At 62.2% G+C, this 57671-nt stretch carries 46 protein-coding genes and 1 tRNA gene (2 of these 47 cut by a window edge); 45 read left to right on the top strand and 2 right to left on the bottom strand.

Annotation, left to right across the window (positions count from 1 at the left end):
* Both KY494_RS11065 and KY494_RS11060 read left to right on the top strand, forming a co-directional pair.
* A protein-coding gene (locus KY494_RS11065; RefSeq protein ID WP_219890964.1) for an ABC transporter ATP-binding protein crosses the window boundary here: on the top strand, positions 1-446 show its 3' end. It extends 628 nt beyond the left edge of the window; 446 of the gene's 1074 nt are visible here — the last part of the coding sequence; the start codon falls outside the window, past its left edge; it ends in the stop codon at positions 444-446.
* 86 nt (positions 447-532) lie between these two features.
* On the top strand, positions 533-2983 hold the full coding sequence (locus KY494_RS11060; RefSeq protein WP_219890963.1) for a TonB-dependent receptor: 2451 nt from the start codon (positions 533-535) through the stop codon (positions 2981-2983).
* A gap of 89 nt (positions 2984-3072) precedes the next feature.
* Here the strand turns inward: KY494_RS11060 and xseA are convergent, their stop codons facing one another.
* Positions 3073-4434 carry an exodeoxyribonuclease VII large subunit gene (gene xseA / locus KY494_RS11055; RefSeq protein ID WP_219890962.1) on the bottom strand — a complete coding sequence of 454 codons (1362 nt, stop codon included), beginning with the start codon at positions 4432-4434 and terminating at the stop codon, positions 3073-3075.
* A gap of 1317 nt (positions 4435-5751) precedes the next feature.
* Here xseA and KY494_RS11050 point away from each other — a divergent pair.
* From KY494_RS11050 to KY494_RS11010, 9 genes are all read left to right on the top strand, one after another.
* Positions 5752-6354, top strand: a complete 603-nt coding sequence (locus tag KY494_RS11050; protein WP_219133334.1) for a MotA/TolQ/ExbB proton channel family protein — start codon at positions 5752-5754, stop codon at positions 6352-6354.
* Positions 6351-6791, top strand: a complete 441-nt coding sequence (locus KY494_RS11045; protein ID WP_219890961.1) for a biopolymer transporter ExbD — start codon at positions 6351-6353, stop codon at positions 6789-6791. The genes KY494_RS11050 and KY494_RS11045 overlap by 4 nt, the downstream gene beginning before the upstream one ends.
* Positions 6792-6884: 93 nt before the next feature.
* Positions 6885-7940 carry a tetraacyldisaccharide 4'-kinase gene (gene lpxK / locus KY494_RS11040; RefSeq protein WP_219890960.1) on the top strand — a complete coding sequence of 352 codons (1056 nt, stop codon included), beginning with the start codon at positions 6885-6887 and terminating at the stop codon, positions 7938-7940.
* The gene (locus KY494_RS11035) at positions 7921-8097 is read left to right on the top strand and encodes a Trm112 family protein (protein WP_010395789.1); all 177 of its coding nucleotides are present in this window, start codon (positions 7921-7923) and stop codon (positions 8095-8097) included. Before lpxK ends, KY494_RS11035 begins: the two co-directional genes overlap by 20 nt.
* 2 nt (positions 8098-8099) lie before the next feature.
* A complete protein-coding gene (kdsB, locus tag KY494_RS11030) occupies positions 8100-8855 on the top strand; it encodes a 3-deoxy-manno-octulosonate cytidylyltransferase (RefSeq protein ID WP_219890959.1) in 756 nt (251 codons plus the stop codon).
* Positions 8856-9100: 245 nt separating this feature from the next.
* Positions 9101-9757 (top strand): adenylate kinase, encoded by a 657-nt coding sequence (gene adk / locus KY494_RS11025; protein ID WP_071078917.1) that lies wholly within the window; start codon positions 9101-9103, stop codon positions 9755-9757.
* Positions 9758-9951: 194 nt separating this feature from the next.
* Complete coding sequence (locus KY494_RS11020) at positions 9952-12075, top strand: sodium-translocating pyrophosphatase (RefSeq protein ID WP_219890958.1); 2124 nt, start codon at positions 9952-9954, stop codon at positions 12073-12075.
* A 152-nt stretch (positions 12076-12227) separates the two neighbouring features.
* Positions 12228-12545, top strand: a complete 318-nt coding sequence (locus KY494_RS11015; RefSeq protein WP_258194799.1) for a hypothetical protein — start codon at positions 12228-12230, stop codon at positions 12543-12545.
* Positions 12546-12636: 91 nt separating this feature from the next.
* A complete protein-coding gene (locus tag KY494_RS11010) occupies positions 12637-12993 on the top strand; it encodes a glycine zipper family protein (RefSeq protein ID WP_375143471.1) in 357 nt (118 codons plus the stop codon).
* 4 nt (positions 12994-12997) lie between these two features.
* On the opposite strand, the gene KY494_RS11005 is transcribed toward KY494_RS11010, so the two are convergent.
* Positions 12998-15055, bottom strand: a complete 2058-nt coding sequence (locus KY494_RS11005) for a TonB-dependent receptor domain-containing protein (protein WP_219890957.1) — start codon at positions 15053-15055, stop codon at positions 12998-13000.
* Between the two features lie 246 nt (positions 15056-15301).
* Here KY494_RS11005 and KY494_RS11000 point away from each other — a divergent pair, with 246 nt between their 5' ends.
* The 34 genes from KY494_RS11000 to KY494_RS10835 all read left to right on the top strand — a co-directional run.
* Positions 15302-15730, top strand: coding sequence for a hypothetical protein (locus KY494_RS11000; protein WP_258194798.1), 429 nt, complete (start codon positions 15302-15304; stop codon positions 15728-15730).
* Positions 15731-15890: 160 nt separating this feature from the next.
* Entirely contained in the window at positions 15891-16649 is a 759-nt protein-coding gene (locus KY494_RS10995; RefSeq protein ID WP_219890956.1) for a 3-hydroxyacyl-CoA dehydrogenase, read from the top strand.
* Between the two features lie 198 nt (positions 16650-16847).
* Positions 16848-18623, top strand: coding sequence for a gamma-glutamyltransferase (ggt, locus tag KY494_RS10990; protein WP_219890955.1), 1776 nt, complete (start codon positions 16848-16850; stop codon positions 18621-18623).
* 40 nt (positions 18624-18663) lie between these two features.
* Positions 18664-19833 (top strand): patatin-like phospholipase family protein, encoded by a 1170-nt coding sequence (locus KY494_RS10985; protein ID WP_219890954.1) that lies wholly within the window; start codon positions 18664-18666, stop codon positions 19831-19833.
* A 54-nt stretch (positions 19834-19887) separates the two neighbouring features.
* Positions 19888-24108, top strand: coding sequence for a two-component regulator propeller domain-containing protein (locus KY494_RS10980; RefSeq protein WP_258194797.1), 4221 nt, complete (start codon positions 19888-19890; stop codon positions 24106-24108).
* An 85-nt stretch (positions 24109-24193) separates the two neighbouring features.
* Positions 24194-24904 carry a response regulator gene (locus KY494_RS10975; RefSeq protein WP_219890953.1) on the top strand — a complete coding sequence of 237 codons (711 nt, stop codon included), beginning with the start codon at positions 24194-24196 and terminating at the stop codon, positions 24902-24904.
* A 93-nt stretch (positions 24905-24997) separates the two neighbouring features.
* Complete coding sequence (locus tag KY494_RS10970) at positions 24998-26617, top strand: AMP-binding protein (protein WP_219890952.1); 1620 nt, start codon at positions 24998-25000, stop codon at positions 26615-26617.
* Complete coding sequence (locus KY494_RS10965) at positions 26614-28989, top strand: bifunctional salicylyl-CoA 5-hydroxylase/oxidoreductase (RefSeq protein ID WP_219890951.1); 2376 nt, start codon at positions 26614-26616, stop codon at positions 28987-28989. Before KY494_RS10970 ends, KY494_RS10965 begins: the two co-directional genes overlap by 4 nt.
* A gap of 1 nt (position 28990) precedes the next feature.
* The gene (locus KY494_RS10960; protein ID WP_219890950.1) at positions 28991-29791 is read left to right on the top strand and encodes an SDR family NAD(P)-dependent oxidoreductase; all 801 of its coding nucleotides are present in this window, start codon (positions 28991-28993) and stop codon (positions 29789-29791) included.
* A 13-nt stretch (positions 29792-29804) separates the two neighbouring features.
* Complete coding sequence (locus KY494_RS10955) at positions 29805-30326, top strand: MarR family winged helix-turn-helix transcriptional regulator (RefSeq protein WP_219890949.1); 522 nt, start codon at positions 29805-29807, stop codon at positions 30324-30326.
* Between the two features lie 10 nt (positions 30327-30336).
* Positions 30337-31191 (top strand): enoyl-CoA hydratase family protein, encoded by an 855-nt coding sequence (locus tag KY494_RS10950; RefSeq protein WP_219890948.1) that lies wholly within the window; start codon positions 30337-30339, stop codon positions 31189-31191.
* A 1-nt stretch (position 31192) separates the two neighbouring features.
* Positions 31193-32347 carry an acyl-CoA dehydrogenase family protein gene (locus KY494_RS10945; protein WP_219890947.1) on the top strand — a complete coding sequence of 385 codons (1155 nt, stop codon included), beginning with the start codon at positions 31193-31195 and terminating at the stop codon, positions 32345-32347.
* Between the two features lie 26 nt (positions 32348-32373).
* Positions 32374-32766 (top strand): RidA family protein, encoded by a 393-nt coding sequence (locus KY494_RS10940; protein WP_219891562.1) that lies wholly within the window; start codon positions 32374-32376, stop codon positions 32764-32766.
* 121 nt (positions 32767-32887) lie between these two features.
* A tRNA-Arg gene (locus KY494_RS10935) sits at positions 32888-32962 on the top strand.
* Positions 32963-33134: 172 nt separating this feature from the next.
* Positions 33135-35027, top strand: coding sequence for an ATP-binding cassette domain-containing protein (locus KY494_RS10930; protein ID WP_219890946.1), 1893 nt, complete (start codon positions 33135-33137; stop codon positions 35025-35027).
* A 275-nt stretch (positions 35028-35302) separates the two neighbouring features.
* On the top strand, positions 35303-35974 hold the full coding sequence (locus tag KY494_RS10925) for a CAAX prenyl protease-related protein (protein ID WP_219890945.1): 672 nt from the start codon (positions 35303-35305) through the stop codon (positions 35972-35974).
* A 50-nt stretch (positions 35975-36024) separates the two neighbouring features.
* Complete coding sequence (gene epsL, locus KY494_RS10920) at positions 36025-37272, top strand: XrtB/PEP-CTERM-associated polysaccharide biosynthesis outer membrane protein EpsL (RefSeq protein WP_219133355.1); 1248 nt, start codon at positions 36025-36027, stop codon at positions 37270-37272.
* An 8-nt stretch (positions 37273-37280) separates the two neighbouring features.
* Entirely contained in the window at positions 37281-38663 is a 1383-nt protein-coding gene (locus KY494_RS10915) for an undecaprenyl-phosphate glucose phosphotransferase (protein ID WP_219133357.1), read from the top strand.
* Between the two features lie 290 nt (positions 38664-38953).
* Positions 38954-39889 carry an EpsD family peptidyl-prolyl cis-trans isomerase gene (locus KY494_RS10910; protein WP_219890944.1) on the top strand — a complete coding sequence of 312 codons (936 nt, stop codon included), beginning with the start codon at positions 38954-38956 and terminating at the stop codon, positions 39887-39889.
* Between the two features lie 88 nt (positions 39890-39977).
* Entirely contained in the window at positions 39978-40742 is a 765-nt protein-coding gene (epsE, locus tag KY494_RS10905) for a polysaccharide export protein EpsE (RefSeq protein ID WP_257571997.1), read from the top strand.
* 67 nt (positions 40743-40809) lie between these two features.
* The gene (epsF, locus tag KY494_RS10900) at positions 40810-42219 is read left to right on the top strand and encodes a chain length determinant protein EpsF (protein ID WP_219890943.1); all 1410 of its coding nucleotides are present in this window, start codon (positions 40810-40812) and stop codon (positions 42217-42219) included.
* A 16-nt stretch (positions 42220-42235) separates the two neighbouring features.
* Positions 42236-43123 (top strand): chain length determinant protein tyrosine kinase EpsG, encoded by an 888-nt coding sequence (gene epsG, locus KY494_RS10895; RefSeq protein ID WP_219890942.1) that lies wholly within the window; start codon positions 42236-42238, stop codon positions 43121-43123.
* 397 nt (positions 43124-43520) lie between these two features.
* Positions 43521-44621 carry a glycoside hydrolase family 5 protein gene (locus KY494_RS10890; protein WP_219890941.1) on the top strand — a complete coding sequence of 367 codons (1101 nt, stop codon included), beginning with the start codon at positions 43521-43523 and terminating at the stop codon, positions 44619-44621.
* 464 nt (positions 44622-45085) lie between these two features.
* Positions 45086-45979, top strand: coding sequence for an exosortase B (xrtB, locus tag KY494_RS10885; RefSeq protein WP_219890940.1), 894 nt, complete (start codon positions 45086-45088; stop codon positions 45977-45979).
* Positions 45972-46685: an exosortase-associated protein EpsI, B-type gene (gene epsI, locus KY494_RS10880; protein WP_219890939.1), complete on the top strand. Its 714-nt coding sequence runs from the start codon at positions 45972-45974 to the stop codon at positions 46683-46685. The genes xrtB and epsI overlap by 8 nt, the downstream gene beginning before the upstream one ends.
* A gap of 57 nt (positions 46686-46742) precedes the next feature.
* Positions 46743-48029 (top strand): polysaccharide polymerase, encoded by a 1287-nt coding sequence (locus tag KY494_RS10875; protein ID WP_219890938.1) that lies wholly within the window; start codon positions 46743-46745, stop codon positions 48027-48029.
* On the top strand, positions 48019-49146 hold the full coding sequence (locus KY494_RS10870; RefSeq protein WP_219890937.1) for a glycosyltransferase family 4 protein: 1128 nt from the start codon (positions 48019-48021) through the stop codon (positions 49144-49146). The genes KY494_RS10875 and KY494_RS10870 overlap by 11 nt, the downstream gene beginning before the upstream one ends.
* Before the next feature lie 191 nt (positions 49147-49337).
* Positions 49338-50405, top strand: coding sequence for an acyltransferase (locus KY494_RS10865; RefSeq protein WP_219890936.1), 1068 nt, complete (start codon positions 49338-49340; stop codon positions 50403-50405).
* A gap of 45 nt (positions 50406-50450) precedes the next feature.
* Positions 50451-51653 (top strand): glycosyltransferase, encoded by a 1203-nt coding sequence (locus tag KY494_RS10860; protein WP_219890935.1) that lies wholly within the window; start codon positions 50451-50453, stop codon positions 51651-51653.
* A gap of 13 nt (positions 51654-51666) precedes the next feature.
* Positions 51667-53166 (top strand): lipopolysaccharide biosynthesis protein, encoded by a 1500-nt coding sequence (locus tag KY494_RS10855; protein ID WP_219890934.1) that lies wholly within the window; start codon positions 51667-51669, stop codon positions 53164-53166.
* Positions 53167-53184: 18 nt separating this feature from the next.
* On the top strand, positions 53185-53910 hold the full coding sequence (locus tag KY494_RS10850; protein ID WP_219133379.1) for a WecB/TagA/CpsF family glycosyltransferase: 726 nt from the start codon (positions 53185-53187) through the stop codon (positions 53908-53910).
* A gap of 150 nt (positions 53911-54060) precedes the next feature.
* Positions 54061-55206, top strand: coding sequence for a sugar phosphate nucleotidyltransferase (locus tag KY494_RS10845; protein WP_219890933.1), 1146 nt, complete (start codon positions 54061-54063; stop codon positions 55204-55206).
* 16 nt (positions 55207-55222) lie between these two features.
* Positions 55223-56641 (top strand): mannose-1-phosphate guanylyltransferase/mannose-6-phosphate isomerase, encoded by a 1419-nt coding sequence (locus KY494_RS10840; protein ID WP_219890932.1) that lies wholly within the window; start codon positions 55223-55225, stop codon positions 56639-56641.
* 184 nt (positions 56642-56825) lie between these two features.
* Positions 56826-57671, top strand: the 5' portion of a protein-coding gene (locus tag KY494_RS10835; RefSeq protein WP_306823181.1) for a TIGR03790 family protein. The gene runs 159 nt beyond the window's last position; only the first 846 of its 1005 coding nucleotides appear in the window; the start codon lies at positions 56826-56828; its stop codon lies off the right edge, out of view.

The raw sequence follows: 57671 nt of genomic DNA, 5'->3' as shown, positions 1-57671 counted from the left end.
GCGGCCACCTGGAGCAGGTGGGCGCGCCTTTGGCCCTGTACCGCCATCCGGCCAGCCAGTTCGTGGCCGGCTTCATCGGCGCGCTGCGCATGAACTTTTTGCCGTGCGCCGCCGTCCCGGCCCTGGCTGGCCAGCTCGGCGGCGCGGCGGGCATGCTGGTCGGCATACGCCCGGAGCACCTGCGCCTGGTGCCGCACAGCGAGGGCTATGGCGCCACGGTCACCCTGATCGAGCAGCTGGGCGATGCGCAGATCATTCACGCGACGCTCGATGGTCGCATCGACGGCGGCCCGCACGCGGTGGCCATCAAGCTGCACGGCGAGGTGCGCCATGCGCTGGCGCAGGGCAGCGCCATCGGCTTCGCACCTGAAGAGGGCCATGCCTTTTTATTCGACACGGCCGGGCGCGCCGTGGCTACCCATAGACCCCGCACGGAGGCGACATGACTTCAGATTGACACCCAAAAAATGTGCAGCAATAGCCAAAGAGCTATGTGATCATCATTCAACCAGCGGTACAGGAGACAACAACAATGCAGCAGCTCAAACGCAACACCATCGCCCTCAGCCTGGCGCATGCGACCTTCGCCCAGTTCATCTTGCTGGGCAGCGGCGCCGCGCTGGCACAGGACACAGCAGCCACTGACGCGGCAAAACCGGCCGCCGAGCAGATGGACCGCATCGTCGTCACGGCCACGCGCCGCAACACCTTCGTGCAGGAGACGCCGCTGGCCGTCACCGCCTTCAACCAGGACACCCTGCAAAACAATCAAGTGAAAGATCTGGCCTCGCTGGCCACCATGGTGCCCAGCCTTGTCGTCGAGCAGCATGGCGATTCGGGCGGCGTGCACGTCTACATGCGCGGCGTCGGCTCGGCCAATCACACGGAGCTGGGCGACCCGGCCGTCGCCTTCTATGTCGACGGCGTGTATTCGCCGCGTCCCCAGGGCGCCACGGCGCTGATGTATGACTTGAGTCACGTCGAGGTGGCGCGTGGTCCGCAAGGCACGCTGAATGGCCGCAATTCGACGGCGGGCGCCGTCAACCTCGTCTCGGCCGCGCCGAGCACGGCCAAGTTCATGGGCTCGGCCGGCATCACGGTGGGCGACTACCGCCATTTGCAGACGCAGGGCATGCTCAATATCCCGTTCTCCGACGATGTGGCGCTGCGCATCGCCGCCATCAAGGATAGCCATGACGGCACGGTGGATTTTCGCCGCGGCTCGAACGTCATGCCGGGCACGGCCAAGTATGGCGCCGGCGACCAGATGGGCGTGCGCGCCTCGCTGCTGTGGAAGTTCACGCCGCAACTGCGCGGCACCTTCATCGCCGATTACTTCCTCGACCAGGGCGCGGGCAACGTCTACCTGGCGGCCGAACCGAAGCCGGGCGAGAAGCTGCGCTCGGCCCTGATCGACACGCCGGGCACGCTGGACCAGTCGATTTTGACCTACAAGGGCAAGCTCAATTACAAGCCGACGGAGGCGCTGGACTTCACTTACCTGGGCAGCTGGAGCCGCTACAAGCGCCAGAACAGCAACGATGCCGATGCGGGCCTGTTCCCCGGCTTCAAGTCGGAAAACCGCACCGACTGGGCGCAGTTCGACAGCTATTCGCACGAGCTGCAGGCCCGTTCGGACGACGATGCGCCGTTCCAGTGGGTGGCCGGCCTGTTCCTCTTCAATGAAAAGAACAAGGTGCGCTTCGATATCGACCGCAGCCAGATTTCGCAGGCGGCCGTGCAGCAGGATATCGCCAACGGCGCCGTGATCTTCGTGCAGCCCACCGTGGGCCAGTATGCCTCGGCCATGTCCTTCATCCAGGGCGACCGCCAGCTCAAATCAAAGGCCGTGTTCGGCCAGGTCAGCCAGCAAGTCACCGATCAAATCAAGCTGACGGCCGGCGCGCGCTACACGCAGGACCATAAATTCGATATCGGCGGCCAGAACTGGGCCTGCCCGAACTGGCCCGCGAACACGCCGCTGGGCACCACGGTCCTCACTGCCGACCAGCTGCGCCAGTTGGTCACGCCGGGCACGGGCCTGGCCAATACGCACAATATCGGACCAGGCGGTGCCATCACGGCCGCCGCCTGCGGCAATACGCCGGGCGACAATACGGCCGACCTGAAATACGGCCAGGCCACCTGGCTGGGCCGCATCGAGTACAAGCTGCGCCCCGACATTTTGCTGTTCGGTTCCGTGACGACGGGCTTCCATTCGCCGGCCATCGGCGACGGCGGCGCCACCACCAAGCCGGAAAAGCTGACCAGCTATGAAATCGGCTTCAAGTCGGACTTGCTGAACCGCGAACTGACGCTGAACCTCGATGCCTTCCTGATGAAGTACAAGGACAAGCTCGAATCGCAGGTGGTCAACAGCGTGCTGGCCAACTTCAACGCGGCCGGCGCCACCGTCAAGGGCCTGGAAGCGGAATGGGTGTGGCGGCCAACGAAGGTCGACCGCCTGACTGGCAACGCCACCTGGCTCAAAGCCGTGTACGATGATTTCATGTCGTGCGACGTCGATGCGGCGCGCGCGAATGGCCAGTCCTGCGGCTCGACGGCGCCTCTGGTGAACGTGGGCGGCAGCACCATGAAGCATGCGCCGAAGTTTTCCACGACCGTCCAGTACGAGCATGATTTCAGTGTCGGCGGCGGCCAGCTCACGCCGCGCGCCTCGGTGCACTACGAAACCATGTCGTATGTGGGCGCGGGCGCGTTCAACGGCGACGTGCCGGGCCACGCGGGCGTCAAGCGCCAGGAAGCCTACACGACCCTGGACCTGAGCCTGCGCTTCCAGCCGGCCAACAAGGCGTACACGGTGGAAGCGTTCGTGCAGAACGCCACGGACAAGGCGGTCAAGCTGGACGTCAATGAAATCTGCACGGACGTGGGCATGCCATGCCAGCCCACGCAGCAGATCTACGGCGCCTTCTACAACGCGCCGCGCACGGTGGGCGCGCGCGTGTCGATGAAGTTTTGATGGCGTAGTGTGAAAGAGTAGTTGCAGTCCACTCAGTAGGGGAAGGTGTTGGGCCGGGGGAGCTTCCCCGGCCTTTTTTATTCCAGCGCTTATTCCAGAGTCGCCTGCACGCTGGCGATGCCGATCTGCGCGCTGCCTTCGGCCAGGCGCACGTTGACGTTCTGGCGCGCCTGCAGCTGCGCCGGCGAGCGCACGATGTTTCCCTTTTCGTCACGCAAAATCGCGTAGCCGCGTTCCAGGGTGCGCTGCGGATTCAGTAACTCCAGCTGCGCCGCCAGGCCGTCGAGGCGGTGGCGCCGCTGCGTCACCAGCTGCGCCATGGCCGCGCCGCCGCGCCGCTGCATTTCCACCAGGCGGGCGCGCGGCGCCGTGACGTCGGGCCGCAAGGCCGCCCAGCGGTTGCGCAGGCGTTCCAGCGCGTACTGCGACTGGCTGACGGGCGCGCGCGCCGCATGCGTCATGGCCGTGGACAGGGCCAGCAGCTGCAAGCGCTGCTGTTGCAGCTGCGCCTTCGGGTTGAGCAGGCGGCGGCTGTGGCGGTCCAGCGTCTGCGCCGCATCGTCGAGGCGGCGGCGCATGGCGCGGCGCAGGTCGGTCGCGTCGGCGCGCAGGGAGGCCAGCCAGTCGGCGCGCGGCGTGGCCGCCAGTTCGGCCGCCGCCGTCGGCGTGGCCGCGCGCAGGTCGGCCGCGAAGTCGGCGATGGTGAAATCCGTTTCGTGGCCCACGCCGCTGATCACGGGCATGGAGCAGTCGGCGATCGCGTGCGCCACGCCTTCATCGTTGAATGACCATAAATCCTCGATGCTGCCGCCGCCACGGCACACCAGCAGCACGTCGCACTCGGCCCTTGTGGATGCCGTGTGGATGGCATGCGCGATTTTTTCCGGAGCTTGCTGGCCCTGCACGGGCGTCGGATACAGGATGATGTGGACGTGCGGGGCGCGGCGCTTGAGCGCGATCAGGACGTCGCGCAGGGCGGCCGCCTGCGGGCTGGTGACGATGCCGATGCTGCGCGCGAACATGGGAATGGCGCGCTTGCGTTCCTGGTCGAACAGGCCCTGCGCCGCCAGTTTTTCTTTCAGGCGCTGGAACGCTTCATACAGGGCGCCCACGCCGGCGCGGCGGATGGCTTCCACATTGATCTGGTAATCGCCGCGCGCGCCGTACAGGGTGACGAGGGCGCGCACCTCGACCTTGTCGCCTTCGCGCGGCGTGAAGCCGGCAAACTGGGCACGGCCGCGGAACATCACGGCGCGCACCTGGGCGCCGTCATCCTTGAGGGTGAAGTACCAGTGGCCGGAGGCGGCGCGCGTGAAGTTGGAAATCTCGCCGGCGATCCAGGTCAGGGGAAACGAGCGTTCGAGCAGGCGCGCGACGGCCTGGTTCAGTGCGCTGACGGTCAGCACGGGCGGGGCGGCAAAGCCGCTGTCAGTCGGGGAGTCGTTCATCATCAGGCAGGGGGGAAGAAGCAAGCTGTCCACATATTATCGGCGAGGTCATGCTTATGTCATATATCGCGCAAAACAACAAGTTCTATTTCTAAGTATTTGATTTCATGCAGAATTCCCGTATGCCTGATTTGCGTGCACAGGGAAAAAAACCTTTAATATCAAGCACATCAGTGCAGCCCCTGCCACTTACGCACAAAGTTATCCACAGAAAGTGTGCGGAACTTTTTGCCTTGGACAATTGTTGCCGGACAGGCCCCTTTCGGCAAAGGAAAATGCCTTGCCACATTTTTGCGCACGGAAATAAAGTACATAGGAATCAAGCGCTTAGTATCGCATGCATGGCCTTGCGCACAATCTTATCCACAAAAAATGTGCAGAACTCGGAGCCGGCGCGAGAATGATCCACTGAAACGGCCATGGCATGGCTTGCCTGAATTTTGCGCAGCATAAAAATAACCATATAAATCAAGGGTGTAGCATCCAGGTGTACGCCTTGCTCACAATCTTATCCACAGAATGTGTGCAAAACTGCATAAACCGTTTCGTGGTTTGTCCGGGTTTTCCACTGCATGCACAGGCAGCATCGCTGCCTTATTTTTAAGCATTGAAAAAAACTCCTTTTAAATCAAGGGTCTTGCATGGAGTCAATCGGCTTGCTCACAATCTTATCCACACTTTATGTGTGGAACTGCATTCTCGGTGGAAAAGTATTGTTTGACGATGGTTTTTGGCATGAAAACCTCTGTTTTTCACGCCCTGCTATTTTTTTATGCAGGGAAATAAAAACGATATAAATCAAGGTACTTGGCGTCTATTCTTGCGCTTGCGCACAATCTTGTCCACAGATTGTGTGCAGAACTTTGACGCTTGCAATGCCACTTGTTTAGCTCTGCCTGCCACTTTTTTGCGCATTGACTTAATAACCTTTAAAATCAATGGCTTAATTGAATTCCTCGGCTTTGCGCACAATCTTGTCCACAGTAAATGTGCAGAACTCTGTAACTATTAATTTATTGATATTGACTACTGTCGATAAGCTGCTATGCCTGTATTTTGCGCAGCATGATAATTGTCATGTAAATCAATGACTTGCATTCTGGACTTCATGCTTGCTCACAATCTTATCCACACAAAGTGTGCAAAACTGTGCGCTCGCCGCGCGGTGTGGACAAGTACGCATGCAAGCGCCACTTGCCGCCGGCGCGGCAACGCGCTACATTGCGCCATTCCTGCGCGGACGTACCATCGGTCTTCGGCGCTCGGTACAATACAGGCTGTTCGGATAATTCACCGCCTTCCCTTTACCAGGAGTTTCTTTTGCTCGCTATATTTCAAGCCGCCGGCTGGCCCATCTGGCTGTTGTTGATCGCTTCCATCGTCGCCCTGGCCCTGATCGTCGAGCGCCTGCTGTATTTGCGACGCGCCAAGATCCTGCCCCGCAAGCTGTTCGATGAAGTGGTACAGGTGTATCGCAGCGGCAAAATTACGCCGGACACGGTGGCCAAGCTGGAAGACAATTCGCCGCTGGGCGTGGTGCTGGCCGCCGCCCTGCGCAACGTCGACGCGCCGCGCGAGGTGATGAAGGAATCGATCGAAGAGGCGGGCAGCGGCGTGGCCCACACGCTGGAACGTTTTCTGACGACCCTGGGCACCATCGCCACCCTGGCGCCGTTGATGGGCCTGTTCGGCACGGTGATCGGCATGATCGAGATTTTTGCTTCGCCCGGCGCCACCGCGTCGAACTCGGCGCTGTCGCACGGTATTTCCGTCGCCTTGTATAACACAGCGTTTGGCCTGGCCATCGCCATGCCGGCCCTGATCTTCTACCGCCATTTCCGCGCCCTCGTCGACAGCTTCGTTATTGACATGGAGCAGCAAGCGGTCAAGTTCGTCGATATCGTCCACAGTGGCCGCCAATGAACTTCCGCAAAGGCAAGGGGCGTGAAGACCCCGAAATCAACCTGATCCCGTTCATCGACGTATTGCTGGTGATCCTGATCTTCCTGATGGTCAGCACCACCTACAGCAAATTTACGGAGCTGCAGATCACCTTGCCGACGGCCGACGCCGAGCAAGCCAAGGACAAGCCGCAGCAGATCGACGTCACCATCGATGCCAAGGGTAACTACACGGTCAACCGCGAACCCATCTCGTTCCGCGACGTGGCCGGCCTGGCCGATGCCCTGCAAAACGCGGCCAAGGCGGCCAACGGCGGCAAGGCGCCCGCGCAGACGCCCGTGGTGGTGGTCAACGCCGACCAGTTCGCCATGCACCAGATGGTCGTCCACGTGATGGAAGCGGCGCGCCTGGCCGGCTATGAAAAGCTGACGTTTGCGGCGCAAGCCGGTGGCAAGTAAGGCCAACCCCCAACCCCAACCGAAGTGCCGGGGTCGGACCCTCAGGGTCCGACCCCAGGTGTCGATTTTGGGTTCCAATTTTACTTGACACCCATGCCCACATCCTCCCCCGCCAAGCTTGAAACCACTCTCACCCGCGCCTGGCTGACGCGCGGCCCGCTGGCGTGCGCGCTGTGGCCCGTCTCGCTGCTGTTCGGCGCCCTGAGCGCCGTGCGGCGCGGGCTGTACCGCGCCGGCGTGTTGACATCGACGCGCCTGCCCGTGCCCGTCGTCGTCGTCGGCAACATTTTTATCGGCGGCACGGGCAAGACGCCGCTGACGATCTGGCTGGTGCAAGCCTTGCGCGACGCGGGCATGCGCCCGGGCGTCATTTCGCGCGGCCATGGCAGCGCCGACCGCCTGCCGCGCGCCGTCACCACTGCTTCCACGCCGCGGCAGGTGGGCGACGAGCCGCTGCTGATCTTCCAGCGCGGCGGCTGCCCCGTGATGGTGGGGCGCGACCGCGCGCAAGCGGGCAGGGCGCTGCTGGCCGCGCATCCGGACGTCGACGTGCTGGTCACGGACGACGGCTTGCAGCATTACGCCTTGCGGCGCGACGTGGAAATCGTGCTGTTCGACGGCCGCGGCGCGGGCAACGGCTGGCTGCTGCCGGCGGGACCTTTGCGCGAATCGCCGCGCCGCCGGCGCGATGTGACGGTGATCAATGCGCCCGCGCTGGCGCCGGATCTCGTGGCCACGGTCGCGCCACAGGGCTCTCTGGTGGTGCAGATGCTGCTGGCCGGTGGCGTGGCCGAACGCATGGCGAACCGCGGCGAAAGCCTGCCGCTTGAAACCCTGGCGGCCAGCGGCCAGCGCATCGTGGCGGCGGCCGGCATCGGCAATCCGCAGCGTTTCTTTGCCATGCTGCGCGGGGCCGGATTGGACTTCACGGAGCTGCCGCTGCCCGACCATCACGACTTTCTCGACCAGCCATTTGCGGCACTCGACACGGATGTGATCTTGATCACCGAGAAGGATGCAGTAAAATGTGCGCAAATTGAATATCTCAAAGATGACCCGAGACTGTGGGTCGTCCCCGTCAGTGCGCGCATCGATAGCGCGCTGGCCCAACAAATTGTGGAGAAATGTCGTGGACGCTCGACTGCTTGATATCCTGGTCTGCCCTGTTTGCAAGGGTCCGCTTGAACACGATAAGAAGGCGCAGGAACTGATTTGCCGCGCCGACCGCCTGGCCTATCCTATCCGCGATGGCATCCCCATCATGTGGGCGGACGAAGCGCGCACCCTGCAAGACGCAGTGGAATAACGATGGCGTTCATCGTCATCATCCCGGCCCGTCTGGCCTCGACGCGCCTGCCGGGCAAGCCGCTGGCCGACCTGGGCGGCAAGCCCATGGTGGTGCGCGTGGCCGAGCAGGCGGCCCTGTCTGGCGCCGCGCGCGTCATCGTCGCCACCGACCATGACAGCATCCGCGCCGCCTGCGCCGCGCATGGCGTGGAAGTGTGCATGACGCGCAGCGACCATCCGTCGGGCACGGACCGCATCGCTGAAGTGGCGCGCACGCTCGCTTTGCCGCCGGACGCCGTCGTCGTCAACCTGCAGGGCGACGAACCGCTGATCGATCCGGCCCTGCTGGCCGCCTGCGCCGCACAGATCAGCAGTACCGTTCCCATGGCCACGTGTGCGCATCCGCTGCATGACGTGTTTGATGCCTTCAACCCGAATGTCGTCAAGGTGGTGCTGGACAAGAATGGCCGCGCCTTGTATTTCTCGCGCGCCACGATTCCGTGGCACCGCGATGGCTTCGCGCAGTCGAAAGACAGCTTGCCGGCCGGCTACGTGCCGCTGCGCCATATCGGCCTGTATGCGTACAGCAATGCGTTTTTGCAAACGTATCCCACGCTCTCCGCTTCGCCGCTGGAGGCGATCGAGGCGCTGGAGCAGTTGCGCGTGCTGTGGCATGGCTATGCCATCGCCGTGCACGTCACGGACTCGGCGCCGGCCGCCGGCGTCGACACGCCGGAAGATCTTGCCAGGGTGCAGTCCCACTACGGCGCCCTGTAGGCATTACCCGCAAAACGGCAGGCGTGCAAATATAATTTGTGCGCCTGCAGTAAAAACCACATTTTGAAACGTCCGTCTCGCTAATTGCTGGCTTTGATCAATCAGGGCATGGCAATTCGATAGCAAACTGGCGCTCCGGGGATTTTTTGTGGTAAGTTTCGTAGGGAAAGATAGCCATAGCAACATCATCTAAAAAAAATAATTACACATACCACCATCCAAAATCTGTTTTTTAGGAACTTTCAATGCGTCTGATACTTTTAGGAGCACCCGGTGCCGGCAAGGGCACCCAAGCTAACTTCATCAAAGAAAAATACAACATTCCACAAATCTCCACGGGCGACATGCTGCGCGCGGCGATCAAGGAAGGCACGGAACTGGGCCTGGCAGCGAAAAAAGTCATGGATGCGGGCGGCCTCGTGTCGGACGACATCATGATCGGCCTGGTCAAGAACCGCCTGCAGGAAGCCGATTGCGCCAATGGCTACCTGTTCGACGGCTTCCCGCGCACCATCGCGCAAGCGGACGCCATGAAAGATGCCGGCATCAATGTCGACTACGTGCTGGAAATCGACGTGCCTGACGCTTCGATCATCGAGCGCATGGACGGCCGCCGCAGCCACCCGGGTTCGGGCCGTGTCTACCACGTCAAGTTCAATCCACCGAAGGTCGACGGCGTCGATGACATCACGGGCGAACCGCTGATCCAGCGCGACGACGACAAGGCGGAAACCGTCAAGAAGCGCCTGGATGTGTACCACAACCAGACCAAGGTCCTGCTCGGTTACTACAACGACTGGGCCAAGTCCGGCCTGCCGGGCGCGCCGAAATACCGCCGCATCGCCGGCGTCGGTCCGGTCGAGCAAATCCGCGACAGCGCCTTTGCCGCCCTGGCGGAATAAGCAGTTTTTAAAAGCGGACCTGAGTGTCCGCTTTTTTTCTGCCCGCTTTTCAGGCAGACTGCCAGCATGGCTGGATGCATAACGTTTTCGTGGTTCAGGTTTTTTGCAGGTCGTGTTTTCCTGGCTGCGCGTGCCTACCCGGTGCGGTCTGCAGCTGTTGGCAATGACGTCGGATAAAAACAGAAGGGGACGATATGGCAGCCAGTTTGTGGTTTGCGGTAGCCTGCGGCGTGGTCGCAGTCATTTACGGTTTGGTGTCGCGTAGCTGGATCCTGCGCCAGGATCCCGGCAATGCGCGCATGCAGGAAATCGCCCTGGCCATCCAGCAGGGCGCGGCCGCCTACCTGGCGCGCCAGTACCGCACCATCGCCATCGTCGGCGTGGTGCTGCTGATCGCCATCTACCTGTTGCTGGGCTTGCACACCGCGCTGGGCTTTTTGATCGGCGCCGTGCTGTCGGGCGCCTGCGGCTTCATCGGCATGAATGTCTCGGTGCGGGCCAATGTGCGCACGGCGCAGGCGGCCACCCTGGGCATCAACCAGGCCTTGAACGTCGCTTTCAAGGGCGGCGCGATCACCGGCATGCTGGTGGTCGGCCTGGGCTTGCTGGGCGTGACCCTGTTCTACTGGCTGTTGGTGACGACGGGCGCGCCCGGCCTGACCCAGCATGACCTGATCAAACCGCTGATCGGCCTGGCGTTTGGCGCCTCGCTCATTTCCATCTTCGCGCGGCTGGGCGGCGGCATCTTCACCAAGGGCGCCGACGTGGGCGCGGACCTGGTGGGCAAGGTCGAGGCGGGCATCCCCGAGGACGACCCGCGCAATCCTGCCGTCATCGCCGACAACGTGGGCGACAACGTGGGCGACTGCGCCGGCATGGCGGCCGATCTGTTCGAAACCTATGTTGTGACCCTGATCGCCACCATGCTGCTGGGTGCGCTGCTGATGGCAGAGGCGAGCAGCACGGCCATCATCTACCCGCTGCTGCTGGGCGCCGTTTCCATCCTCGCGTCCATCGTCGGCTGCTCGATGGTGAAAACCAAGCCGGGCGCGAAGATCATGTCGGCCCTGTACACGGGCCTGTGGTGGGCGGCCGGGCTGTCGCTGGTGGGCTTTGCCGTGGTGACGTGGCTGCTGTGGCCGGACGACGCCATGCGCTACAAGATGCTGGGCGCCACCGTCGTCGGCATCGTGCTCACGGGCCTGATGGTGTACATCACCGAGTACTACACGGGCACGGATTTCAAGCCCGTGCGCCACATCGCCGAAGCGTCGACGACGGGCCACGGCACGAATATCATCGCCGGCCTGGGCGTGTCGATGAAGTCCACCGCGTATCCGGTGCTGGCCGTCTGCGTCGCCATCCTCGTCTCGTATCAATTGGCCGGTCTGTACGGCATTGCGATCGCCGCCACGGCCATGCTGTCGATGGCGGGCATCATCGTCGCGCTCGATGCGTATGGCCCCATCACCGATAACGCGGGCGGCATCGCGGAAATGTCGGGCCTGCCCGACTCCGTGCGCGCCATCACCGACCCTTTGGATGCCGTCGGCAACACCACCAAGGCCGTCACCAAGGGCTACGCCATCGGTTCGGCCGGGCTGGCTGCGCTGGTGCTGTTTGCCGACTACACGCATGCGCTCGAATCCGTGGGCCAGCACATTACGTTCGACCTGTCGAACCCCATGGTCATCGTCGGCCTGTTCATCGGGGGGCTGATACCGTATCTGTTCGGCGCCATGGCGATGGAAGCGGTAGGCCGTGCGGCCGGTGCCGTGGTGGTCGAGGTGCGGCGGCAGTTCCGCGACATCAAGGGCATCATGGAAGGCACGGCGCGGCCCGAATACGACAAGGCCGTCGACATGCTGACGGCGTCGGCCATCCGCGAAATGATCGTGCCGTCCCTGCTGCCCGTGGTGGTGCCCATTGTCGTGGGCATGCTGCTGGGGCCAGCGGCGCTCGGTGGCCTCTTGATGGGCACCATCGTCACGGGCCTGTTCGTGGCCATTTCCATGACCACGGGCGGCGGCGCCTGGGACAATGCCAAGAAATACATCGAGGATGGCCACTTCGGCGGCAAGGGTTCGGACGCGCACAAGGCGGCCGTCACGGGTGACACGGTGGGCGACCCGTACAAGGATACGGCCGGTCCGGCAGTGAACCCCTTGATCAAGATCATCAATATCGTGGCCCTGCTGCTGGTGCCGCTGCTGCCGGCCACGGGCTGGCTGGCGGTCAAGGCACCGGCGCCCATCCACGCGCCCGCGCCGCCCATCCTGGCGCCGGCGACACCCGTGCAAAGCTTGCCCGCGCAATAAGAGGGTGCGGTTCCTGCAGCCCCGTGGCCCGCGCTGCGGGGCTGTTTGCATTGTGTCAAATGAAACTTTCCTGCTGTCCATATCCCCGGCGTATCAAAGGTGAGCAATTGTTACGGCGCCTTTGCTTGTGCCGGCCCGCTGTCAATAATGGAATGAGCGTCACAGTTGGGCAGGCAAGGCGGGAGGATGTCATGGACAGCATCAGCAGGAAGGGCGGCGCGCTGGCGGCGCTCTTGGTATTGGCGGTCACGGCGGGAGTGGCTCAGGCGGCGCCGGGCCGGCATGGCGGCTTTCACGGCGGCCACGGCCACTTCCATGGTCGTTCGCACGTGGGCGTCTGGGTGGGATATCCCTGGTGGTATGGCTATCCTTATCCGTATGGACGCACGGTGGTCGTGCAGGCGCCGCCCGTCGTGCCTCCCGTTTACATCGAGCAGGGCGGCGAGCCGACGGCGCAGATGTGGTACTAATGCGCGAGACCGCAGGGCTACTATCCCTATGTGAAAAATTGCAGTACGGCATGGCGTGCCGTGCTGCCGACCAGCGTGCGCTGACGGGGAGATGAACGTGAACACGAGAGTGTGGATGGGGCGTGCCGGCCTGTTGGCGCCCCTGTTGCTGGCCGCCTGCGCGGTGCTGCCGGAAGGGCCGTCGGCCATGGCCTTGCCCGGCACGGGCAAGAGCCTCGAGCAATTCCGCGTCGATGACGGCAGTTGCCGTGGCTATGCGCAGGCGCAGCTGGCCGGCATGGGCGCGGCCGAGAGTTCCTCGCATGGCATGCAGCGCAGCTACGATGATTCTTATCAGCAATGCATGTATGCGAGCGGCCACAAGGTGCCCGTCGCCGGGCAGATGCTCAGCGGCGTGCCAGCGAACGCCGCCACGCCGCCGCCCGATACGCCGCCGCCCCGTTACTAGCCGATTAGAAGCGCGAGGTCAGGCCGACAAACATGCGGCGTCCCGGCACGTAGTAGTCGACCAGGCCATCGGCCATCGGACCCTTCTGGAACAGGTTTTGCACGCCGCCGCGCACGGTCCATTGCGGCGTGACCTTGTACGACACGACGGTGTCGACGATGGTGTAGGCCTTGTCGGCCAGCTTGCCGGCATCGAGTTCCTTGCCCGTGTACTGGGCCGACACTTCGCCGAACAGCTGGTCGTTGACTTGCCAGCCCAGCGCCGAGTACCACGACAGTTTCGGCGTGGACAGCAGGTTGGCGCCCGTGGTCAGGTTTTTCGCTTCCGCCATGTAGGTGACGTTGTTACGCCAGTTCAGGTTTTTCGTCAGCGGGATGGTGGCCGTCGCTTCCAGGCCGCTGGTGCGCGCCTTCTGGATATTCGTCATCTTGGTCCACCAGCGCTGTTGGTAAAAGCCCAGCGGCGCGTAGTCGATCTTGTTCTTGAAATCCGTGTGGAAGTACGTCAGGCCCACGTCCCAGCCATGCTGTTCCCACGCCACGCCGATTTCGCCTGCCGTGCTCGTTTCCGGTTTCAAGTCCGCATTGCCGGCCATGTAACAGGAGCCGGTGACGTAGCCCAGCGGTTTCAGGCTGCCGCAACCGCGTCCGCCCGAGTTGGTGGCTGCCGCCGGCGAGTTTTCCTTCAGGCTCGGGGCGCGGAAGCCTTGCGAGACGCCGCCCTTGATGGTCCAGGCGGGGGCGGGGTGGTACACCAGGTACAGGCGCGGGCTGTAGTGATTGCCGAACTTGCTGTGGTGGTCCAGGCGCAGGCCGGCCGTGGCCGTCAAGTCTTCGCGCAGGAACAATTGATCTTCCGCAAACAGGGCCGAGGTGGTGCCCGACAGGGTCGCGCCGCTCACGGTGTTACCCAGGTAATCGGTGGGCACGGTGCCGATGGTATTCGTGTTCGTCAGTTCCTGGTGCTTCCACTGGCCACCCATCACGAGCATCTGTTCGATGCCGCCCCAGCCGAGCCGTTTTTCCAGGCTGGCATCGAGCGTGCTGTCCTTGGATTTTGCTACCGAGTCGACGACTTCGTTATCGAAGTCGTTGTGATACAGGTTGACCGTGGTCTTGCCGAAGTCCCAGCGGCCTTCGTAGCCGAGGCTGACGCTCTTGCGTATCAGCTTGCTGGCGCCCCAACTGTAGACCAGCGGCTCGCCATCCGCATCATGCGCGCTCGAAGTACTGGCTTCCTGCCTGCCATAGCTGGCGTCCAGCGACAGGTTCTGTTTCTTGTCCAGCGCCCAGGTCAGCTGGCCCGAGACAGTCTGGTTGCGTTCGCCGCCCATGGCGCCCGCTTTGTCGAAGGATTTTTCATCGGGATTCTGGCGCGTCTGGCTCACGCCCAGGCGCATGCCGACCGTGTCCGACAGGGGGCCGGCCAGGTTCAAGCCCAGCTGGTGCGCCGTGCCGCGGTCGCTGTCCTGCGGTTGCGTGTAGTTGGCCGTGGCCGAGCCGTTCCACTTGCCCGGCACCTTGCGCGTGATGATGTTGATCACGCCGCCCATGGCGTCCGAGCCGTACAGCGAGGACATGGGACCACGCACCACTTCGATGCGCTCGATCATGTCGGGCGAGATCCAGTTCAAGTCCTGGCGGCCCAGGTCGGGACGGTAAGCCGTGTCGCCCGAGCTGCCCACGCGCTTGCCATCGACCAGAATCAGAGTGTACTTGTCGGGCAAGCCGCGCAGCTTGATCTTCGACGCCTCGCCTTCGGGGCCGGTCCCGCCCGTCACGCCGGGGATGCGGCGCAGCAGGGTGTTCAGGTCATACACGGGCTGGCGCTCGATTTCCTCGCGCGTGATGACGCTGATGCTGGCCGGCGCATCCTTGATGTCGATGGCCGTGCCCGATGCGGTGACGACCACCGTGTTCATGGTGGGATCGGCGGCCACAGTGCCTTCGGCCCAGGCGCTGCTGACGGCCAGCGACAGCAGGCAGGGCAGGAGCAGGGTGGCACGGGCGGGAGTGGCGACGGGAGCTAAGAAGGTTGCGAAGGCGGGACTGCGCTGGGTCATGGTGAACTTTCCGGATGTTGTTATTTCCTGGCTGCCTTCCGGGTGGCTCGGGTATAAATGAATGAAAAGAGTAAAAAATGCGCTCCCATTCTGTGAATGAGAATAAGAATCGTTCTTATTGTAATGCCATGCTGGCAAGAAGGAAAGTACTGAAAGGAAATAAAACACTGTTGCAGCATGTGCATGGCATCTGGCGCCGTGTGTGCCAATAATGAAAGCGGTAAGATCGATGCTTGGGGAGGTGGCATGAAGACGATGATAAAAACCATACCGGCGCTGGCCTGCGCCTTGCTGTTCGCTGGCGGCCATGCCTGGGCGCAGGAGCCGGCGGCGCCGGCCGAGTCCTTGCCCGTGTGCCAGCTCGACCCGCACGACAGCGGCAAGCTGGCCGTGGAACCTTGCCGCCCGGCGCCGCCCGTGCAGCCGCGCCGTTCCGTGGCGCAGGTAATCGGCCGCATGCCCGTGCAGCGCACGGCGCCACCCGTCGTGCCCATGGCACCCCCGCCGCCCGGCCCGGCCATACCGATGCCGCGCGCGCCGCAGCCCATCGGTGCCTGCGACACGGGCGGTTGCCGTTACGCGTCCGGCGCGCGTTACAACGGCGCGGGCAATGCCACGCTCGATGCCAACGGCCGCATCTGCCACCGCAACGGCGCTTTCATGCAGTGTTTTTAGCCTTGCCATTGGCTGCGGCTGCAAGTTTTCGCTCGGTGAGCTCAAAAATGGCTACAATTGTCGCCGACATTACGTTTACGTAAACGTAATAGCGTAATAATGGCATCGTGCATCAACCATCGGGCGCCGGGAACACGGCCCTTATCACTCAGGAGATTTCATGCAGATTCAGGACAATGTATTCATCATCACGGGCGGCGCATCGGGTTTGGGCGCCGCCACGGCGCGCATGCTGACGGCCGCTGGCGGCAAGGTCGTGCTGGCCGATGTGCAGACGGAGGCGGGCCAGGCGCTGGCCGCTGAACTGAACGGCGTGTTCGTGCAGTGCGATGTCACGTCGGAAGAAGACGGCATGGCCGTGGTGGCGGCGGCAGGCAAGCTGGGTACTCTGCGCGGCCTGATCAACTGCGCCGGCGTGGCGCCGGCCGTGAAGACCGTGGGCAAGGATGGCCCGCATCCGCTGGCGCTGTTCCAGAAAGTCGTCAACATCAACCTGGTGGGTACCTTCAATATGTGCCGCCTGGCGGCCGATGCCATGGCGAAACAGGATGCGACGGCTGAAGGCGAGCGCGGCATCATCATCAACACGGCGTCCGTGGCAGCCTACGATGGCCAGATCGGCCAGGCGGCCTACGCTTCGTCGAAGGCGGCCGTGGTGGGACTGACCCTGCCGATGGCGCGCGACCTGTCGCGCAACGGCATCCGCGTGATGACGGTGGCGCCCGGCATTTTCGAGACGCCGATGCTGCTGGGCATGCCGGCCGAAGTGCAGGATGCGCTGGGCAAGATGGTGCCGTTCCCATCGCGCCTGGGCAAGCCCGGCGAATACGCGCAACTGGTGAAAGCCATCGTGGAAAACGTCATGCTCAATGGCGAAACGATACGTTTAGATGGCGCGATCCGCATGCAGCCAAAGTAAGAGCGCCTGGACAATGCCCAGGGCGTTGTTGCACGGCCTCGCCGTACTATTCGTACTGTCTTCGGCCATGCGCCTAGCCCTGGACATCGCCAGGCACTCTTACGAAGGCAGTGCCCTAATGGGCATTTGATGTAGGATACCCCCGTATGGGGCGTACAGCCTTGCTCGGCTGTGCGCCCTTTTTTTATCGGAGAATCCATGATCACATTGAAGCCGCTGGCGCTGAGCCTGACCTTGCTGGGAGCCCTGGCTGCCAGCCCCGTATTTGCCGAAGTGCCGCAAAAGGCGCCGGAAATCGCCACCGCGTATGCGGAAAAAAGTGGCTGGGCGGCGCAGAAATTCATGGTCGCCGCCGCCAATCCGCTGGCCGCCGATGCCGGCTACCAGATGCTGAAAAAAGGCGGCAGCGCCATCGACGCGGCCATCGCCACGCAGCTGGTGCTGACCCTGGTCGAACCGCAATCGTCGGGCATCGGCGGCGGCGCCTTTTTGTTGTACTCCACGGCCAAGGGCGTGCAGGCGTTCGACGGGCGCGAAACGGCGCCTGCCGCCGCCGATGAACACTTGTTCCAGAACGCCGACGGCAGCCCCGTCTCGCGCGCCACGGGCGTGGTGGGCGGGCGTTCCGTGGGCGCACCGGGCGTGCTGCGCATGCTGGAACTGGCGCACAAGGAACACGGCAAGCTGCCGTGGGCGACCCTGTTCGGCCCCGCCATCAAACTGGCGCACGGCGGCTTTCCCGTCAGCCAGCGCCTCAACGGCCTGTTGAGCTGGGACCAGGCCCTGAAGCGCGACCCTGTCGCCGCCGCGTATTTCTATGATGGCGAAGGCAAGCCCTGGCCCGTCGGCCATGTGCTGAAAAACCCGCAGCTGGCGCGCACCCTGCGCGAGATCGCCCGCGGCGGAGCCGACGCGTTTTACAGCGGCCGCATCGCGCGCGACATCGCCGCCAAGGTGGCGTCGCATCCGAGCAATCCGGGCAAGCTGACGGCGCAGGACATCGCCAACTACCGGGCCAAGGTGCGCGAGCCCGTGTGCAGCGACTACAAGGCCTGGACCGTGTGCGGCATGCCGCCGCCATCGGCGGGCGGCATCGCCATCGCGCAGATGCTGGGCATCCTGGAAGTGAAGGATATCCGTCCATATGCGCCCGTCGACGGCGTGCTCGATGCGCAGGCGATCCATTTGTTTTCGGAAGCGGGGCGCCTGGCCTACGCGGACCGCAACCGCTACGTGGCCGACACGGATTTCGTGCCGCTGCCGGGCAACGGTATCGCCTCGATGCTCGATAAAACCTACCTGGCCCAGCGCGCGTCGCTGATCGGCGAGAAATCCATGGGCCGTGCCTTGCCCGGCACGCCGCCCGGCATGCAGGTGGCGTGGGGTATGGATAACGCGCTGCAGCGCCCGTCGACGTCGCACCTGGTGGCGGTGGACGCCTTTGGCGGCGGCCTGTCGATGACCACCAGCGTGGAAGACGCGTTCGGCTCGCGCCAGATGGTCGACGGCTTTTTGCTGAATAACCAGCTGACGGATTTCTCGTTCGATTCGCGCGATGCGGATGGTCCCATCGCCAACCGCGTCGAGGCGGGCAAGCGTCCGCGCAGCGCCATGTCGCCCACCCTCGTGTTCGAGAAGGGCACGCACAAGCTGGTGCTGGCGACGGGTTCGCCCGGTGGCTCGTCCATCATCAATTATGTCGCCAAGGTGCTCGTCGGCACCATGGACTGGGGCTTGAACGTGCAGCAGGCGATCAGCCTGCCGAACTTCGGCAGCCGCAATGGCCCGACGGAGCTGGAAAAGGGCCGCGCGCCTGCCGCGCAAGTCGAGGCGCTGCAAGCGATGGGCCATGAGGTGCGCGTCATCGAACAGAATTCCGGCCTGCAGGGCATCATGCGCCTGAATGCGCATGGCAAGGATTTCTGGTTTGGCGGGGCTGATCCACGCCGTGAAGGCATGGTCAGAGGTGACTAATCTTTTCCACAAAGCATCAAGACCCTGCTAATCTGCCGGCATGGGAATGCAAAATAAAACAGGCTTGATACTCACGGGAGGGGGCGCCCGTGCCGCCTACCAGGTGGGCGTGCTGCAGGCGATTTCGGCGATATTGTGGGAAGCGGGCTGGGCGCCGGCGCGCAACCCGTTCGACATCATCTGCGGCACCTCGGCCGGGGCCATCAACGCCACGGCGCTGGCTTGCCGGGCCGACAATTTCGGCGAAGGCGTGCAAAAGCTGCTCGACGTGTGGCAGCATATCGAGGTCGAGCAAGTGTATCGGGCCGATTCGCTGGGCGTGATCCGTTCGGGCGCGCGCTGGCTGTCGCTGCTGTCGTTTGGCTGGCTGCTGCGCCAGTGGCATGCCTCGCCGCCCAACTCCCTGCTCGACAATACCCCGCTGGTCAGCCTGCTGCACCGCATGCTCGACCTGCCGCGCCTGGACGCGGCGCTGGCCGATGGGCTGCTGCATGCGCTGGCCGTGACGGCGTCGTCGTATTCGGGCAGCCGCCACATGACGTTTTACCAGACGGCCGCCGAGATCGCGCCGTGGGTACGCACGCAGCGGCTGGCCTTGCAAGACCAGATCGGCGTGGAACACTTGCTTGCCTCGGCCGCCATCCCTTTTATTTTTCCCGCCGTGCCCCTGTATATCGGTGGCCAGCGCGAATACTGCGGTGACGGTTCCATGCGCCAGCTGGCGCCCATTTCCCCGGCCATCCACCTGGGGGCGAACAAGGTGCTGGTGGTGGGCGCGGGACGCATGACGGAACCGGCACCGGCCGCGTCCGAAGCGGCGCGCTACCCGAGCCTGGCGCAGATTGCCGGGCACGCGCTGTCGTCGATCTTCCTCGACGGCCTGGCCGTCGACATCGAACGCCTGAACCGCATCAACCTCACCTTGTCGATGCTGCCGCCCGAGTTGCTGGGCAAGACGGCCTTGCGGCCCGTGGAATTGCTGGTCATTGCTCCCTCCGAACGGCTCGACGCCATCGCCAGCCGGCATATCGGCAGTTTGCCGCGTCCCATCCGCACCATGTTGTCGGGCATCGGCGCGGCTGAAGCGCGCGGCGCGGCGCTGGCATCGTATTTATTGTTCGAATCGACGTATACTAACGAACTGATCCGTCTTGGACAGCGCGATACGCAGGCCCGCAAGGACGATGTACTGGCGTTTTTTGGTTCTTGAGACGGCCCCCGGAACAGTTGCGGGAGTTTTCGCGTTTTTTTTGACAGGACGATCGTGCTGGTATTTCGACGTGTTTGCGAAGTGGTATTGCTGCTGCCGGGCGGCCCGGCCGCGGCGGCGCCCGCACCCACCCTGCGTTTCGACCAGCTCAGCGTCGACCAGGGTCTGGCGCAGGAATCGGTACTGGCCATCGCCCAGGACCGCCAGGGCTATATGTGGTTCGGCAGCCAGTCTGGCCTGAGCCGCTACGACGGCTATCGCATGGTCGTCTACAAGAATATCGAGGGCGACAAGACCAGCTTGGCCGACAACTGGGTCGGCGAACTGCACGTCGATAGCCAGGGCCAGCTGTGGGTGGGCACCGACAACGGCCTGGACCGGTTCGACGCCGCCAGCCAGACCTTCATTCACTACGTCCCAGCCGAAAAGAGCAAGCGCGGCAACGGCAACCGGCATATCCACGCCATTCTTGACGATGGCGCGCGCGGCTTCTGGATCGCCACCTCGGACGGCTTGCAGCATTTCGACCCCGCCACGGGCGCTTTCCGCACCTGGCACCATGAAGAAGGCAACCCGCACAGCCTGGGCGACAATGAAATCAAGGCGCTGGTGCTGGACGCGCAACAGCGTCTGTGGATAGGCACCGTCACGGGCCTGGACATGCTGGCGCCGGGCAGCGACCGCTTCGAGCATTTCGCCGTCGACACGGAGCCCGGTTCAAAATATAACGTGATCCAGTCGCTGCTGGTGGACCGCCAGCAGAATCTGTGGATCGGCACCATGGCCGGCGCCGAGCGCTGGCGCCTGGGAGGCGCCGGTCAGGCGCCGCAGTCACGCCTGCGCCTGAATGAAAAACAGGGCTTTTCCGCCATCCGCGTGGCCAGCCTGTACCAGGATATCGACGCCACCGTCTGGCTGGGCAGCAATGCCGATGGCCTGTTCCGCTGGCTGCCCGAGAGCGACACCTTCCTGCAGTACCGGCACCAGACGGGCGACAAATTCAGCGTCGCCGACAACCAGCTGTCGTCGCTGTACCGCGACCGCGCGGGCACCTTCTGGGTCGGCTCCTGGTACAACGGCGTGAGCCGGGTCGACCTGGGCAGCGGCGGCTTTTCTCGCATGGCGCGCGCGCCCGGCGATGTGGGCGCGCTGGCGGACAAGAAAGTGCGCGCCGTGGCCGACGCGGGCAATGGCAAGCTGTGGCTGGCCACCAAGGGCGGCCTGAAACTGTACGATACGCGCGACGGCAGCTCGCGCCTGTTCGACCTGCGCAGCTCGCCCGGCATGTCGCGCGACGAGCAGGTCACCACCCTGTACAAGGCGCCGGACGGCGTGCTGTGGGTGGGCGGCTCGACGGGCTTGCACCGCTTCGATCCGGCACTCGGGCTTTTTTTTACCATGCGCTTTGCCGCCGGCGACCCGAACAGCGACACCATCCGCAATGTCGTGAGCGACCGCAGCGGCATGCTGTGGGTCTCGACGCGGGGCGGCGTGCACCGTTTCGACCCCGCCAGCCGTCGTTTTACCACCTACCGCCACGATCCGGCCGACCCGCACAGTCTGTCCGACAACATGGTGCGACCCGTGCTGGAAGACGGCAAGGGGCGGCTGTGGATAGGTTCTTTCCACGGCCTCGATTTGCTGGACCGCGCCAGCGGCCATTTCCGGCATTTTCGCCACGATCCGCAAAACCCGCATAGCCTCAGTCACGACGAAGTGCATTTCCTGCACGAGGACAAGCGCGGCGTGCTGTGGGTGGGCACGGCCAATGGCTTGAACCGCATGGATGTCGATGCGAAAGGCGAAATCCGCTTCCGGCGCTTCCTGCGCAAGGATGGCATGGCCGACGATGCCGTCGCCAGCATCCTCGGCGACGATAACGAGCAGCTGTGGCTGAGCACGAATAGCGGCATCACGCGGCTCGACATGCGCAGCGGCCTGTTCCGCAACTACGACAGCGCCGATGGCACGGTGGAAGGCTCGTACTTCGATGGCGCGGCCCTGCGCGCGGCCGATGGCACCATGTATTTTGGCGGTTTTAACGGCATGACGGCGTTCGTGCCGCAGGATATCCACGACAACCGCGTGCCGCCGCTGGTGGCCATCACGGAACTGCAGATCTTCAACAAGCCGGTGGCCATCGGCCGCGGCGAATTCGCGCACGTGCTCAGGACGGCGATCGACCATACGCGCCAGCTGGTGCTGACCAGCCGCGAAAGCGTCTTTTCGCTGGAATTCGCGGCCCTGCATTTCGCCGCGCCCCAGCGCAATATGTTCGCCTACCGGCTTGAAGGCTTCGACCAGGACTGGGTCATGACGGATGCGGGGCGGCGTTTTGCCACCTACACCAACCTCGATGCGGGCAATTATGTGTTTCGCGTCAAGGCTGCCAACAAGGACGGTGTGTGGAACGAGAGCGGCGCCACGCTGGCCATCACGATCCTGCCGCCGTTCTGGAAAACCTGGTGGTTCCGCACCCTGATGGCGGCGCTGCTGCTGGGCGCCATGTATGGCGCTTACCGGCAGCGCGTGCGCGCGCTGCGGCGCCAGCAGAACGAGCTGGAAAAACTGGTCGGCGAACGCACGGCCGAGTTGCAGAGCAAGGAAGTCGAAGTGCTGGCCCAGTCGGAAAAGCTGGCGCAAGTCAACAGCAGCCTGACGAAAAACGAGGAAAGCCTGCGCCTGGCCAAGCGCAAGGCCGAGGATGCGACGCGCCAGAAGTCGGAATTCTTGGCCAACATGAGCCACGAGATGCGCACGCCACTGGCCGGCGTGATCGGCATGCTGGGCTTTGCCCTGCGCGACGAGCAGTTGCATGACGCCACGCGCGAGCAGATATTGCGCGGCCAGGCCAATGCCCAGTCGCTGCTGGTGATCATCAATGACTTGCTCGATTTTTCCAAGATCGAGGCGGGCAAGCTGAGTATCGAAAACATCGACTTCGCGCTCGGTGCGGCGATCGAAACGGTCGTCAGCCTGTTCGAGGAGCAGGCGGCCGCGCGCAGCATCGGCTTTGCCATCGATTTTGCGCCCGACCTGCCGCCCTTCGTGGTGGGCGACCCGACCCGTTTGCGCCAGGTGCTGGTCAACCTGGTCGGCAATGCCTTCAAGTTCACCCAGCGCGGCGGCGTCAGCGTCTGCGTCGAGCGGGCCGGCGTGGCCAGCGGCAGCGGCGGACGCTGTGTCAACCTGATCCGCTTTACGGTCAGCGACAGCGGCATCGGCATCGATGCGGACGCGATGGCGCGCCTGTTCCAGAAGTTCGAGCAGGCCGACGCCAGCACCACGCGGCGCTACGGCGGCACGGGGCTGGGCCTGGCGATCTGCCGCCAGCTGGTTGAACTGATGCAGGGCGAGATCGAGGTGGCCAGCACGCCGGGGCAGGGCAGCACCTTTGCCTTCACCTTGCCGCTGGCCGATGGCGTGGCGCCGCCGCTGGTGCCGCAGGTGGCGCTGGCGCCGCACAGCCACCAGTTGCGCGTGCTGTGCGCGGAAGACTTCCCCACCAACCAGATCATCATCCGCGTCATGCTCGAAGAACTGGGGCACAGGGTCGATGTGGTCGTCAATGGCGTGCTGGCGGTGGCGGCCTGCGTGCATACGCGCTATGACCTGATCCTGATGGACGGGCGCATGCCGGAGATGGATGGCGCCACGGCGACGCGTTTGATCCGCGTGGGCGGCTGGCCGGACCAGCCCGTGCGCGACCAGGAATTGATGATCGTGGCCCTGACGGCGAATGCCAGCGATGAAGACCGCAGCCGCTATCTGGGCGTCGGCATGGATGATTTCCTCAGCAAACCCGTGGACGAGGCGGCGCTGCATGCCTTGCTGGCGCGCGCCATCGAGCGCCAGCTGCAGCGCGGCTTCATGTTGCCGCGCATGCCGTCGAACGTGCCGCGCGCCAGCGCGCGGGGTCAGGCCGAACTCGATGCCCTGTTCGGTATCGCGCCGGCGGCCCCCGTCGCGGCACCCTCCCAGTCCATCCGCAGCGGTGAACTGCAACGGCGCATCCGCGTCGCCTTCGTCGCCGACCTGGAGGGGCGTCTGCGCGAACTCGACGCCGCCCTGGAGGCGCAGGACAGGGACAACGCCGGGCGCCTGCTGCACGGTTTGAAGGGCAGCGCCGCCTATCTCGACGAAACGCAGCTGCACATGCTGTGCACGGAAATGGAAGAGGCGGCGGACGGCGGGCGCTGGACGCAGGTGGCCCTGCATTTGCCGCAATTGCGCGCACTGTTGGCGCAAATAGCCGTTTCGGGCAAGGAAATGTAAAATAGGCAATGCCGGCCTTCGAGCGCGCGGCGAAACTGGGTAGAATACGGCCAGGCCCCTGACGCCGCCGGCAATGGAGAAAGCAATGAAAGTACTGGTGGTTGACGATGATGTCGTGTCGCGCATGGTATTGATGCATCTGATCGACAGCTGCGGCGTGCACGATATCGTGGAAGCCGAAGATGGCGCGGCGGCGTGGGAGCAGCTCGAAGGGGGCTTGCGCCCGTCGCTGTGCTTTTGCGATTTGCGCATGCCGCGCCTGTCCGGCATGGAGCTGCTGCAGAAAATCCGCTCCGACAGCGCGCTCGACGCCATGCCGCTGGTGCTGGTATCGTCGGCCAATGACCAGGATACGGTGCGCGACGCCGTGCAGGCCGGTGCCGCCGGCTACATCGTCAAGCCCTTCCAGCCGGAGCAGGTGCGCCAGCATATCGACGCCTGCTTCGACGTCTCCGCATTGCCGGCCGAGGCGCCGCGCGACACCTTGCAGCGCCTCGGCATCGACAGCGAACGCCTGCAGGCCTACCTGACGGGTTTCCAGGGGCAGGTGGGCGCCGCCAGCGAACAGGTCGACGCCTTGCTGGCGCGCGGCGAACCGGTCCAGGCGCGCCAGCAGCTCGAACGGCTGCACCTCGGTTGCCGCACCCTGGGTTTGCATGGGGCGGAAGCTGGCATGATGGCCCTGCTGCAGGCTTCGGTGCTCGATGGCGAGCAGATACAGGCGGCGCTGGGCGCACTGACGCGCAGCGTGGCGCAGCAGGCGCGCTTGCTACGGCAACAGGACGGCGTCGACTGAATCTACTGTTTTTCGCTTGCTGGAAAAATACTTTAGGTTTAAAGTATCTGCTTTCGGGCCATGTGCACGCGCCCGCTACCAGCCAGGATGAGCATGAGCAGCGACCCTTCGCCTAGCACCGCATCTCCCCAGGACGACTTTGCGCGCGCGCACCTGCCGCCGCGCGCACTCTGGCCGCAGCTGTGCCTGGACTTGCCCGAGCTGCAGTATCCGCCCCGTCTCAATTGCGTCGCCGTGCTGCTCGATGCGGCCGTCGCCAGCGGTGGCGGCGAGCGCATCGCCATCCTTGCCGACGGCCAGCGCTGGAGCTACGTCGATCTGGCGCGGCAGGTCGACCGCATCGCCCACGTGCTGCGCGCCGACCTGCGCCTGATTCCCGGCAACCGCGTGCTGCTGCGCGGCGCGAATACCCCGATGATGGCCGCCTGCCTGCTGGCCGTGCTGAAGGCCGGCTGCATCGCCGTGCCCACCATGCCGCTGCTGCGCGCGCGTGAACTGTCCACCATCCTCGCCAAGGCGGAAGTGAACGCCGTGCTGTGCGCGCAGGACTTGCGCGCGGAACTCGATGGCGTGCCCGGTTTGCCGCCGATGTTGTGCTTTGGCGCCGCCGACGCGGAACTGGAACGGCACATGACCGCCCACGATGCGCCATTTCCCGCGCACGATACGGCGGCCGACGATGTCTGCCTGATCAGCTTTACCTCGGGCACGACGGGCGTGCCCAAGGGCACCATGCACATGCAGCGCGACCTGCTGGCCATTTGCGACTGCTTTCCCCGCTCCATGCTGCAGGTGCGCGCCGACGATATCTTCATCGGCACGCCGCCGCTGGCCTTCACTTTCGGCCTGGGCGGCCTGCTGCTGTTCCCGCTGCGCTTTGGCGCTTGCGCCGTGCTGCTGGAAAAACTCACGCCCGAGGGTCTGCTGCGCGCCATCGGTGCCTATCACGCCACGATCTGCTTCACGGCGCCCACCTTTTACCGCCAGATGGTGCCCCTGGCCGCGCAGCACGAGCTGCGCAGCCTGCGCCTGTCCGTCTCGGCCGGCGAGGCGCTGCCGCTGGCCACGCGCGACGCCTGGCAGGCTGCGACGGGACTGGCCATGACGGACGGCATCGGCGCCACAGAGATGCTGCACATTTTCATTTCCGCCACCGGCGAGGGCATCCGCCGCGGCGCCATCGGCAAGGCCATTCCCGGCTACCAGGCCTGCATCGTCGATGACGCGGGCGTGCCGCAGCCGCCCGGCGTGACGGGCCGCCTGGCCGTGAAAGGCCCCACCGGTTGCCGCTACCTGTCCGACCCGCGCCAGCGCGAGTATGTGCAGAACGGCTGGAACCTGACGGGCGACACCTTCGAGATGGATGCCGACGGCTATTTCTATTACCGCTCGCGCAGCGACGACATGATCGTCTCGGCCGGCTACAACATCGCCGGCCCGGAAGTGGAAGAGGCGCTGCTGCGCCATCCGGCCGTGGCCGAATGCGGCGTCGTGGGGCGCGCCGATGCCGAGCGTGGCCAGATCGTCGAGGCGCACATCGTGCTGAAGGATGGTTTTCAGGCCAGCGACCTGCTGGCGGCTGAATTGCAGGACTTCGTGCGCCAGCAGATCGCCCCGTATAAATATCCGCGCGCCATCCGTTTCCTGCCTTCCCTGCCGCGCACGGAAACGGGCAAGCTGCAGCGCTTCAAACTTCGCACGGACACCCCATGAATATCGTCTGCATCGGCGGCGGTCCCGCCGGCCTGTATTTCAGCCTGCTCATGAAAAAGCAGAACCCGGATCACCGCATCACCGTCATCGAGCGCAACCGCCCGTACGACACGTTTGGCTGGGGCGTGGTGTTTTCCGACCAGACCCTGGGCAACCTGGCCAACGCGGACGAGCCGACGGCGCGCGCCATCCTGCAAGCGTTCAACCACTGGGACGATATCGAGATCCACTTCAAGGGTCAGACCGTGCGCTCCGGCGGCCATGGTTTTTGCGGCATCGGCCGCAAGCGCCTGCTCAATATCCTGCAGGCGCGCTGCGAGGAACTTGGCGTGCAGCTGGTGTTCGAGACGGAAGTGCAGGACGACCAGGCCATCGCGAAGCAGTACGGCGCCGAGCTGGTGATCGCCAGCGACGGCTTGAACAGCCGCATTCGCACGCGCTATGCGGCCAGCTACCAGCCCGAGATCGAGCAGCGCCATTGCCGCTTCGTCTGGCTGGGCACGCGCAAGAAATTCGAGGCGTTCACGTTTGCCTTCCGCCAGACGGAATTCGGCTGGTTCCAGGCGCATATCTATCAATATGACGGCGACACGTCGACCTTCATCGTCGAAACGCCGGAACACGTGTGGCGCGCGGCGGGGCTCGATAGCATGAGCCAGGAAGAGGGCATCGCCTTTTGCAAAGCGCTGTTCGCCGAGGAACTCGATGGGCAAGGTCTACTGAGCAATTCGCCGCACTTGCGCGGCTCGGCGCAGTGGATCACCTTCCCGCGCATCGTTTGCCGGCAATGGGTGCACCGGCAGGACGGCGTGCCCGTCGTGCTGATGGGCGACGCGGCCCACACGGCGCATTATTCGATCGGCTCGGGCACCAAGCTGGCGCTGGAAGACGCGATCGAGCTGGCGCGCTGCTTCGGCCAGCATGCCGACAGCGATGCCGCGCTGGCCGCCTACCAGCAGCTGCGCGCCATCGAGGTGCTGAAGATCCAGAGCGCGGCGCGCAATTCCATGGAGTGGTTTGAAAACGTCGAGCGCTACAGTGCCATGGAAGCGCCGCAGTTCGCCTATTCCATGCTCACGCGCAGCCAGCGCATTTCACATGAAAACCTGCGCCTGCGCGATCCCGCGTACGTGGCCGACTATGAATCGTGGCTGGCGCGGCGCGCGGGCGAGCAGGCCGGCGTGGACATGCTGGATCAGGCTTTGCCGCCCATGCTCACGCCGTTCCGGTTGCGCGGCGTGCTGCTGAAAAACCGCATCGCCGTCTCGCCGATGGCGCAGTACAGCGCCGTCGATGGCGTGGCGGGCGACTACCATCTGATGCACCTGGGCGCGCGCGCCATGGGCGGCGCGGGCCTCGTGTTTGCCGAGATGACGTGCGTGTCGGCCGATGCGCGCATCACGCCCGCCTGCCCCGGCATGTACAGCGAAGCGCATACGCAGGCGTGGCGGCGCATCGTCGATTTCGTGCATGCCAACAGCGATGCGAAGATCGCCCTGCAGCTGGGCCACGCGGGCGCGAAAGGCTCGACGCGGCCCATGTGGGACGGCATCGATCTGCCACTCAGGGAGGGTAACTGGCCGTTGATCTCGGCCTCGGAGCAGCAGTACCTGGCCGGCGTGTCGCAGGTGGCGCGCGCGGCCACGGAAAGCGACCTGGCGTGCATCGAGCAGGACTTCGTGCACGCCACCCTGGCGGCCGCCGTCGCCGGTTTCGACTGGCTGGAACTGCATTGTGCGCACGGCTATCTGCTGTCGAGTTTTATTTCGCCGCTGACCAACCGCCGCACCGACGAATTTGGCGGCAGCCTGGAAAACCGCTGCCGTTATCCGCTGCGCGTGTTTCGCGCCATGCGCGCCGCCTGGCCGCAAGATAAACCGATGAGCGTGCGCATCTCGGCCCACGACTGGGTGGAAGGCGGCATCACGCCCGACGATGCGGTCGTCATCGCGCGCCTGTTCAAGCAGGCCGGCGCCGACCTGATCGACTGTTCCTCGGGACAGGTGAGTAAACTCGAACAGCCCGTGTACGGACGCATGTTCCAGGTGCCGTTCGCCGACCGCGTGCGTAACGAGGCGGGCATCGCCAGCATGGCCGTCGGTTCCATCTTCGAGGCCGACCACGCCAACAGCATCATCGCCGCCGGGCGCGCCGACCTGTGCGCCGTGGGCCGCCCGCACCTGGCCAACCCGGCCTGGACCCTGACCGAAATGGCGCGCATCGGCTACAGCGGCGCAGGCGCAGCGTGGCCGAAACAGTACCGGCCGGGCCAGCAGCAGCTGGAACGCAATCTGCAGCGCGAGCGCCAGTTGGCCGCCGCCAGCACGGGCCTCACCCCGCAACAGGTGGCCGCGCGGCTGCTGGAAGGATGACATGAGCAAGCAAGCATTGATGGACACGCTGTCAGAAAAACACGCGCTGGTGACGGGCGCCGGCAGCGGCATCGGCCTGGCCTGCGCGTGCGCCTTGCTCGACGCGGGCGCCCGGGTCACCCTGGCCGGGCGCGATGGCGCGCGGCTGGCGCGCGCGCGCATGCAGCTGGAAGAGGCGGGCCACGCGGGCAGGGTGGCCATCTGCGTGCTCGACGTGAGCGTGGAAGCGTCCGTGCAGGCCGGCTTCGCGCAGGCGGGGGCGCATTTCGGCCGCATCGATATACTGGTCAATAACGCGGGCCAGGCGCACGCGGCGCCCTTCGGCAAGACGGACGCCGCCATCTGGCAGCAGATGCTGGCCGTGAACCTGACGGGGGTCTTTCACTGCTGCCAGGCCGCCATGCCGGCCATGCTGGAAGCGGGCTGGGGACGTATCGTCAACGTGGCGTCGACGGCGGGCTTGAAAGGCTACCGTTACGTCAGCGCCTATGTCGCCGCCAAGCATGGCGTGATTGGCCTGACGCGCGCGCTGGCGCTGGAAGTGGCGCCGCGCGGCGTCACCGTCAACGCCGTCTGCCCCGGTTACACGGAAACGGACATGGTGGCGCAAGCCGTGCAGAATATCGTGCGCAAGACGGGGCGCGGCGAAGACGCGGCGCGCGCGGAACTGGCGGCCGCCAATCCGCAGCACCGGCTGGTGCAGCCGCAGGAAGTGGCCGATGCGGTGGCGTGGCTCTGCCTGCCCGCATCGGCCGCCATGAATGGACAATCGATCGCCGTCGCCGGCGGTGAAGTAATGTAACTGAATGAAGATCATGGATAAAGAAAGCGCTGACGCGCAAGAACAACCGGTACTGGACCTGTCCAGCCGCCTGACGCAGGACCACCACCAGTCGCTCAAGCTGTGGCTGCGCATGCTCTCGTGCACGGTGAAAATCGAAAACGAGGTGCGCACGCGCTTGCGCGCCAGCTTCGGCATCACCTTGCCCCGCTTCGACTTGATGGCGCAGCTCGAGCGCTTTCCCGAAGGCTTGCGCATGGGCGAACTGTCCAAGCGCATGATGGTCACGGGCGGCAATATCACGGGCATCACCGACCAACTGGAGCAGGAAAAACTGGTGGTGCGCGTGGTCGACCCGAAGGACCGCCGCTCGTACAGCGTCAAGCTGACGCCGGCCGGGCGGCGCGCCTTCGACGAGATGGCGCGCGTGCACGAGGGCTGGATCGCCGAACTGCTGCACGGCGTGACGCCGGACGACAAAACCCGATTGATCGAACTGCTGTCGCAGATGAAACAGCACTTGAATGAACACGATCGTGACATCATCGATAAATAAAGGAAGCACCATGCGCCACTTACCCGGCCAGCCGCAAGACCTGCCAGGCAACCGCGCCAGCTTGGCCGACTACGCCGCGCGGCATTTTCTGTTTTCCGTCGACGCAGGCGTCGCCACCCTGACCCTGCACCGGCCCGAGCGCAAAAATCCGCTCACCTTCGATTCCTATGCCGAGCTGCGCGAGCTGTTCCGCACGCTGGCGCATGCGGACGACGTCAAGGTTGTGGTGATCACTGGCAGCGGCGGCAATTTCTGCTCGGGCGGCGATGTGCACGACATCATCGGCCCGCTGACGCAGCTCGACATGCCCGGCCTGCTGGCGTTTACCCGCATGACGGGCGATGTAGTAAAAGCCATGCGCGCCTGTCCGCAACCCATCGTCGCCGCCATCGACGGCATTTGCGCGGGCGCCGGCGCCATGCTGGCGCTGGCGTCCGACATCCGCATCGGCACGGCGCGCAGCAAGACGGCCTTTTTGTTTACCCGCGTGGGCCTGGCCGGCTGCGACATGGGCGCCTGCGCCTTGCTGCCGCGCGTGATCGGCCAGGGCCGCGCCGCCGAACTGCTGTACACGGGGCGCTCCCTGGCCGGCGCCGAGGCCGAGCGCTGGGGTTGGCTCAACCGCCTGGTCGAGCCGGAAGAACTGGCCGAGGCGGCGCAGCTGTTCGCCGCCGGCCTGGCCGGCGGCCCCACCTTCGCGCACGGCATGACGAAAAAAATGCTGCAGCAGGAGTGGAACATGGGCGTCGATGAAGCCATCGAGGCGGAAGCGCAGGCGCAGGCCATTTGCATGGCCACCAACGATTTCCACCGCGCCTATCACGCCTTCGTGGCGAAGGAAAAACCACAGTTCGAGGGTAATTGACATGCGTGATACGAGCTATCTGGACTGGCCATTTTTCGAGGCGCGCCACGCCGAACTTGAGCGTGCGCTCGATGCCTGGGCGGCGCAGCACCTCGATGGCGCGCATGGCGCCGACATCGACGCGGCCTGCCGCGCGCTGGTGGCGCAACTGGGGCAGGGCGGCTGGCTAGCGCACGCCACCGGCACCGATGGCAAGATCGACACGCGCGCCATTTGCCTGATGCGCGAAACCCTGGCGCGCCACGACGGCCTGGCCGATTTCGCCTTTGCCATGCAGGGACTCGGTTCCGGCGCCATCGGCCTGTTCGGCAACCTGGAGAACAAGGCGCGCTATCTGCCGGACGTGGCCAGTGGCAAGCGCATCGCCGCGTTTGCCCTTTCCGAGCCGCAGGCCGGCTCCGACGTGGCGGCCATGGCGTGCGCTGCGCGGCGCGACGGCGACGCGTATGTGCTCGATGGCGAAAAGACGTGGATCTCGAACGGCGGCATCGCCGACTTTTACGTGGTGTTCGCCCGCACGGGCGAGGCGCCCGGTGCGCGCGGCATCAGCGCCTTCATCGTCGATGCCGACAATCCCGGGCTGGAAATCGCCGAGCGCATCGCCGTGATCGCGCCGCATCCGCTGGCGCGCCTGCGTTTTGCCAATTGCCGCGTGCCCGTGTCGCAGCGCCTGGGCGAGGCGGGGCAGGGCTTCAAGGTGGCGATGGCGACACTCGACGTGTTCCGCACCTCGGTGGCCGCCGCCGCGCTGGGTTTTGCGCGGCGCGCCTTCGATGAAGCGCTGCGCCACGCGACAAAGCGCCAGATGTTCGGCCAGACCCTGGCGGACTTCCAGCTGACGCAGGCCAAGCTGGCGCAAATGGCCACCGGCATCGACGCCGCCGCCCTGCTTACCTACCGCGCCGCCTGGCAGCGCGACCAGGGCCGCAAGGTGACGAAGGAGGCGGCGATGGCCAAGCTGACGGCCACCGAGACGGCGCAGCAGGTGATCGACGCTGCCGTGCAACTGTTCGGCGGCATGGGCGTGGTCAGCGGGCATCCGGTCGAGCGCCTGTACCGCGAAATTCGCGCCTTGCGCATTTACGAGGGCGCCAGCGAAGTACAGCAATTGATCATCGCGCGCGAATTGCTGCGCGAGGCGGCGGTGGACGCATGAACGGTATGAATAACCAGGAGAACACGATGCAAGTGCTGCAACCAGCGGGATGGGCCAGGCCGCGCGGCTATGCGAACGGCGTGGCCGCCAGCGGGCGCACGGTGTATGTCAGCGGCATGATAGGCTGGGATGCGCAGGGTCAGTTTCACACGGACGATTTCGCGGGGCAGGTGCGCCAGGCGCTGCAGAATATCGTCGCCGTGCTGGCCGAGGCGGGCGCCTTGCCCGAGCACATCGTGCGCATGAACTGGTATGTGCTCGACAAGAAGGAGTACGTGGCGGCGTATCCGCAAATCGGCGTGGCCTACCGTGAGCTGATCGGCAAGCATTTTCCTGCGATGACGGCGGTGCAGGTGGCCGGCCTGATCGAGGATCGCGCCAGAGTGGAAATCGAGGTGACGGCGGTGCTGCCCGACTAAGAGCCGGTGCTGAAATATTGCACATCAGTATCATTTCCGACAGGCTGGAGCGCCAACAGCCATGCGCGTGCCTGGCAAGCTGTCAATGGCGCGCGCCAGCCTGTATAATGCCGCTGCGCGTGTCGCCATCGTACAATGGATAGTACAAGGTCCTCCTAAGACTTAAATGCAGGTTCGATTCCTGCTGGCGACACCACATTTCCACGCAGCGCGCGTCGGCAGCCTGACTTCATGCGGGCAACAATTACAGGTCGATAGCGATTGAAGTCCGAGATATCGGTACAATGCGTGCTTCATTCATCTAATCGGCAGCTGTTTTGCGCACCACGCGGTGTGCAGGAAACGGCGCCCGAGCACTCTTACTCATTATGGCTGTCATTTCTCTTTCATCGGCGCAACTTGCGTTCGGTCACGTCGCGCTGCTTGATCACGCGGAATTTTCACTGGAAAACTCGGAACGGGTCGGCTTGATCGGCCGCAACGGCACCGGCAAATCGTCGCTGTTGAAGGTCATTTCGGGCAAGTTCAAACTCGATGACGGCTTGCTGGTGATGCAGCAAGGCATCAAGATCGCGTATGTGGAGCAGGAACCGCAATTCGACCCGGACATGTCCGTGTTCGACGCCGTCGCCTCCGGCATGGGCGAATCGCAGGCATGGCTGAAGGAATACGACGAGTTGACGGGCCAGTTTGGCCAGGGCAATGACGACGAATTGATGGAACGCATGCACGACATCCAGGTCAAACTCGATGCGGCCGATGCGTGGAGCTTGCCGAACAAGGTGGAAACCGTGCTCGATCGTCTGAACCTGACGGGCGACATGCTGATGAAAACCCTGTCGGGCGGGATGCAAAAGCGCGTCGCACTGGCGCGCGCGCTGGTGTCCGCGCCCGACGTGCTGCTGCTCGATGAGCCGACCAACCATCTGGATTTCAGCTCCATCCTGTGGCTGGAAGGCCTGTTGCGCGATTTCAAGGGCAGCGTGCTGTTCATTACCCATGATCGCTCCTTCCTCGACAACGTTGCCACGCGCATCATCGAACTCGACCGCGGCCGCTTGCTGTCGTACCCGGGCAACTTCACGGCGTACCAAGTACGCAAGGCCGAGCAGCTGGAAATCGAAGACGTGGAAAACGCCAAGTTCGACAAGTTCCTGGCGCAGGAAGAAGTGTGGATACGCAAGGGCGTCAAGGCGCGCCGCGTGCGTGACGAAGGCCGCGTGCGCCGCCTGGAAGCGCTGCGCCTGACGCGCAATGCGCGCCGCGACCAGCAGGGACAAGTCAAGCTGGACGTGTCGGCCGGCGAACGCTCGGGCAAGATCGTGGCGGACCTGGAAAACGTCTCGAAGATCTATGGCGACAAGGTCATCGTCAAGGATTTCAGCGCCACCATCCTGCGCGGCGATAAGGTCGGCCTGATCGGCGCCAACGGCGCCGGCAAGACCACCTTGCTGAAGATGATCCTGGGCCAGGAAGAGTCGGACACGGGCACCATCCGCCTGGGCACCAAGCTGCAAGTGGCGTATTTCGACCAGATGCGCACGCAGCTGAACGAAGAAGCGAACCTGATGGAAACCATCGCGCCGGGCAGCGACTGGGTCGAGATCAATGGCCAGCGCCGCCACGTGATGACGTACCTGAACGACTTCCTGTTTGCGCCGGAACGCGCCCGTTCGCCCGTCAAGTCGCTGTCTGGTGGCGAGCGCAACCGTTTGCTGCTGGCGCGCCTGTTCGCCAAGCCGGCCAACGTGCTGGTGCTCGATGAGCCGACCAATGACTTGGATATCGATACCCTGGAATTGCTTGAAGAGTTGCTGGAAGAATACACCGGCACCGTCTTCCTCGTCAGCCATGACCGTACTTTCCTCGACAACGTCGTCACGCAGGTGATCGTCGCCGAAGGCGAGGGCAAGTGGCGCGAATTCGTCGGCGGCTACACGGACTGGGAGCGCGTGGGCACCTTGCCGATCGCCACGGCGCCAGCCAGCAAGCCGGCCGTGAAGGTCGAGGCTGCCGCACCGGCGGCCAAGCAGAAAAAGCTCAGCTACAAGGAGCAGCGCGAGCTCGACGAACTGCCTAACATCATGGCGGCGTTGGAAGATGAGCAAGCCGTGCTGGCAGGGCAATTGTCGCATCCCGATTTCTACAAGAAAACGCCGGCCGAAGGCAAACGCCTCAATGCGCGCGTGGCGGAAATCGAGAAAGAGTTGCTGGCAGCGCTAGAAAAGTGGGAAGCGATCGAAGCGCGCGCCAAAGGCTGAGTTGCCTGTCATTGATTGCCGCCTGCGGCAATCAATATCAAAATTGATACTGTAGTGATAAACTCTGGCTGAAGCGGGTGTTGCCGCCCGACGCGTGTAGCGTGTCGGGTGGTAACATACTCTCCGTTACAGACCCCGGAGCGGCATTGCGTCTTGTTGATGCATCAAAGACAATATTGCTGATACTATTCCCCGTGTTGTTATTGTAGCGGCGCCGGCCGCAAGCAATCTGTATTTGCCAGCCATCACCAGACCGGAAACGGGGGAGCGCCTTCATGTTTGACCGACTCGCGCTGCCACGCGTGCTGCCTTTTTTTACTTATCTATTTTTTATTCTTATTGCTGATGTGTTAATATGGGCGGGCTATGCTCAGGAGCAACTACGCTATTTGTATGTGGTGAAAATTGGCGTCGTTCTGGCTCTGCTGTGGCGATATCGCCGGCACTATACGGAGCTGGCCTGGCCCGGTCCGGCGGTCATGGGCTGGCGTGCCATTGTCTGGGCCGTGCTGGCGGGCATCGTGGTGCTGGTGCTGTGGCTCAACCTGGGCGCCTCCTGGATGGTCATCGGCGAGTCGGCCGGTTTCGATCCGCGCTCCGGTAATGGCTACGACTGGCCACTGGTGCTGGCGCGCATCGCCGGCGCCGCGTTGGTGGTGCCCGTGATGGAAGAGTTGTTCTGGCGCTCCTTTCTATTACGTTGGTTACAATCGCCGAATTTTCTGGCCGTTGAACCGTCACTGCTGAGATTTCGCTATATTGTTGTTACGGCGATACTGTTTGGCTTTGAACATAATTTGTGGTTTGCGGGCATTGTTGCCGGCTTAGCATATGGGTGGCTCTACGTGCGTTTTCGCACCCTGTGGGCGGCCATCATCGCGCACGGCGTGACGAATGGCTTGCTGGGTGTCTGGGTACTCATGACTGGGCAATGGGCTTATTGGTAATCGCGTCATCGGCGCCATTAGTTAATGCAGTAATCACAAAGATGAAAAAAATGTTGAGCTTGACTGAAAAAAAGTGTGCTGCCGGTGATGCAGCACGAGCTGTTTTTCGTACGCCGCGCCTGGGCCCGCTGTCGCTGCTGATCGGCGCTGTCTTCAGCACGGCCGTCCATGCTGAAATCAGCGACACGATTCATCCGTTCATCCAGACGTCGATTGCCTATGACGACAACTTGCTGCGCCTGAGCGAGTTTCCGGGGCAAACGCCGGATCTGGGCGATACCAGCCGGACGGTGCAGGGCGGCTTCCTGTTCGAACGTCCCGTCGGCCGGCAGCTGTTCACGGGCTACGCCAAGCTGAGCCGCGTGACCTTCAACCGCTTTACGGAACTCGATTACAACGGCAAGGACGCGCTGGTCGATTGGGCCTGGCAGTTGGGCAACCACGTACAGGGCCATCTGGGTACCAGCTACCTTGAAACGCTGGCGCCATTTGCCGATACCAATTCCAGCGAGCGCAATTTGCGCACGCAGCGCCGCCATTATGCGGATGTGACCTGGCTGTTCCATCCCAGCTGGCAGGTGCGCGCAGGTGTTTCGCGCTTCGATGCGGACTATGAATTGCGCGCGCAAAAGATCAACAACCGCTCGGAAGACGCGACCGAACTGGGTCTCGATTATCTCGCCGCCAGCGGCAGCAAGGTGGGCGTGCAGCTGCGCCGCCTGAAGTCGGACTATCAATTCAAGGGCGGCGCAGGGACGGGTTTTCCCGATAACGATTACACGCAGGATGAAATCAAGGCCAATGTGCTGTGGCTCGTCAGCGGACCGACCAAGCTGTCGTTCCTCGGCGGCTGGGTGCGGCGTACGCATCCGCTGTCGGGTGCGGGCAGCAGCAGCGGCACCAACGGCCGCCTGATTGCCGATTGGGTGGCGACGGGAAAATTGCGTTTCAATGCGGCACTGTGGCGCGAATTCCAGGTGGTCGAGGGCGGCATCGTTGGTAGCAGCCTGAACAAGGGCGCCAGCGTGGCGGCCTTCTGGAGCGCTACGGCCAAGGTGGGTGTCAATGCCCAGGTGCAGCACGAGAAGCGTGACTTCAGCACCATCAATGGCTTCACGGCCCTGAGTGGCCTGTCCGATGCGAGCACCAGCAGTTCGCTGGGCCTGACTTACACACCGCTGCGCAACATCACGCTGGAAGCCGATGCATTTCGCGGCAGGCGCAGTGGCAATCCTATCGTGGGCAGCAATAGTTACCGAGCCCAAGGGGTTTCGTTCTCCGCCAATGTTCAATTCTGAAAAGTAAAATGACGATTAACGATATACCCCTGATTTCCTTTTTCCAGCGTGTGCTTGACCCTCTGGTCATCATGTTCACGCTGTATGGATGCTCGATCGTACTCGGTTCTTCCTTCGACGGTTATGCCCTGGTATTGATGATACTGGCGTTTTTCATTTCATCGTCCATCTATCAGCATATCGATCCGTATCGCGCCTGGCGTGCCGGGCGCATGTGGGCCTATGCGCGCGACGTGATCGTCGGCTGGGCCATCACGGCGCTGATCCTGGTCATGCTCGGCGTGGTCAGCGGCCTGGCGCAGCATTATCATGTCAAGGTCGTGTATGCCTGGTTTGTCATCACGCCGTTGCTGCTGATTTTCCTGCAACTGGCGGCGCGGCGCGCGCATTCCATCCAGGGCAACGGCGACGAAGTGCGCTCTGTCGCCATCATCGGCGCCAACAATGTCAGCGTGCGCTTTGCCGACGCCATCAGCAAGCACCCGAACCTGTTCATGCAGGTGGAAGGCTACTTTGACGACCGGGAAGAGGAGCGCTGGCCAGAAGGCATGGATCACCCGATGCTGGGCCGAATGGATGAGATTGCCGCTTACGTCCGCAGCAAGCAGACCAAGATGATTTTCATCAGCCAGCCCATCTCGGCGCAGCCGCGCATCCGCAAGTTGCTCGATGAATTGCAGGACACCACCACCTCGGTGTATTTCCTGCCGGATATTTATGTATTTGACCTGATGCAGGCGCGTTTTGACAACGTGTGCGGCATGCCCGTCATCGCCATCTGCGAATCGCCATTTACCGGCTGGAACAGCACGATCAAGCGCATGAGCGACCTGGTGCTTGGCTGCCTGATCCAGTTGTGCCTGCTGCCGCTGATGCTGATGATTGCCATCGCCGTGAAGGTGACCTCGCCCGGTCCCGTCATTTTCAAGCAGCGTCGCTACGGCCTGTATGGCGAAGAAATTATCGTCTATAAATTCCGTTCGATGACGGTGTCGGAAGACGGTGCCAAGGTTGTGCAGGCCACCAAGGATGACCAGCGCCTGACGCGCATCGGCGCTTTCCTGCGCCGCAGTTCGCTCGATGAGTTGCCGCAGTTTATCAATGTGTTGCAAGGGCGTATGAGTATTGTTGGCCCGCGACCACACGCAGTGGCACACAATGAGCAGTATCGCAAGTTGATCAAGGGCTATATGTTGCGCCACAAGGCCAAGCCGGGCATTACCGGCTGGGCGCAGGTCAATGGCTTGCGGGGCGAGACGGAAACCCTCGACAAGATGGAAGCGCGCGTGCATTTCGACCTGGATTATCTGCGTAACTGGTCGCTGTGGCTGGACCTGTGGATCGTGGTGCGCACGGTGCAAGTGGTGCTGAAACGGGAAAATGCCCATTGATGGTACGACAGGCTATCAAGAAGATTGCCGCACAGCCAAGCATTGTGGCGTGGCGACAACTCCCAAGTTGCCCGCCGTCTGGCATTTATGTTGACCAAAGAAAATTAGTTGCATCATTTGTGATTTCTATAATTCTGTTGCATAATTTGTACCTGTTGCATGCTAAAGTGATTGCAGAGCCTGTAAGATAGCGTGCTGAAACTATGTATGCATGCATCGTTTTGATCCGCCTGCCCGAAAAGCGTGGCGGCGGTTGAAAACATGTTGAACCCTCTGAGATGGCGAGTCCGATGAAAATGAAACGAATTGATGTACAACACCGCATTCTGACCGCTGGCGTTATCCTGTTGACAGTGGCCGGCCTGGCCGCCTGTGGTGGCGATAAGCAGAAGAAGGTGGGCCAGGCGCTCGCCAGCGTGAATGGCGAAGAAATCACGGCGCTGCAGCTGAACGAGGAATTGCAGCGCGCCGGCGTGCCGGCGGCGCAGCAGGAAGCGGCCAGCAAACAATTGCTCGAAGCGCTGATCGACCGCCAAGTGGTCGAGAATGTTGCGTTGAAAGAAAAGATCGACCGCGATCCGAAGGTCATGCAAGCCATCGAGCGGGCCAAGGCGCTGATCATCAGCCAGGCCTACATGCAAAAGAAATTGAGCGGCATTGCGCCTCCGAGCAAGGCCGAAGTGGAAGATTACTTCAACAAGCACCCTGAATTGTTCAGTAATCGCAAGCAGTTCGACATGCGCCAGTTGCTGATCGCCAGCAAGGATATGAGCGATGCGCTCAAGCAAGTGATCGACAAGAGCAAGTCGCTCGATGAGGTGGCGGCCTGGATGGAGAGCAACAAGATCGATTTTGCGCGTGGCCAGGTGTCGCGCACGACGACGGATCTGGCGCCGGAACTGGTTACCAAGTTGCAATCCATGCCGAAAGGCCAGCTGTTCATCATCAATGAAGGTGAACGCGCGATGCTGATGACGATCGTCGACATCAAGGAGGTGCCAGTCAAGCTGGCCGCCGCCGCGCCGCAGATCGAGCAGTACCTGGTCAATACCAGGACAAAGGATGCCGCCAAGCAAGAAATGGAGCGCCTGCGCGCAGCGGCCAAGATCGAGTATCTGAACCGGCCTGCTGCTTCTGCCGCCACTGCGGCATCGGGTGCCGCTTCTGCAGCCGCGGCAAGCGCCAGCGCTGCGGCTACCGCACGAGGCGTTGCTGGCCTGAAATAAGCATGCCTGGCACCATTGATATTTTGCTTAACTAACTGTAATGACCGACGAGATCGAGCTGATGATGAAACGACTGATACTTTTGATAATGACTTCACTGCTGGCCTTCACGCTGGGCAGTGCCAATGCCGGAGAAGTCGTGCTCGGCGCGGGCGACGTGCTGAAGATTTCCGTCTACGGCAACCCGGATCTGGGCGTGGAAACGCGCGTCAGCGAAGCGGGCGACATCACGTTCCCCCTGATCGGCCAGGTCAACGTCATGAAAATGCCCGTCGCCGAGGCGGAAAAGAAGATTGCCAACAAGCTCGAAACGGGCGGCTTTGTGAAAAAGCCGCAAGTCAATATCATCGTTACCTTGTTGCAAAGTCAGCAAGTGTCGGTGCTGGGCCAGGTGAACCGACCGGGCCGTTATCCGGTCGATGGCCGCCGCAGCCTGCTTGACTTGCTGGCGCTGGCCGGTGGCATCGGCCCCGAGGGCGGCGATACGGTCAGCCTGATCCGCAAACGCGATGGCAAGACCACGACCGATGTCGTCGATGTCGTGGAAATGGTGCGTACTTCCGACCTGAACCGCGATTTTGACCTGGCCGCCAACGATGTTGTATTTGTAGAACGCGCTCCACGCATCTATATTTATGGTGAAGTGCAACGTCCAGGCCCCATGCGCCTGGAGCGCTCGATGACGGTGCTGCAGGCGTTGTCGGCCGGTGGTGGCCTGACCCAGCGCGGTACCGAGCGCAACATCCGCATCAAGCGCCGCGGGGCGGACGGCAAGTTGCAGATCATCGATGCCAATCACGATGACCTGCTGCTCAGCGACGACGTGGTGTATGTGAAGGAAAGCTGGTTTTAAGTGATGGTGGCAGCGCTTTGCTGCCTATTTTGTACCGATTGTTTTGCGATGATATGAGACGGCTTCTATGAATTTCTCCCAGTTTTTACTGATATTGCGCGCTCGCCAGCGCGTCATCTGGATCACCCTGGTGACCGTGGTGGCGACAACGCTGGCGATCAGCCTGCTCCTGCCCAAGACGTACAAGGGCACGGCATCCGTGTTGCTCAACTACAAGGGCGTCGATACCGTCACGGGCCTGGCAATGCCGGGTCAACTGATGGCCGGCTACATGGCCACGCAAATCGATATCATCAGCAGCAAGAACGTTGCCCTGCATGTCGTCGATTCTCTGAAGCTGGCGCAAAATCCCGCCGTCATCGCCCAGTTCAACGCTGCCACGGGCGGCGAGGGCGCGGTGCGTGACTGGCTGGCCGATCTGTTGCTGAAAAAACTTGAGGTCGTACCTTCGCGTGAAAGTAGCGTTGTAGAAATCAGTTTCAGCGGTTCGGACCCGAATTTCGTGGCCGCCATCGCGAATGCCTTTGCGGAAGAGTACCAGCGCGTCAGCATCCAGCTGAAAGTCGAGCCTTTGAAAAAAGCCTCGGCCTATTTCAATGACCAGACGCGCCAGATGCGCGATGTGCTGGAAGCAACGCAAAGCCGTTTGTCCAAGTACCAGCAGGAAAATGGCATCGTCAGCCTGGATAACCGCGTCGACGTGGAATCGAACCGCCTGAACGATTTGTCGCAGCAACTGGTGATGGCGCAGTCGCAGTCGATGGAAGCGACCTCGCGCCAGCGCATGGCGCAAGGCACATCGTCGCTGGAATCGCCCGATGTGGCGCAAAATCCGATGATCCAGAATTTGAAGATTGCCCTGGGCACGGCCGAATCGAAGTTTGCCGAGATTTCACAGCGCCTGTCGCAGAACCACCCGCAATACATCAGCGCCAAGGCGGAACTCGATAAATTGCGCAGCGACCTGGCGGCGGCTATCCGTCTCACTGCAGGCAGCGTGAGCAACAATGCGCAGATTTTGCAGCAGCGCGAAGGTGCCATCCGTGGCGCGCTTGCGGCGCAAAAAAGCAAGGTGCTGGAACTGAACCGCACGCGCGATGAAATGGGCGTGCTGATGAAGGATGTCGAAAGCGCCCAGCGCGCCTACGACGCCACGTCGCAGCGTTTTTCGCAGACCAGCATCGAAGGCCAGGCCGAACAGTCCGATATCTCCATCCTCAATCCTGCCGTGCCGCCGGTCGTGCCGGCGGGGCCGAAAGTCATCCTCAACACCGTGCTTGCCTTCTTCTTTGGCGGCTTGCTGGGCCTGGGCTTGAGTATTCTGCTGGAAATGCTGGACCGCCGCGTGCGCTCCGAACGCGATCTGTTCGATGCGCTGCAAATTCCGGTGCTGGGCGTGATCGCCTGGCAAGCGCCGAAGCGCCGCCGCTTCAAGTCCCTGAAGTCGGTGTTGTCGAGCCGCTTGCGTTTGAATTAATTCGATAGGAAACACAATGAATCATCCTGCACTTCCTGGCCATGTACCAGCACCTGGCGCCCACACGGCGCACGTTGGCGATTCCAGCATCGGCGCCTTGCTGCTGGAGTCGGGCAAGATCACGCCCGAAAATGCCGAACGCGTGCTGCGCATGCAGAAGGAACTGGGCATCCGTTTTGGTGAAGCGGCGCAGCGCCTGGGCCTGATCACCGAAGCCGATATCGAGCAGGTACTCGCGCGCCAGTTCAATTATCCCTACCTGCCGCGCGGCAGCGGTAATTTTTCGGACAAGCTGATTGCCGCGTACGAGCCATTTGGCCAGCAAGTCGAAACCTTGCGCGCCATCCGCAGCCAGTTGATGCTGCGCTGGTTCGCGCGCGGCCACAAGGCGCTGGTGGTGGTGAGTATCAATGCGGACGATGGCGCCGCCATCTTTGCCGCCAACCTGGCCGTGGTCTTTTCTCAGCTCGGCGAGCAAACCTTGCTGGTCGATGCGAACTTGCGCGCGCCGCAACAGCAGGAATTCTTCGGCCTGAAAGGGCGCCAGGGCCTGTCGGACCTGCTGGCTGGCCGCGGCGACCTGGACGCGATCGCCAAGATCGATTCGTTTGTTGCCCTGTCGGTCATGAGCGCGGGTACCTTGCCGCCGAATCCGCAGGAATTGCTTAGCCGCACTTCATTTGCGACACTCAACGAGCAAATCGCCTCGCGCTATGACGTGGTGCTGTACGACGTCGCGCCATTCTCCAGCGGCTCGGACGCGCTGGCCGTTGCCGCGCGCGCGGGTGGCGCCTTGCTGGTGGCGCGCAAGAATGCCACCGGACTTGCCGATCTGGCAGCCTTCGCCGAGCAGCTGGAGCGTAACGGTGTTGAAATTGTTGGTACCGTTATGCAAGAGTTTTAACCCCGCATTATCGCTGCCCCTGCGCATATCGTGCCTAACCAGGCATGCTATGCATGCTTCCTCTCCCCGAATTTGCCTGGCCGCCATGTGCGGCCATTTTCATGCTGTGAACAAGCGCCACACGAATTCTTTTCGTGATGAAATAGAGCGGCTTGTCCAGGCGTCGAATCAATGACCACCCATGATTAAACTATCGCTGTCTGAGCGGACCGGCGCCCGGCAAATATGGCAGCTTGCGATCCGATAGCGGGAATACCTGCCGGTGGAGACACGATGCACGTATTGACAAGGCCAGACCATGTTCAACATCAAGCCAGGCCGGGTTTGTATTGCGCCAGCAAGGATGGGAAATGTATAGTGGGCAAACGATGTATTTCCACAATGGAGGGATGGCAACATGAAATTTCTGTTCGAAACAATCCGGCAATTGAGCAGCGATCGCAGGGGGCCAGATGCCGGCGGCGCCATAGCGGGCGCAGGACGTGTGCGCCGCGGCGCGCTGGGCGTGTTGCTGACTGCGGCGATGGCCGTTGCCGTGCCTGCCGGCGCCACTTGCCTGGACAAGGCGCCCTTGCGCGGCGTCAACCTGGCCGGGGCGGAATTCAATGGTGGCAAGATTCCCGGTACCGTATTCAAGGATTTCATGTATCCAAGCACGAACGATATCAGCTACTTTGCCAATCTGGGCGCGAACATGCTGCGCCTGCCGTTCCGCTGGGAACGCTTGCAGCCTGTCGCCGGCGGTCCGCTCGACCCGACACAGCTGAGGTTTATTGCCAAGGTGGTGGAGACGGCGAAGTCGCACGGCATGTGCGTGCTGCTTGATGCGCATAACTATGGTGCCTACAACAATATTCCATTGGGCAGGCCTGGCGCCACGACCGAGGACTTCGCCGATTTCTGGGTACGCATGAGTGCAGCCTTCCCTGATACTGATACGGTCGCGCTTGGACTCATGAACGAGCCGGTGCTGACGAGCCTGAGGCAATGGGGCGAAACGTCCAAGGCCACGCTGGCAAAATTGCGTGAAAATGACGCGAAACACCTGGTCGTCATTGCTGGCGGTACCTATAGCGGCGCGCATGACTGGGCCACGCCGCGCGATGGCGTGTCCAACGCCACGACTTTTGCTAGCGTGAAAGACCCGTTGGCGCGCACCTTGATCGAGGTGCACCAGTATGTCGACTCGAATTACTCGGGAACCAAGGCCGATTGCATCTCTCCGGCCAAGCTGACTGATATCCTCGAAAAGGTCAGGGTCTGGGCCGTGGCCAACAAGCAAAGTGTGTTCATGGGCGAATTTGGCGTTGCCGACACGCCAGAGTGCCGACCCACCTTGCAGGCGGCGCTGACGTCGATGCGTAACGCGCCATGGGCCGGTTGGACGTACTGGTCAGCGGGCGCGTGGTGGGGCAAGAATTATATCTTCAGTGTGCAGCCGGTCGTGGGCGTGACGCGTAATTCCCTGACCCTGCTGCAGGCCGAGTGGCAAAAATAGACGGTGGCGTAGCGTTGTGCCACGACGCTTGTTGCGCACGCATGGTCGCGCCAGTTGGAGCGGTCATGCGCGCCGTTTTATCGCGCAGCTTGCCGCTGAAGTACGCGTGTTGCCGTTCGTGTAAGTCCGTTTCCGTCGTGGCAGCTGCGGCAGGTTAAAGTTGATCAAGAGAATCATTTTTCCATATGGCAAGTGATTGATTGCACAGGGATTTGTCTCTTTTGCCAATATTTGCGCGTGGACGAAAAAATAGCCTGCCCAAATGCAGTATTTCAGCTTGACCAGCGTCGCGGCTCCGTTATAATCTTAATGTTTTGTTAAAATAGTTTCTTATCCTTTAAAGGTTTCTGGGGGAGCTATCTTGCAAATACGATAGGCCGAGGTTTAACCGATGCCAACGATGCTGTGCTGTACCATTCGGTAAGGCAGGCGCTTTTGATACGACAGTCATTCATGGGGTAGTAATGCAAACCTCTTCCTTAAGCTCGCGCGGCGCCGTGATACCGTGGTGGAAGGCCGCCATTCCCGAATGGGGACCGGTCGTGGTCGGTTTGCTGGCCCTGTACGTCCCGTCCTTTTATGACTTGATCACTGGCTTGTGGATGAGCGAGGAGCAGGCGCATGGCCCGATCATCCTCGTGCTGTCGACCTGGCTGCTGTACCGCAAGTGGCCGGAAATGATGGCAAGAACCGAGGGCCAGCCTTCGTCCAGGGCAGGCTGGGTCGTCGCCGTGGTGGGCCTGGTCATGTATGTGCTGGGCCGCTCGCAACAGTTTTCCATCTTTGAAATCGGCTCCTACATCGTCCTGCTGGCTGCGGTGCTGCTGATCAAGCGCGGTACCCTGGCCTTGCGCATCATGTGGTTTCCCCTGTTTTTCATGCTGTTCATGATTCCCTTGCCCGGCATCCTGGTGGCAATGTTGACGATGCCGATGAAGACGGCTGTGTCGTATGTCACTGAACATGTGCTGTTTTTCCTCGGTTATCCGATCGCCCGCAGCGGCGTGATTTTGCAGATGGGCCAATATCAGTTGATGGTAGCAGATGCCTGCGCCGGTTTGCACACGCTGTTTACGCTTGAAGCCCTGGGTTTGTTCTACCTCAATCTGGTGCGCCATACGTCTGCCCTGCGCAACGGCGTGCTGGCCGTACTGATCGTGCCGATTTCCTTTACGGCCAATGTGATCCGCGTGATGACCTTGACCCTGATTACGTATTATTTCGGCGACGCGGCAGGGCAGGGCTTCCTGCATGGTTTTGCCGGCATGGTGCTGTTCATATCCGCCCTGTTGCTGATCCTGGGCGTTGATTGGCTGTTGCAGTCGTATGTGCAGCGGCGGGAGAAAAAACATGCTTGATACACTGCAAAGTATGCAGCGCAAGACGCTGTTCGCGGGCCTGCTGCTGGGCGTGCTGATGGTCTCGACCTCGGTGCTGACGAAGATAGTGACGCCCACGGTCAAGATGTCCGAAGGCAAGCCGATGCTGGACCTGACGACGCTGGTGCCGGCCGAGTTCGGCGAGTGGCATGAAGAGCGCGATGCGGCCGCCGCCGTGGTCAACCCGGAAGCCGAGGCTGCGCTGGCGAAGATTTACACGCAAACGCTGGCGCGCACCTATGTGAACGCCGCTGGCGAACGCATCTTGCTGTCGGTCGCCTATGGCGATGACCAGCGCGGCGAAGCGACGCAGGCACACCGCCCCGAAATTTGCTATACGGCGCAAGGCTTTGCCATCACCAGCAATGACGTGGGCACGCTGAAGGTGGCCGAGCGCAACATTCCCGTGCGCCGCCTGGTGGCAGTCAGTGGCAGCCGCAATGAGCCGATTACCTACTGGGTGACCGTTGGCGACCGCGCCACCTTGCCTGGCGTGGGGCGCAAGCTGCTCCAACTGTTCTATGGCTTGGGCGGCAAGGTGCCCGATGGCTTGCTGTTCCGCGTCTCGAGCATCCAGGCCGACAAGACGGCGGCATATGCGTTGCAGGATCAGTTCGTCAATGCCCTGTTTGCCCATATCGGCAAGGCGCCGACGGAAAAACTGGCCGGCAAGTTCGATGACTAGCAATAACACGGCGTGCAGCCTGACCAATCTGTCTTATTAACCGATGATGAAACAAGCATGACTCTCTACGCCCGCACCCCCCACGCCAGCTTGCCCGACGCTGGCGAGGAGAGCAACAAGCGCCATTTGTTGCTGGCCATACTGATCGCCGCCACGGTTTACCAGGCGGTGCTGTGCTTTGTGCACACGCATTTCTTCAAGGCATCGACGGCGCTGGTGGCGTTTTCCGAGCTGTGCATCTACGTCACTTGTGCCGTGCTCCTGTTGCGCCGCATCGAACTGTCTTTCGTGGCCATCCTGACCCTGATCGCCTCGTATTTGCTGCTGCTGGCCTTGCTGCGCAGTTCGCTCGATCCCAAGGGTTTCCGCGACATTATCATCCTGGTGCTCTTCTATTTTCTTGGGCGCAATTTCGGTGACGAGAAATTCGCCGACCGTCTGTTGAAGATCATTATCTATATCGTGCTGGCGGTGGGCTTTTTCGAGTTGCTGCTGGTCGATGTGTATTCCAAGCTGTTCAATGTGTATTCGTATTACTTGGCGCAAGGCAATATCGCGACCAGTACCAACTGGGCTGAAGGCAGCACCCTGGCGCTGAACGGCATCCGCCCGGCCGGCATCGGCCGCACCATCCTGCCTTTCCTGCTGGGCAACCATCGCGTCTCGTCCGTATTTCTCGAACCTGTCTCGCTTGGCAACTTTGCCGTGATCGTGGCGGCATGGGGCTTGTCCAAGGGCCGCGAGCAATGGCGCTCGATGGCCTTTTTCCTCGGCGCCGCCGCCATCATGATCACCCTGGCCGATTCGCGCTATGGCCTGGTGACCATGGGTTTCATGGTGCTGATGCGCCTGCTTTTTTCAGGACGCGGCAATCGCCTGGTGATGATCCTGCCTTTCGTGTGTGCCGTCATCCTGATCCTGTTCGGCCTGTACTACGATGGGCGCTACAGTGACAACATTCCTGGCCGCTTGTATTTGAGCGGCATTACCATGGTGCGTTTCGGCACGGCTGAAATTTTCGGACTGGCCGGCTACAACATCAACTTCGGCGACATGGGCTATTCCATCATCCTGACGCGCTTTGGCCTGTTTGGCTGCGTGGTGCTGTGGATCGGCCTGTGGATGATCAAGATGCGCGACGAACACGGCGAGCGCTTCCGTACCTATATCGTTATCTATATGTCGCTGATCCTGTGCATCAGCGGTACCTCCCTGTTCGCGCTGAAGTCGGCCGGTGTCCTCTGGTTCTTGCTCGGCTGTTGCGCCGTGCGCGACAAGAAATGGCTGACCTCTCCGCTGCGCTCCGGCCAATTTGTTGCCGGGAAAGCCCATTATGCCGATTAAAGTTGCACATGTTGTTCGCCAGTACTATCCATCGATCGGTGGCATGGAAGATGTCGTACAAAATATTGCCCATTACCAAGCCCGTTGCCACGGTCACATTCCCACCATCATCACGCTGAACCGCGTATTCGTGAACCCGGCCGACATCCTGCCGGCGGAAGAGGTGGTCAATGGCGTGCGCGTGATCCGCATTCCCTATTCGGGCTCGACGCGCTATCCGTTCTCGCCCGGCGTGGTGCGACTGCTGGGCGATTATGACGTGGTGCACGTGCATGGCGTCGATTTTGCCTATGATTACCTGGCCGCCACCAAGTGGCTGCACCGGCGTCCGCTGGTTGCCTCCACCCATGGCGGCTTCTTCCATACCAGCTTTGCCTCGCGCCTGAAGACGATCTTCTTCCATACCGTCACGCGCGCCACCTCGCACGCGTATGCGCGCGTGGTCGGCACCAGCGACAACGATGGCAATCTGTTCGGCAAGATCATCAAGGCGCCGCGCCTGACGGTGATTGAAAACGGCGTCAATGTGGAAAAGTACCAGGCCAAGGGTTCTGCCACGAAGTTGCCGTGCATCATGTATTTCGGGCGCTGGTCGTCGAACAAGGGGTTGAAGGAAACGCTGGACCTGTTTGCCGGACTGGCCGCGCGCCATCCTGAATGGCGCCTGGTGATTGCCGGGCGCGAGTATGACCTCAGCCGCGCCGACCTGGAAGCGCTGGCGCGCGAGAAGGGGATTGCCGAACGCGTCAGCATCGTCGCCAATCCCAGCGATGCGCAACTGGCCGAGCTGATGTCGCAGTCGAGCTACTATATCTGCCTGTCGCGTCATGAAGGCTTTGGCATTGCCGCCATCGAAGCGATGAGCGCGGGCTTGACGCCTGTGCTCAGCGATATTCCGCCATTTCGCAAGCTGCTGGAAAAGGCGCAGCTCGGTATCTTGCACACTGGCGACGTGGTGCAGACGGTGGCGGCAATTGCCGCCGCGCATGCGCAAGACCAGGATGCGTACGCGGCGCGGCGCCTGCAATTACAGCATTTTTCCGAGCAGTACAGCTGGAATCATATCGGCGGGCGCTACGTGGCAATCTATGAAGAACTTCTGCGCAAGCGAAAATAAGCTGGCGTCAAAGATGTTTCCTTGCTGGAACCGTGGTGTAAAAGGTAATTATTTCAAGCGGCATGTCATAATGTACGCACAATAAAAATTAATCTAATTATAATAGTGCTGCGCGGCGGTGTATTGATGCACCGATCGCAGGAGCAGCCGAGACGGCTATGTTTTTCCTTCATAACCGGTGAGCTATCTCAGTGAACAAGAAAATCGATTCAATCTCCGGCCTGGCCGGTTTTGCCGCCCTGATGGTGATTTACGCCCACATGGGTAGCGAAGGATTTTTACGCCTGTCGCACCATTTCCATAACCTGGGCGTGATGATTTTTTTCTCGCTCAGCGGCTTTCTCTTGTCCTACCTGTATCTCGACAAGAAATTCTGTGCCGAGGACGTTACTGCCTACAGCCTGGCGCGCTTTACGCGCATCGCGCCCGCCTACCTGTTCACGATCCTTGCGTCCTTCGTCATCTTCACTTGCTTCGACCCGCAGTTCGAGTATCAGATCGGCACGCACAATTTGCTGCGTCATCTGTTGTTCATCGGTAACGAGTCTGTCTTCTGGACGATAGGCCCGCAAGTGCAGTTCTATGTCCTGTTCCTGCTGCTGTGGAGCGCAACGGCCCACTATGTGTCGACCAAGAATGCCTTGCCACTGGTCTTTATCGTCTTCGCCTGCGTGCTGCTGATCATGCTGCGCCGCAGCCTGCCGGGCACGTTTGTGGGCGCCAATCTGCACTACTTTGCCTTTGGCGTGCTGGCCGGCGTGGTGCGCCGGAAGATGCACATTGAATTTCACCAGCCGCAGTTGATCAATATCATCCATGTGAGCTTGTTGCTGCTTTTCCTGGGCGTCGAATGCGGCTTCATCCAGCTCAGCGAGCGCATGACCCATGAAAACCTCAGCACGCTGGTGATGGCGGTGCTGGTGGCCTTCTTTATTTTCGCCTTTTCCTTCGACTCCCTCAGCGCGCGCCTGCTGTTCGGCAATCCCTTGCTGCGGCTGATGGGAAGCCTGAGTTTTTCACTGTACCTGCTGCACATGCCGGTGCTGTACTGGGTCAAGAAGCTGTATCCGGACGATATTGCCCATCCCGTCGTCGTCGCGCTGACTTTCGGGCTGAACATTGCGCTGGCGACCCTGTACTTCTATACGGTGGAACGCTATTGCGCGCTGGCCGTGAAAAACCTCGGCAAGAAGTACGCCGGACGGATCGAGGGCATGTTCGCGCGCCTGGGCGTCAAGAACAGGGCGACCGTCAGCTGACGCCATGTCCACTTTTTTCTCTCTTTTTACTGATCGAGCGCCGACTTGAAAATTTTGCTTGTGTGTGCCGCCTTTCCTCCCCGCGGCAAAGGGGGCGGGCCGGAAGGCTCGTTCATGATCGCCAGCGGCTTGCTGGCCCAGGGACACGAGGTGCGCGTCGTCACTGTCGGCGACGCCGCCGGCGTGGAACAGTACAAGGGCGTGGAAGTGCATATCATGCGCTCGCCGAATGTGTACTGGGACTACTTTTTTACCAAACGCCCGGCAGCCTTGAAGATGTTGTGGCATGTGCTGGAAAATTTCAATCCGCGCGCCTACTGGCGCTTGCGCCCGCACGTCAATGCTTTCCGGCCCGACGTCGTCATGACGGTCAGCATTGAAAACATCAATGTGGCAACCTGGTTGCTGGCGCGCATGCACAAGGTGCCCGTGGTACACGTCATCCAGAGTTACTTTCTGGCTTGCTGGCGTGGCGGCCTGTTCAAGAACGGCGCCAATTGCACGGGCCAGTGCGGCAGTTGCAAGGTGTTGTCAGTTGGAAAGAAACCGATGTCGCACCTGGTGGACGGGGTCTTTGGCGAAACGCGTTTTGTTGTCGATCAACATCTGGAACTGGGCTACTTCAAGCACGCCACTTCGGCCGTCATTCCCGGTCCCGTGTTCCCCATCGCGGGGCGGGTGCCCAAGGCGCGCGACGGCAAGCTGGTCGTTGGCTACATGGGCGTGCTGGCGCCGCACAAGGGTGTCGACGTGCTGGCCGATGCGGCGCGCCTGATGGGGCCGAACAGCAATGTGCGCTTCCTGATCGGCGGTACGGGCGAGGACGAAGCGTATGTGGCCAGCCTGCGTGAAAAATTCGGCGATGCCGACGTCGAGTTCATGGGCTGGGTCAAGCCCGATGACGTCTATCCGCTGTTCGACGTGCTGGTGGTGCCGTCGAAGTGGAAGGAGCCGTTTGGCCGCATCGTCGTCGAAGCGCTGGCCTACGGCGTGCCCGTCATTTGCGCGCGTTCCGGCGGCATCGCCGAGAGCATCCGCGAAAACGAGAATGGCTACACCTTTGCCTCGGGCCAGCACGACGAACTGATCACCTTGCTACGCGACGTGCTGGAACCGGACGAGCCAGCGCGCATGCGCCTGGCGCAAAATGCGCTGCAGCATTCGCACCGCTTCGATATTGGCACGATAGCCGCGCGCATCAGCGATTTCGTCAGCGCGACCGTGGCCAGCTACAAGGCACGCTCGTGAGCGGGGCAGCGGCATGAGCGAGAGCAAAGCCGAAGGCAACGTCAAGGCGCCTGGCATGGCGTCCGGCTCCTTCTGGGCCGTGCTCGACAATCTGGCCCAGCAGGGCTTGTCCTTCATCATCTTCGCCATCCTGGCGCGGCTGCTCAACCCTGCCGAATTCGGCTTGTTGACGATTGCCCATTTGTTCATCCTGTTCTCGCGCCTGGTCGTGCTCGATGCACTGGCCATGCCCGTGATACGCGCGCAAGAACCCGATGACGGCGTCTATTCGGCGCTGTTCTGGCGCTGCACGGCCGCCGGCCTGTTGTTGTGCGCCTGCATGTTCCTGAGCGCCGGCCCCGTCTCGGCGCTGTTCAGCGCACCATCGCTGGCGCCCGTGCTGCAAGGCATGAGCCTCTCGATCCTGTTCTTTGGCATGGTGCGTTCCTACGAAGCGCGGCTGGTACGGCAGATGAAATTCAAGCAGCTGGCCATCCGCTCCACCGTGTCCGTCATGCTCGGTGGCGTGCTGGGCATTGCACTGGCCTACCGTGGCTGGGGCGCCATGTCGCTGGTGGTGCAGCAAGTGATGGCGGCCGGACTGGCGCTGCTGCTGGTGGTGCTGCAAAGCGGCTGGCTGCCCAGCCTGGCGTGGCGCGCGCGGCCCAGCCGCTACTGGCATGATGTGCGCCAGGTCAGCGTCTCCGGCATCTTGTCTTTTGCCAACAGCAATGGCGATTCCTTGCTGGTGAGTCTCTTTTTGGGACCGTATGCGACCGGGCTGTACAACTTGGCCAAGCGCCTGACGTCGGCCGTGTACCTGGTCATCACGGCGTCGCTGCTGCGCGTCTCGCTGCCCGTGTTCGCCGCCGCCAGCGGCAAGCCCGAGCAGCTGCGCCAGGCTTACCTGCAATTGCTGGCGATGATGCTGTTCCTGATGCTGCCCATGCTGCTGTTCCAGGCCGCCCTGGCCGAGCCGCTGGTGGCAACGGTATTTGGCCAGAAATGGTTGCCTGCCAGTAGTACCATCGCCGCGCTGGCACTGCTGTATTGCCTCTCTTCGGTAGCGGAACTGAACAACTATGTACTGTTTGCCCTGGGACACAGCCGCTGGCCGCCGCTGCTCGGTATCTTGCAGCTGAGCCTCGCCGTGATCCTGGCCGCCTGCTTCAGCCAGTATGGCTTGCTGGCGATGAGCTTGTCGTTTGCCGCCGCCTACCTGCTGATGTTGCCGTGGTCGCAGCACCTGGCATGCAAGGCCATGGACTTGCCCTGGACGTCCTTCCTGGTGGCGCTGCAGCCTATCCTGGCGGGCGCTGCGGCACTGTTGCTGACCTTGTACGCGATGGTCCGCTGGTGGCAGGGCAGCGCCATCGTGCTGCTGGTGCTGGCCCTGTTTGCCGGCGCCATCGCCTACCTGCTGCCGATGCTGCTGCTGGGGCGCGCGCTGCGCGGCACGGCAGGGGGCTTTGATCCATTGTCACTGCTCAGGCAATTACGCAATTTGAAGCACCGCGGCGCGGCCGCGGATTGAAGGAGGCGCACAAGCACCATGGAAGCACCAGAAACCATCAACATCAGCCGCTTTCCCGTGCTGAGCACGACGCGCGAGTGGCTGGCGCAGCACTTGCTGGGCATCATCGCGCGCGGGGAAAAGACGGCGCTGTTTTTTGCCAATACCAACTTTATCGTGAAGAACCGCTTCGTACTGGAAGCTGACTCCTCGCGCCGCTACCTCATCGTCAACGATGGTGTCGGCATGGATATCGCCGCCAGGCTGATGCAGGGGCGCCGTTTCGCCGCGAATCTGAATGGCACCGATTTCACGCCGTATTTGTTCGGGCAAAGCGCCCAGCCGCTGCGCGTGTTCATGCTGGGCGCGCAACCCGACATCCTGGCCAAAGCGGTGACGCATGTGCGCACCGTGCTGGGGCAGGACGTCGTCGGCAGTTGCGATGGCCATGCCGGCATCGGCAGTGCGCCCGATCTGGTGCGGCAAATCAATGCGACGCGCGCCCAGGTCGTGCTCGTGGCGATGGGTAACCCTATCCAGGAGCGCTGGATACTCGCTCATCAGGATGCCCTGGACGCCAACGTACTGGTGGGCGTGGGCGCGCTGTTCGACTTCTGGTCCGGCGGCAAGCGCCGCGCGCCCGCTTTTGTGCAGCGCATCCACATGGAGTGGTTTTACCGTTTGCTGCAAGAGCCGCGCCGGCTGCTGCGACGCTATACCTGGGACATCCTGGTATTCCTGCGCGAATGCGCCAGGTACCGCTGACGCGGTCGCTACAAAAGATGGCAGTCTGGCATGTTGCAATGCGCAAAAAATAGTATGAAAAAGGTAATAGTGTTGCCAAATTGGTGATATTCTATCGCTTCGGGTAGGCGCAGGCAGAGTTCGGCGTCCCCACTGACATTGGAGCGTGAAATGAAAGCAATGATTTTGGCCGCAGGAAAGGGGACGCGCGTGCGCCCGCTGACCTATGACTTACCCAAGCCCATGATCCCCATCCTGGGCAAGCCCGTGATGGCCTATCTGATCGAGCACCTGGCCAAGTATGGCGTGCGCGACATCATGGTCAATGTCAGTTACCTGCATGAAAAGATCGAAGAGTATTTCGGCGACGGCCATCAGTATGGCGTGCAGATCGGCTACTCGTTCGAAGGCTATATGACCGATGCCGGCGTGGTGGTGCCACAGCCGATAGGCTCGGCCGGCGGCATGAAGAAGATCCAGGAATTCGGCGGCTTTTTTGACGATACCACCATCGTCCTGTGCGGTGATGCGGTGATCAACCTCGACATCCAGTCGGCCCTGTTCGAGCATCGCCGCAAGGGGGCGCTGGCCAGCGTGATCACGCGCGAAGTGCCGTGGGACAAGGTGTCGAGCTATGGCGTGGTGGTCAGCGACAAGGATGGCCGCATCCAGGCGTTCCAGGAAAAGCCCAGCCAGGAAACGGCCCTGTCGAACCATGTCAGCACCGGCATCTATATTTTCGAGCCTGCCGTGCTGGACTTGATACCCAAGGACACGGTCTTCGACATCGGCTCGGACTTGTTTCCCCTGCTGGCAGAAAAAGGCTTGCCTTTCTACGCCCAGTCGCGCACGTTCAACTGGATCGATATCGGCAACATCAAGGATTACTGGGAAGTATCGCAAAGCGTCATGATGGGGGAAGTGGCCCACATGGACGTGCCTGGTGTACAGTTGGAAGAGGGCATATGGGTGGGCTTGAATACGAGTATAGAGTGGGAAGGCACGCACATCGAAGGGCCCGTGTATATCGGCTCGGGCTGCAAGATCGAGGCGGGCGCCACCATCATCGGCCCCACCTGGATCGGTCATGGCAGCCATATCTGTTCCGGTGCGCGCGTGGTGCGCAGCGTGCTTTTTGAATATACGCGCGTGCTGCAGAACATTGCTCTGGAAGAAGTTATCGTCTTCAAGGAATACAGTGTCGACCGCAACGGAGACATGAAACACGTGTCCGAATGCCTGACCGATCAATGGTCGAACGCGCGCGACCGGCGCAGCAAGCGCCGCAGCCCCGTTGAACTTGCATTATTGAAATAAATAGAGGACGTCCACCATGAAGATTTATCCCGTCATCCTGTCCGGCGGCGCCGGCAGCCGCCTCTGGCCCCTGTCGCGCGCAGCGCTGCCCAAGCAGCTGTTGCCGCTGGTATCCGACAAAACCATGCTGCAGGAAACGGCGCTGCGCCTGGCTGGCTGGCCGGAGATGATGGCACCGCTGCTGATTTGTGGCGACGAGCACCGTTTCCTGGTGGCCGAGCAGATGCGCGATATCGCCATCGAACCGTTGGCCATCATGCTCGAATCGGCGGGCCGCAACACGGCGCCGGCCGTCGCCGCCGCCGCCTGGTATTTGCAAGCGCTCGACCCGCAAGCCATCATGCTGGTGTTGCCTGCCGATCACGTCATTGAAGACCGGGCGGCCTTTCATGCGGCCATCGACAATGCGCTCCAGGCCGCCTCGCAAGGCGCGCTGGCCACCTTCGGCATCGTGCCGACGGCGCCGGAAACAGGTTATGGCTACATCCGTCGCGGCGCAGCCATCGCGGGCAGCGAAGCGTGCTACCAGATCGACCGTTTCGTGGAAAAACCCGATGCGCCGACCGCGGCCGGCTTTGTTGCCAGCGGCGACTACTTCTGGAACAGCGGCATGTTTCTCTTCAGCGCCGCCAGCTATTTGCAGGAATTGACGCAATTCCAGCCCGCCATGGCCAGCGCCACCGAAGCGGCAGTGCGCCTGGCTTACCGCGACCTCGATTTCTGTCGCCTGAGCGAGAAGGAGTTCGCCGCCTGTCCCGCCGACTCCATCGATTATGCCGTGATGGAACACACGAGCCGCGCCGTGGTCGTGCCGGCCGATATCGGCTGGAGCGACGTGGGCTCCTGGTCCGCGCTGCGCGAGGTCTTGCCGCGCGATGCAGCCGGCAATGCCGTGCGCGGCGATGTGTACCTGGACGACGTGAGCAATTCGCTGGTGCGCGCCGAAAGCCGCATCGTGGCGCTGATCGGCGTGCAGGACGTGGTCGTGGTGGAAACGGCGGACGCCGTGCTGGTGGTGCACAAGGACCAGGTACAGCGCGTCAAGCAAGTGGTTTCCCACTTGCAAAGCACGGGCCGTACCGAGCATTTGCAGCACACCAAGGTGTATCGCCCATGGGGTTGCTACGAAGGCATCGACCTGGGCGACCGTTTCCAGGTCAAGCGCATTACGGTCAATCCTGGCGGCAAGCTGTCCCTGCAGATGCATCATCACCGCGCTGAACACTGGATCGTCGTCAGCGGCACGGCGCAGGTGACGTGCGGCGATGAAGTCAAGTTGCTGAGTGAAAACCAGTCGACCTACATTCCTATCGGCATGACGCATCGCCTGGAAAATCCCGGCCGCCTGCCGCTGCACCTGATCGAAGTGCAGTCCGGCAGCTACCTGGGCGAAGACGATATCGTGCGCTACGAAGATGTCTACAAACGCGTCTAGGCACGCATGCAGCGCCAGGACGACGGTTCTGGCGTTCGGAGGTCTTCATCGAGCGGCATTTTCCGGCAATATCGCTTGGTAAAGCAAAGTCTTTCAAGGTAGATTAGTAACATGCCGCAAGCGTTTCTTGCCCCTTCGACCAGTACAGGCCAGTCTCTCCGCTTTGAAATACCTGCTCTTACCCTTGCTCGCCAGCGTCCTGGTGCAGGCCGACGCCCGCGCCCAGTTTGTCGCCCCCGCCATGTCGCCGGCGCTATCGGCCGGGCAGCTGGCGCTGGTGGTCAACGACGATGAGCCCAATAGCGTGGCCATCGCCGACTATTATCGGCAGGCGCGCAATATACCGGCTGCCAATATCGTTCACGTGCGCATCGCCAATCGTCCGCACAAGCTCAGCGCCGTCGAGTTCGCTACTCTGAAAAAGCAGATCGACAGCCAGCTCAGCCCTGAAATCCAGGCCGTGCTGATGGTCTGGACGGCGCCGTACGCCGTCGAATGCAATTCCATCACTTCCGCCTACACCTTGGGCATCGATGCGGGACTGTGTGCACGCAGCTGCGGCGCGGGCCAGCCCAGTCCCTATTTCAATGCCGCGCACGGCCTGCCGTATGCGCAATACAAGATGCGCCTGAGCATGCTGTTGCCCACCGAATCGGTGGCGCAGGCGCGCGAGCTGATCGAGCGTGGCGTCAGCGCCGGTTTTCGCCTGCAGGAAGCGAATGCGTATTATTTGACGACCGGTGAAACGGCGCGCAACAGCCGTGCGCCGTTTTTCCCGCCGGCAGGACGTTTGCCGACAAAAAAACTGAACATCAAGCGCCTGCGCGCCGACGAGCTCGACGGCGCAACGGACATCATGGTCTACCAGACGGGCATGGCGCGCGTGGCCAAGCTTGACACGCTCAAGTTTGCAGCGGGCGCGCTGGCCGATCATTTGACGTCGTATGGCGGCGACTTGTTGGGAACGGGGCAGATGAGCAGCTTGCGCTGGCTCGAGGCGGGTGCCACGGCCAGTTATGGCAGCGTTAGC

The sequence above is a fragment of the Janthinobacterium sp. PAMC25594 genome (assembly GCF_019443505.1).
Taxonomy (GTDB): Bacteria; Pseudomonadota; Gammaproteobacteria; order Burkholderiales; family Burkholderiaceae_D; genus Janthinobacterium.
The sequence above is the reverse complement of the archived record's forward strand: the minus strand, read 5'-3'. Positions and strand labels throughout refer to the sequence as shown.

Coding starts and splice junctions, on each gene's coding strand:
- adk (WP_071078917.1), top strand. CDS start 9,101: ATGCGTCTGATACTTTTAGGAGCACCCGGTGCCGGCAAGGGCACCCAA.
- KY494_RS10840 (WP_219890932.1), top strand. CDS start 55,223: ATGAAGATTTATCCCGTCATCCTGTCCGGCGGCGCCGGCAGCCGCCTC.
- KY494_RS11010 (WP_375143471.1), top strand. CDS start 12,637: ATGAACGTGAACACGAGAGTGTGGATGGGGCGTGCCGGCCTGTTGGCG.
- KY494_RS10955 (WP_219890949.1), top strand. CDS start 29,805: ATGGATAAAGAAAGCGCTGACGCGCAAGAACAACCGGTACTGGACCTG.
- ggt (WP_219890955.1), top strand. CDS start 16,848: ATGATCACATTGAAGCCGCTGGCGCTGAGCCTGACCTTGCTGGGAGCC.
- KY494_RS10930 (WP_219890946.1), top strand. CDS start 33,135: ATGGCTGTCATTTCTCTTTCATCGGCGCAACTTGCGTTCGGTCACGTC.
- KY494_RS10850 (WP_219133379.1), top strand. CDS start 53,185: ATGGAAGCACCAGAAACCATCAACATCAGCCGCTTTCCCGTGCTGAGC.
- KY494_RS10950 (WP_219890948.1), top strand. CDS start 30,337: ATGCGCCACTTACCCGGCCAGCCGCAAGACCTGCCAGGCAACCGCGCC.
- KY494_RS11045 (WP_219890961.1), top strand. CDS start 6,351: ATGAACTTCCGCAAAGGCAAGGGGCGTGAAGACCCCGAAATCAACCTG.
- KY494_RS10970 (WP_219890952.1), top strand. CDS start 24,998: ATGAGCAGCGACCCTTCGCCTAGCACCGCATCTCCCCAGGACGACTTT.
- KY494_RS10910 (WP_219890944.1), top strand. CDS start 38,954: ATGAAAATGAAACGAATTGATGTACAACACCGCATTCTGACCGCTGGC.
- KY494_RS10965 (WP_219890951.1), top strand. CDS start 26,614: ATGAATATCGTCTGCATCGGCGGCGGTCCCGCCGGCCTGTATTTCAGC.
- KY494_RS10845 (WP_219890933.1), top strand. CDS start 54,061: ATGAAAGCAATGATTTTGGCCGCAGGAAAGGGGACGCGCGTGCGCCCG.
- lpxK (WP_219890960.1), top strand. CDS start 6,885: ATGCCCACATCCTCCCCCGCCAAGCTTGAAACCACTCTCACCCGCGCC.
- KY494_RS10855 (WP_219890934.1), top strand. CDS start 51,667: ATGAGCGAGAGCAAAGCCGAAGGCAACGTCAAGGCGCCTGGCATGGCG.
- KY494_RS11060 (WP_219890963.1), top strand. CDS start 533: ATGCAGCAGCTCAAACGCAACACCATCGCCCTCAGCCTGGCGCATGCG.
- KY494_RS10915 (WP_219133357.1), top strand. CDS start 37,281: ATGACGATTAACGATATACCCCTGATTTCCTTTTTCCAGCGTGTGCTT.
- KY494_RS10890 (WP_219890941.1), top strand. CDS start 43,521: ATGAAATTTCTGTTCGAAACAATCCGGCAATTGAGCAGCGATCGCAGG.
- epsL (WP_219133355.1), top strand. CDS start 36,025: ATGTTGAGCTTGACTGAAAAAAAGTGTGCTGCCGGTGATGCAGCACGA.
- epsI (WP_219890939.1), top strand. CDS start 45,972: ATGCTTGATACACTGCAAAGTATGCAGCGCAAGACGCTGTTCGCGGGC.
- KY494_RS11015 (WP_258194799.1), top strand. CDS start 12,228: ATGAGCGTCACAGTTGGGCAGGCAAGGCGGGAGGATGTCATGGACAGC.
- KY494_RS11005 (WP_219890957.1), bottom strand. CDS start 15,055: ATGACCCAGCGCAGTCCCGCCTTCGCAACCTTCTTAGCTCCCGTCGCC.
- KY494_RS10945 (WP_219890947.1), top strand. CDS start 31,193: ATGCGTGATACGAGCTATCTGGACTGGCCATTTTTCGAGGCGCGCCAC.
- KY494_RS10940 (WP_219891562.1), top strand. CDS start 32,374: ATGCAAGTGCTGCAACCAGCGGGATGGGCCAGGCCGCGCGGCTATGCG.
- KY494_RS11020 (WP_219890958.1), top strand. CDS start 9,952: ATGGCAGCCAGTTTGTGGTTTGCGGTAGCCTGCGGCGTGGTCGCAGTC.
- KY494_RS10925 (WP_219890945.1), top strand. CDS start 35,303: ATGTTTGACCGACTCGCGCTGCCACGCGTGCTGCCTTTTTTTACTTAT.
- kdsB (WP_219890959.1), top strand. CDS start 8,100: ATGGCGTTCATCGTCATCATCCCGGCCCGTCTGGCCTCGACGCGCCTG.
- KY494_RS10875 (WP_219890938.1), top strand. CDS start 46,743: ATGACTCTCTACGCCCGCACCCCCCACGCCAGCTTGCCCGACGCTGGC.
- xrtB (WP_219890940.1), top strand. CDS start 45,086: ATGCAAACCTCTTCCTTAAGCTCGCGCGGCGCCGTGATACCGTGGTGG.
- KY494_RS10960 (WP_219890950.1), top strand. CDS start 28,991: ATGAGCAAGCAAGCATTGATGGACACGCTGTCAGAAAAACACGCGCTG.
- KY494_RS10870 (WP_219890937.1), top strand. CDS start 48,019: ATGCCGATTAAAGTTGCACATGTTGTTCGCCAGTACTATCCATCGATC.
- epsF (WP_219890943.1), top strand. CDS start 40,810: ATGAATTTCTCCCAGTTTTTACTGATATTGCGCGCTCGCCAGCGCGTC.
- xseA (WP_219890962.1), bottom strand. CDS start 4,434: ATGATGAACGACTCCCCGACTGACAGCGGCTTTGCCGCCCCGCCCGTG.
- KY494_RS10995 (WP_219890956.1), top strand. CDS start 15,891: ATGCAGATTCAGGACAATGTATTCATCATCACGGGCGGCGCATCGGGT.
- KY494_RS10985 (WP_219890954.1), top strand. CDS start 18,664: ATGGGAATGCAAAATAAAACAGGCTTGATACTCACGGGAGGGGGCGCC.
- epsG (WP_219890942.1), top strand. CDS start 42,236: ATGAATCATCCTGCACTTCCTGGCCATGTACCAGCACCTGGCGCCCAC.
- epsE (WP_257571997.1), top strand. CDS start 39,978: ATGACTTCACTGCTGGCCTTCACGCTGGGCAGTGCCAATGCCGGAGAA.
- KY494_RS10975 (WP_219890953.1), top strand. CDS start 24,194: ATGAAAGTACTGGTGGTTGACGATGATGTCGTGTCGCGCATGGTATTG.
- KY494_RS11000 (WP_258194798.1), top strand. CDS start 15,302: ATGAAGACGATGATAAAAACCATACCGGCGCTGGCCTGCGCCTTGCTG.